General features: G+C 72.6%; 57 protein-coding genes and 1 tRNA gene (2 of these 58 running past the window's edge). 13 read left to right on the top strand and 45 right to left on the bottom strand.

Features of this window, described 5'->3' with window-relative positions; all coding sequences use genetic code 11:
• From ACK2IS_RS04590 to glmS, 9 genes are all read right to left on the bottom strand, one after another.
• Positions 1–36, bottom strand: partial view of a thioredoxin domain-containing protein gene (locus tag ACK2IS_RS04590; protein WP_409484971.1) — the 5' portion only. Its footprint begins 1,488 nt before the window's first position; the window shows 36 of its 1,524 coding nt (coding positions 1–36); the start codon lies at positions 34–36; the stop codon falls past the left edge of the window.
• Between the two features lie 102 nt (positions 37–138).
• Positions 139–1,524, bottom strand: coding sequence for a purine-cytosine permease family protein (locus tag ACK2IS_RS04585; protein WP_409484970.1), 1,386 nt, complete (start codon positions 1,522–1,524; stop codon positions 139–141).
• A 67-nt stretch (positions 1,525–1,591) separates the two neighbouring features.
• Positions 1,592–2,035, bottom strand: coding sequence for a hypothetical protein (locus ACK2IS_RS04580; RefSeq protein ID WP_409484969.1), 444 nt, complete (start codon positions 2,033–2,035; stop codon positions 1,592–1,594).
• 236 nt (positions 2,036–2,271) lie between these two features.
• Complete coding sequence (gene tsaE, locus ACK2IS_RS04575; RefSeq protein WP_409484968.1) at positions 2,272–2,751, bottom strand: tRNA (adenosine(37)-N6)-threonylcarbamoyltransferase complex ATPase subunit type 1 TsaE; 480 nt, start codon at positions 2,749–2,751, stop codon at positions 2,272–2,274.
• Positions 2,748–4,031: an alpha/beta fold hydrolase gene (locus ACK2IS_RS04570; RefSeq protein WP_409484967.1), complete on the bottom strand. Its 1,284-nt coding sequence runs from the start codon at positions 4,029–4,031 to the stop codon at positions 2,748–2,750. Before ACK2IS_RS04570 ends, tsaE begins: the two co-directional genes overlap by 4 nt.
• Positions 4,016–5,182: an alanine racemase gene (alr, locus tag ACK2IS_RS04565; RefSeq protein WP_409484966.1), complete on the bottom strand. Its 1,167-nt coding sequence runs from the start codon at positions 5,180–5,182 to the stop codon at positions 4,016–4,018. Before alr ends, ACK2IS_RS04570 begins: the two co-directional genes overlap by 16 nt.
• Complete coding sequence (locus ACK2IS_RS04560) at positions 5,179–6,702, bottom strand: bifunctional ADP-dependent NAD(P)H-hydrate dehydratase/NAD(P)H-hydrate epimerase (protein ID WP_409484965.1); 1,524 nt, start codon at positions 6,700–6,702, stop codon at positions 5,179–5,181. Before ACK2IS_RS04560 ends, alr begins: the two co-directional genes overlap by 4 nt.
• Positions 6,703–6,735: 33 nt before the next feature.
• Complete coding sequence (locus ACK2IS_RS04555; protein ID WP_409484964.1) at positions 6,736–7,089, bottom strand: holo-ACP synthase; 354 nt, start codon at positions 7,087–7,089, stop codon at positions 6,736–6,738.
• Positions 7,086–8,939 (bottom strand): glutamine--fructose-6-phosphate transaminase (isomerizing), encoded by a 1,854-nt coding sequence (gene glmS / locus ACK2IS_RS04550; protein WP_409484963.1) that lies wholly within the window; start codon positions 8,937–8,939, stop codon positions 7,086–7,088. The genes ACK2IS_RS04555 and glmS overlap by 4 nt, the downstream gene beginning before the upstream one ends.
• 101 nt (positions 8,940–9,040) lie before the next feature.
• Here glmS and coaA point away from each other — a divergent pair, with 101 nt between their 5' ends.
• The gene (gene coaA, locus ACK2IS_RS04545) at positions 9,041–10,015 is read left to right on the top strand and encodes a type I pantothenate kinase (RefSeq protein ID WP_409485632.1); all 975 of its coding nucleotides are present in this window, start codon (positions 9,041–9,043) and stop codon (positions 10,013–10,015) included.
• Between the two features lie 75 nt (positions 10,016–10,090).
• Here the strand turns inward: coaA and ACK2IS_RS04540 are convergent, their stop codons facing one another.
• The 7 genes from ACK2IS_RS04540 to mca form a co-directional block, all read right to left on the bottom strand.
• Positions 10,091–10,405, bottom strand: coding sequence for a FeoC-like transcriptional regulator (locus ACK2IS_RS04540; protein WP_409484962.1), 315 nt, complete (start codon positions 10,403–10,405; stop codon positions 10,091–10,093).
• Positions 10,402–12,534, bottom strand: coding sequence for a ferrous iron transport protein B (gene feoB / locus ACK2IS_RS04535; RefSeq protein WP_409484961.1), 2,133 nt, complete (start codon positions 12,532–12,534; stop codon positions 10,402–10,404). The genes ACK2IS_RS04540 and feoB overlap by 4 nt, the downstream gene beginning before the upstream one ends.
• A complete protein-coding gene (locus ACK2IS_RS04530) occupies positions 12,531–12,779 on the bottom strand; it encodes a ferrous iron transport protein A (protein WP_409484960.1) in 249 nt (82 codons plus the stop codon). Before ACK2IS_RS04530 ends, feoB begins: the two co-directional genes overlap by 4 nt.
• An 85-nt stretch (positions 12,780–12,864) precedes the next feature.
• Positions 12,865–14,100, bottom strand: coding sequence for a PhoH family protein (locus ACK2IS_RS04525; RefSeq protein ID WP_409485631.1), 1,236 nt, complete (start codon positions 14,098–14,100; stop codon positions 12,865–12,867).
• 285 nt (positions 14,101–14,385) lie between these two features.
• Complete coding sequence (locus tag ACK2IS_RS04520) at positions 14,386–15,150, bottom strand: isoprenyl transferase (RefSeq protein WP_409484959.1); 765 nt, start codon at positions 15,148–15,150, stop codon at positions 14,386–14,388.
• Between the two features lie 2 nt (positions 15,151–15,152).
• Entirely contained in the window at positions 15,153–15,422 is a 270-nt protein-coding gene (locus ACK2IS_RS04515) for a hypothetical protein (protein ID WP_409484958.1), read from the bottom strand.
• The gene (gene mca, locus ACK2IS_RS04510; protein ID WP_409485630.1) at positions 15,419–16,390 is read right to left on the bottom strand and encodes a mycothiol conjugate amidase Mca; all 972 of its coding nucleotides are present in this window, start codon (positions 16,388–16,390) and stop codon (positions 15,419–15,421) included. The genes ACK2IS_RS04515 and mca overlap by 4 nt, the downstream gene beginning before the upstream one ends.
• 118 nt (positions 16,391–16,508) lie before the next feature.
• On the opposite strand from mca, the gene ACK2IS_RS04505 reads away from it, so the two are divergent.
• Together ACK2IS_RS04505 and greA are read left to right on the top strand one after the other, a co-directional pair.
• Positions 16,509–16,943 (top strand): DUF4307 domain-containing protein, encoded by a 435-nt coding sequence (locus tag ACK2IS_RS04505; RefSeq protein ID WP_409484957.1) that lies wholly within the window; start codon positions 16,509–16,511, stop codon positions 16,941–16,943.
• Positions 16,944–17,123: 180 nt separating this feature from the next.
• A complete protein-coding gene (gene greA / locus ACK2IS_RS04500) occupies positions 17,124–17,615 on the top strand; it encodes a transcription elongation factor GreA (protein WP_409484956.1) in 492 nt (163 codons plus the stop codon).
• An 85-nt stretch (positions 17,616–17,700) separates the two neighbouring features.
• Here the strand turns inward: greA and ACK2IS_RS04495 are convergent, their stop codons facing one another.
• Positions 17,701–19,056 (bottom strand): glutamate mutase L, encoded by a 1,356-nt coding sequence (locus tag ACK2IS_RS04495; RefSeq protein WP_409484955.1) that lies wholly within the window; start codon positions 19,054–19,056, stop codon positions 17,701–17,703.
• Between the two features lie 105 nt (positions 19,057–19,161).
• Between ACK2IS_RS04495 and msrA the strand changes: the two genes are divergently transcribed.
• Positions 19,162–19,914: a peptide-methionine (S)-S-oxide reductase MsrA gene (gene msrA / locus ACK2IS_RS04490; RefSeq protein ID WP_409484954.1), complete on the top strand. Its 753-nt coding sequence runs from the start codon at positions 19,162–19,164 to the stop codon at positions 19,912–19,914.
• Positions 19,911–20,408: an N-acetyltransferase family protein gene (locus ACK2IS_RS04485; protein ID WP_409484953.1), complete on the top strand. Its 498-nt coding sequence runs from the start codon at positions 19,911–19,913 to the stop codon at positions 20,406–20,408. The genes msrA and ACK2IS_RS04485 overlap by 4 nt, the downstream gene beginning before the upstream one ends.
• A 339-nt stretch (positions 20,409–20,747) precedes the next feature.
• Here ACK2IS_RS04485 and ACK2IS_RS04480 read toward each other — a convergent pair whose 3' ends face one another.
• Positions 20,748–20,975 (bottom strand): hypothetical protein, encoded by a 228-nt coding sequence (locus tag ACK2IS_RS04480; protein WP_409484952.1) that lies wholly within the window; start codon positions 20,973–20,975, stop codon positions 20,748–20,750.
• Between the two features lie 308 nt (positions 20,976–21,283).
• Between ACK2IS_RS04480 and ACK2IS_RS04475 the strand changes: the two genes are divergently transcribed.
• A complete protein-coding gene (locus tag ACK2IS_RS04475; RefSeq protein WP_409484951.1) occupies positions 21,284–21,613 on the top strand; it encodes a hypothetical protein in 330 nt (109 codons plus the stop codon).
• Here ACK2IS_RS04475 and ACK2IS_RS04470 read toward each other — a convergent pair.
• The 4 genes from ACK2IS_RS04470 to ACK2IS_RS04455 all read right to left on the bottom strand — a co-directional run bounded on the left by ACK2IS_RS04470 (position 21,515) and on the right by ACK2IS_RS04455 (position 26,600).
• A complete protein-coding gene (locus tag ACK2IS_RS04470; protein ID WP_409484950.1) occupies positions 21,515–22,582 on the bottom strand; it encodes an IS481 family transposase in 1,068 nt (355 codons plus the stop codon). The genes ACK2IS_RS04475 and ACK2IS_RS04470 overlap by 99 nt on opposite strands.
• A 146-nt stretch (positions 22,583–22,728) precedes the next feature.
• The gene (locus ACK2IS_RS04465; protein WP_409484949.1) at positions 22,729–25,002 is read right to left on the bottom strand and encodes an ATP-binding cassette domain-containing protein; all 2,274 of its coding nucleotides are present in this window, start codon (positions 25,000–25,002) and stop codon (positions 22,729–22,731) included.
• 51 nt (positions 25,003–25,053) lie between these two features.
• The gene (locus tag ACK2IS_RS04460; RefSeq protein WP_409484948.1) at positions 25,054–25,830 is read right to left on the bottom strand and encodes an ABC transporter permease; all 777 of its coding nucleotides are present in this window, start codon (positions 25,828–25,830) and stop codon (positions 25,054–25,056) included.
• Positions 25,827–26,600: an ABC transporter ATP-binding protein gene (locus ACK2IS_RS04455; RefSeq protein WP_409484947.1), complete on the bottom strand. Its 774-nt coding sequence runs from the start codon at positions 26,598–26,600 to the stop codon at positions 25,827–25,829. Before ACK2IS_RS04455 ends, ACK2IS_RS04460 begins: the two co-directional genes overlap by 4 nt.
• Before the next feature lie 84 nt (positions 26,601–26,684).
• Between ACK2IS_RS04455 and ACK2IS_RS04450 the strand changes: the two genes are divergently transcribed.
• Positions 26,685–27,446 (top strand): TetR/AcrR family transcriptional regulator, encoded by a 762-nt coding sequence (locus ACK2IS_RS04450; RefSeq protein WP_409484946.1) that lies wholly within the window; start codon positions 26,685–26,687, stop codon positions 27,444–27,446.
• A 162-nt stretch (positions 27,447–27,608) separates the two neighbouring features.
• Here ACK2IS_RS04450 and ACK2IS_RS04445 read toward each other — a convergent pair whose 3' ends face one another.
• On the bottom strand, positions 27,609–27,860 hold the full coding sequence (locus ACK2IS_RS04445; RefSeq protein WP_409484945.1) for a hypothetical protein: 252 nt from the start codon (positions 27,858–27,860) through the stop codon (positions 27,609–27,611).
• A 157-nt stretch (positions 27,861–28,017) separates the two neighbouring features.
• On the opposite strand from ACK2IS_RS04445, the gene ACK2IS_RS04440 reads away from it, so the two are divergent.
• Positions 28,018–28,521, top strand: coding sequence for a GNAT family N-acetyltransferase (locus ACK2IS_RS04440; protein ID WP_409484944.1), 504 nt, complete (start codon positions 28,018–28,020; stop codon positions 28,519–28,521).
• A gap of 305 nt (positions 28,522–28,826) precedes the next feature.
• On the opposite strand, the gene ACK2IS_RS04435 is transcribed toward ACK2IS_RS04440, so the two are convergent.
• The gene (locus ACK2IS_RS04435) at positions 28,827–29,339 is read right to left on the bottom strand and encodes a hypothetical protein (protein ID WP_409484943.1); all 513 of its coding nucleotides are present in this window, start codon (positions 29,337–29,339) and stop codon (positions 28,827–28,829) included.
• Positions 29,340–29,584: 245 nt separating this feature from the next.
• Here ACK2IS_RS04435 and ACK2IS_RS04430 point away from each other — a divergent pair, with 245 nt between their 5' ends.
• Entirely contained in the window at positions 29,585–30,748 is a 1,164-nt protein-coding gene (locus ACK2IS_RS04430; RefSeq protein WP_409484942.1) for an SGNH/GDSL hydrolase family protein, read from the top strand.
• Between the two features lie 154 nt (positions 30,749–30,902).
• Here the strand turns inward: ACK2IS_RS04430 and ACK2IS_RS04425 are convergent, their stop codons facing one another.
• The 4 genes from ACK2IS_RS04425 to pgi all read right to left on the bottom strand — a co-directional run bounded on the left by ACK2IS_RS04425 (position 30,903) and on the right by pgi (position 33,985).
• On the bottom strand, positions 30,903–31,202 hold the full coding sequence (locus ACK2IS_RS04425; RefSeq protein WP_409484941.1) for a hypothetical protein: 300 nt from the start codon (positions 31,200–31,202) through the stop codon (positions 30,903–30,905).
• Positions 31,203–31,221: 19 nt separating this feature from the next.
• Entirely contained in the window at positions 31,222–32,013 is a 792-nt protein-coding gene (locus tag ACK2IS_RS04420; RefSeq protein WP_409484940.1) for a Bax inhibitor-1/YccA family protein, read from the bottom strand.
• A 130-nt stretch (positions 32,014–32,143) separates the two neighbouring features.
• A tRNA-Leu gene (locus tag ACK2IS_RS04415) sits at positions 32,144–32,220 on the bottom strand.
• 85 nt (positions 32,221–32,305) lie between these two features.
• Positions 32,306–33,985: a glucose-6-phosphate isomerase gene (pgi, locus tag ACK2IS_RS04410; protein WP_409484939.1), complete on the bottom strand. Its 1,680-nt coding sequence runs from the start codon at positions 33,983–33,985 to the stop codon at positions 32,306–32,308.
• Between the two features lie 365 nt (positions 33,986–34,350).
• On the opposite strand from pgi, the gene ACK2IS_RS04405 reads away from it, so the two are divergent.
• Positions 34,351–35,763: a tyrosine phenol-lyase gene (locus tag ACK2IS_RS04405; protein WP_409484938.1), complete on the top strand. Its 1,413-nt coding sequence runs from the start codon at positions 34,351–34,353 to the stop codon at positions 35,761–35,763.
• A 36-nt stretch (positions 35,764–35,799) separates the two neighbouring features.
• On the opposite strand, the gene ACK2IS_RS04400 is transcribed toward ACK2IS_RS04405, so the two are convergent.
• On the bottom strand, positions 35,800–36,618 hold the full coding sequence (locus ACK2IS_RS04400) for a uracil-DNA glycosylase (RefSeq protein WP_409484937.1): 819 nt from the start codon (positions 36,616–36,618) through the stop codon (positions 35,800–35,802).
• A gap of 50 nt (positions 36,619–36,668) precedes the next feature.
• On the opposite strand from ACK2IS_RS04400, the gene ACK2IS_RS04395 reads away from it, so the two are divergent.
• Positions 36,669–37,145, top strand: coding sequence for a GNAT family N-acetyltransferase (locus ACK2IS_RS04395; protein ID WP_409484936.1), 477 nt, complete (start codon positions 36,669–36,671; stop codon positions 37,143–37,145).
• Between the two features lie 65 nt (positions 37,146–37,210).
• Here the strand turns inward: ACK2IS_RS04395 and ACK2IS_RS04390 are convergent, their stop codons facing one another.
• From ACK2IS_RS04390 to ACK2IS_RS04375, 4 genes are all read right to left on the bottom strand, one after another.
• The gene (locus tag ACK2IS_RS04390) at positions 37,211–38,341 is read right to left on the bottom strand and encodes a hypothetical protein (RefSeq protein WP_409484935.1); all 1,131 of its coding nucleotides are present in this window, start codon (positions 38,339–38,341) and stop codon (positions 37,211–37,213) included.
• Positions 38,338–38,670 carry a PadR family transcriptional regulator gene (locus ACK2IS_RS04385; protein WP_409484934.1) on the bottom strand — a complete coding sequence of 111 codons (333 nt, stop codon included), beginning with the start codon at positions 38,668–38,670 and terminating at the stop codon, positions 38,338–38,340. The genes ACK2IS_RS04390 and ACK2IS_RS04385 overlap by 4 nt, the downstream gene beginning before the upstream one ends.
• Before the next feature lie 137 nt (positions 38,671–38,807).
• Positions 38,808–39,641 carry a hypothetical protein gene (locus ACK2IS_RS04380; protein ID WP_409484933.1) on the bottom strand — a complete coding sequence of 278 codons (834 nt, stop codon included), beginning with the start codon at positions 39,639–39,641 and terminating at the stop codon, positions 38,808–38,810.
• Between the two features lies 1 nt (position 39,642).
• On the bottom strand, positions 39,643–40,263 hold the full coding sequence (locus tag ACK2IS_RS04375) for a papain-like cysteine protease family protein (protein ID WP_409484932.1): 621 nt from the start codon (positions 40,261–40,263) through the stop codon (positions 39,643–39,645).
• Positions 40,264–40,435: 172 nt separating this feature from the next.
• On the opposite strand from ACK2IS_RS04375, the gene ACK2IS_RS04370 reads away from it, so the two are divergent.
• Positions 40,436–41,323: a hypothetical protein gene (locus tag ACK2IS_RS04370; protein WP_409484931.1), complete on the top strand. Its 888-nt coding sequence runs from the start codon at positions 40,436–40,438 to the stop codon at positions 41,321–41,323.
• 68 nt (positions 41,324–41,391) lie between these two features.
• Here the strand turns inward: ACK2IS_RS04370 and ACK2IS_RS04365 are convergent, their stop codons facing one another.
• A complete protein-coding gene (locus ACK2IS_RS04365; protein ID WP_409484930.1) occupies positions 41,392–42,195 on the bottom strand; it encodes a hypothetical protein in 804 nt (267 codons plus the stop codon).
• 1 nt (position 42,196) lies between these two features.
• The gene (locus ACK2IS_RS04360; RefSeq protein ID WP_409484929.1) at positions 42,197–42,814 is read right to left on the bottom strand and encodes a papain-like cysteine protease family protein; all 618 of its coding nucleotides are present in this window, start codon (positions 42,812–42,814) and stop codon (positions 42,197–42,199) included.
• Between the two features lie 336 nt (positions 42,815–43,150).
• Between ACK2IS_RS04360 and ACK2IS_RS04355 the strand changes: the two genes are divergently transcribed.
• The gene (locus ACK2IS_RS04355; protein WP_409484928.1) at positions 43,151–44,044 is read left to right on the top strand and encodes a hypothetical protein; all 894 of its coding nucleotides are present in this window, start codon (positions 43,151–43,153) and stop codon (positions 44,042–44,044) included.
• Between the two features lie 70 nt (positions 44,045–44,114).
• Here the strand turns inward: ACK2IS_RS04355 and ACK2IS_RS04350 are convergent, their stop codons facing one another.
• The 10 genes from ACK2IS_RS04350 to ACK2IS_RS04305 all read right to left on the bottom strand — a co-directional run.
• Entirely contained in the window at positions 44,115–45,104 is a 990-nt protein-coding gene (locus tag ACK2IS_RS04350; RefSeq protein ID WP_409484927.1) for an exopolyphosphatase, read from the bottom strand.
• On the bottom strand, positions 45,101–45,667 hold the full coding sequence (locus ACK2IS_RS04345; protein WP_409484926.1) for a DUF501 domain-containing protein: 567 nt from the start codon (positions 45,665–45,667) through the stop codon (positions 45,101–45,103). The genes ACK2IS_RS04350 and ACK2IS_RS04345 overlap by 4 nt, the downstream gene beginning before the upstream one ends.
• Positions 45,668–45,779: 112 nt before the next feature.
• Entirely contained in the window at positions 45,780–46,592 is an 813-nt protein-coding gene (locus ACK2IS_RS04340; protein WP_409484925.1) for an FtsB family cell division protein, read from the bottom strand.
• A 10-nt stretch (positions 46,593–46,602) separates the two neighbouring features.
• Positions 46,603–47,892 (bottom strand): phosphopyruvate hydratase, encoded by a 1,290-nt coding sequence (gene eno / locus ACK2IS_RS04335; protein ID WP_409484924.1) that lies wholly within the window; start codon positions 47,890–47,892, stop codon positions 46,603–46,605.
• 39 nt (positions 47,893–47,931) lie between these two features.
• Positions 47,932–48,660 (bottom strand): YabN family protein, encoded by a 729-nt coding sequence (locus ACK2IS_RS04330; protein WP_409484923.1) that lies wholly within the window; start codon positions 48,658–48,660, stop codon positions 47,932–47,934.
• Between the two features lie 8 nt (positions 48,661–48,668).
• A complete protein-coding gene (locus tag ACK2IS_RS04325; protein WP_409484922.1) occupies positions 48,669–49,196 on the bottom strand; it encodes a hypothetical protein in 528 nt (175 codons plus the stop codon).
• A 66-nt stretch (positions 49,197–49,262) separates the two neighbouring features.
• On the bottom strand, positions 49,263–51,725 hold the full coding sequence (locus ACK2IS_RS04320; protein ID WP_409484921.1) for a glycosyl hydrolase 2 galactose-binding domain-containing protein: 2,463 nt from the start codon (positions 51,723–51,725) through the stop codon (positions 49,263–49,265).
• A 6-nt stretch (positions 51,726–51,731) separates the two neighbouring features.
• Positions 51,732–52,709 carry a DUF1839 family protein gene (locus ACK2IS_RS04315; protein WP_409484920.1) on the bottom strand — a complete coding sequence of 326 codons (978 nt, stop codon included), beginning with the start codon at positions 52,707–52,709 and terminating at the stop codon, positions 51,732–51,734.
• Positions 52,710–52,711: 2 nt separating this feature from the next.
• A complete protein-coding gene (locus tag ACK2IS_RS04310) occupies positions 52,712–53,638 on the bottom strand; it encodes a hypothetical protein (RefSeq protein WP_409484919.1) in 927 nt (308 codons plus the stop codon).
• Between the two features lie 71 nt (positions 53,639–53,709).
• Positions 53,710–54,592, bottom strand: partial view of an acyl-CoA dehydrogenase family protein gene (locus ACK2IS_RS04305; protein ID WP_409484918.1) — the 3' portion only. Its footprint extends 275 nt past the window's final position; only the last 883 of its 1,158 coding nucleotides appear in the window; its start codon lies off the right edge, out of view; it ends in the stop codon at positions 53,710–53,712.

The raw sequence follows: 54,592 nt of genomic DNA, 5'->3' as shown, positions 1-54,592 counted from the left end.
GAGGAGCGAGCGACTGGTGGTGCGGGAGAGGTTCATCAGTGGGAGTTCCTTCTCTTCTTGGGGGTGGACCGAGCGGTGTGCCGGATCCGTCGTACGGCAGAGCAGGTCAGATGGGGACTGCTCGCCTGGTGGTCCTGGTCAGCGGGTCTCGTGGATCCCCACGCCGCGGGCGAGCCCGAGACGACCGAGAGCCACGTGAACCACGAAGGCGACCAGGACGGAGGTGAGTGCCGGCACGAGCCAGCCGTCGAGAAGCTGCGGGTTTGCCGAGGCCCAGCGCCCGGCCAGCCAGCCGACCAGCCAGGCGACCAGACCGGCCGGCACCCAACGGGGCGCCGTGGCGGGCAGGGCCCCCGACGCGCGGGAGGCGTCGAGCTCGCCGCGCCAGGAGCGACACACGAAGTAGTCCGCGATGAGGATCGCCGCGATGGGCGGGCACAGGACACCCAGCTCGAGCAGGAAGGGGGTGATGTGCTCGGCCATGCCGACGGCGCTGAGGATGGACCCCAGCACACCGAGACCCGCCGCGACGAAGGCGCGGTTGACGTGCCGACCGGTCAGCACGTGCACCGCGTTGACGATGCCGAGCGAGGAGGGGTAGAGGTTCCAGTCGTTGACCTTGATGATCGACAGGGCCAGCACCAGGACGCCCAGCACACCGGACGTGGACTGGATGATCCCGACGATGACGCCGGCGTTCGCCGGGACGGAGATCTTGAGCGCGTGGGCCAGCATGACCCCGACCACGCCGACGAAGTACTCCCCGAACGTCACGCCGACGACGGTCTGCTTGACGACGTCCATCGCGGTGCGGTTGTAGCGCGACATGTCCGGGGTGAAGATCGCGCCGACGATGAAGCCGCCCGCCACCATGGTGGTCGCGGCGCCCATCGAGATGGGCGTGCCCGAGGGACCGGAGGCGAGCAGGTCACCCAGGGAGTGCTTGGACAGCTCGGAGAAGATCGCCCACAGGCACAGGCCCAGGAAGGCCGGCACCGCCACCCACGCCACCCAGTTCATGGCGTTGAAGCCGAAGACCACGATCGCCGTGACGAGGAGACCACCGAGGATGCACAGCGCCCACAGCGGGACCGCGGGGGCGATGCGGTGCAGACCCTCGGCGAAGACGGCGTTCTGGATGGCGAACCAGCCGACGAGGCTGAGCGCCATCACCACACCCACCATGGCCGAGCCGCCCGTGCCGAAGCCGGACCAGCGGGCGAGCGGCGAGGTGGACAGCCCCTCACGCTGGCCGGCGATCCCGACGAAGATGGTGAGCGCCTCCAGGACCACCGAGCCGATGGTGATGGCCAGCATCGCGTCCCAGAAGGACAGGCCGATGCCGATGGAGGCGGCGAGCATGAACTGGGCCAGGGCGGAGAGCATCCCGAAGCGCTGCATGGCCACGGAGAACCAGCCGTAGCGCGCCTCGAGCGGCACCCGCTGCAGGGAGTAGTCGTCGGCGGCGACGGCGACCGAGTCGTCGTGCCCGGTCGAGGGGGATGGGGACAAGGTGGCGGTCATGATCGGGTCCTGAGGGGGGGAAGCGGCGGGGAGGGGAGGCGCGGAGGTCGCGGTGAGGGCGCGGGCCTCAGGGGCAGAGCAGCTTGCGGGCGACGGGGACGACGGACTGGGCGCCGGCCCGGGCGTCCGCGCCGAGGGTCTGCATGTCCTGGGCCAGGGCGACGGGGATCTGGGAGTCCGACACGCCGGCGAGATGGGCCGCGCACGCGGCCTTGAGCCAGCCGCGGACCTGGCCGTCGGCGGCCTTGCCCAGGGCGGGAGCCTGGCGGGCCTGCGTCACGGCCTGGTCCAGGATGCCGGCCGCGACGGCCTGGTGGGGGGTGGTGGTCGCGGAGAGGGCGGCGGTCGTGGCGACCGCCGCGGCCTCCGTCGGGGCGCTCGCCCCGGGGGTCGAGGTGCCGGTCGCGCTCTGCCCGCCCGAGCAGGCGCTGAGGGCGACCATGCACAGCAGCGCCGGGGCGGCGAGCAGTCGCCTCGCCGTGGTGCGGGCGGACGTGGAGCGGTGATGCATGGGCGACCTCGCTGGAGCTGGATGACGCTGGAGCCGGTGCACGGATAGTGACCTGTCCGACCGTAGTTCCTAGCCCGATAGGGCTACCAGACCTGTTGCGTGAACATCTCGGGCGAAAGCCATGATTCCACCCGTATGCGACCTCACGCAAACTATACGTAGTTGTCTGTGACTATGCGCGGCTACTACGGAGTCACCGTGGCACCCTCCGTCACCCGAAGAGGCTGATCATGTCCCTAGCCCTCCAAGGTGGCACCCAGCCTCGCCCACAATCGCTCTACGTGTCCGGACCAGCGCGTACCGTGCGACGTTAGGCGAGCCGTCCGCTCGGTCTCCCCCGTGAGCTCGAGCTCCAACCGGTCCGGGCTCAGCAGCTCGGCGATCCCGTGCCCCCACTCGACCACGGTCACGGCTTCCGCCACGGAGGCGTCCAGGTCCAGGTCGTCGAGGTCGAGCGCCCCGGCGAGTCGGTAGGCGTCGACGTGGACCAGAGCGGGCCCCCCCACCAGGGAGGGGTGGACCCGGGCGATGACGAAGGTTGGGCTCGTGACGGGCCCCCGCACGCCCAGGCCCTCGGCCAGCCCCTGCGTCAGGGTGGTCTTGCCTGCGCCGAGGTCACCCGTCAGCAGCACCAGGTCCCCGGCGCGCAGCTCCTCCCCCAGCAGGCGCCCGAGCCGCCGGGTGTCCTCGGCGGTGGGCAGCGAGAGCGTGGTCATGACGGCTCCTCCTCGGTCACCCGGGTGCTCCCGGACGCCCGGCGTCCACGGACCACCCGCTGGGCCTGCCGGGCCAGCTCGGCCCGGGTCTGCTCGGTGGCGTGCTCCACCTGCTCACGGGCACGGCGCCGCTGCTCGCGCCGCTCGGCCTGGTGGCGCCGAGACCGGCTCGTGCGCCGGTGGGCCAGGTCCGTGACCTGCACCCGGGTGCGCTCCCCGAGCGACTCGTGCCGGACGGCCCGCTCGATCATGGCCAGGATCTGGTCGCTCACCAGCTCCGGGTGCTCCAGCATCAGCAGGTGGCCCGCGTCGCTGACCACGACGTGCTCGGCGCCCGGCAGGCTGCGCACGATCCGCTCGCTGTGGGACGGCGGGAGCATGAGGTCGCGGTCACCGTTGACCACCAGGGCCTCGATCCCGGCGAACGACGCCAGGGCCTGCCGCTCGTCGTGCTCGGACAGCGTCCGCAGGAAACCCTGCATGACCTCCACCGGTGTCGACATGATCATGTCCGAGGCATAGTGCAGCAGGCTCGGCGGCACCGGCGAGGCGAACGAGTAGCGATAGGTGACGAAGGCCTCCAGCTGCCGGGCCACCCGACGGGCCTGCTCGACGACCGTCTGCCGACCTGCCAGGGGGGCCAGGGCATAGGGCCCGACCCGTTGCGCAGCCCGGCCCAGCAGGTCGCCGAGGGCGACCCGGTCCTCCCCCTCCCCGCCGCTGCTCGTCGCCACGAAGGCCACGGCGACGCAGCGCTCGCGGACCAGCTCGGGGAACTGACGCCCGAAGCCCATCTGCGTCATACCACCCATGGAGTGGCCGACCAGCACGAAGGTGCGGCCGGGACAAGTGTCGGCGACCACGGCCTGCAGATCGCGACCGAGCACGTCGATGCGGTAGGAGTCGCGGCTGCCCGCGCCCGAACGGCCGTGCCCCCGTTGGTCCCAGCAGACGACCTCGTAGCCCGCGTCCTTGAGGCGACGACGGACGAAGATCCAGGCCTTGGTCGACAAGGTGTAGCCGTGGGACATCACCACGACCGGGCGGGCCGGGTCCGGGTCCGCGGGGCGGTCCACCTCGACGTGCAGGACCGTGCCGTCCTCGGAGACGACCACCCGCTCCTCGTCGCACAGGTGGGCATAGGTCGCCTCGACGTCGTCGACCTCGTCGGCCAGCGACCGGGACCGGGAGGTGAGGCCGGTCACCCCGGCCGCGGCGGTGCCGAGCCCGACACCGAGGCCGGTGACCAGACGGCTGAGATGGCTCAGGTCAGGGCCCATGACGGCTCCCCTCCGAGGTACCGGCGAGGGATCCGGGGGCCCACCCTGGTGATCAGCTCGTAGCTGATGGTGCCGGTCGCGTCCGCCCAGTCCTGGGCCGTGGGCGAGCCGTCCCGACCGTCTCCCAGGATCACCACCTCGTCGCCCTCGCGGGCGGGCGCGTCGGGGCCGAGGTCGACGACCAGCTGGTCCATGCACACGCGGCCGGCAACAGTATGCCGAGAACCGGCGACCTGCAGCGGTCCGACGCCGCTGCCCGCCCGGGGGATCCCGTCGGCATACCCCAGCGGGACCACCCCGACGCGGGTGTCCCGCTCGGTGACGTAGGTGTGCCCGTAGGACAGGCCCTGCCCGGCCGGCACGGTCTTGACCTGGGACAGCGGCGCCGTCCAGGTCATCGCGGGGACCAGCCCGTAGCGCGCGGGCCCGCCGAGGTGCGGGACCGGGGACAGGCCGTAGACCGCCAGGCCGGGCCGCACCAGGTCGTAGGCCAGGGAGGGATCGGTCACGGTGGCGGCGGAGTTGGCGAGGTGGCGGACCTCGAGCCGGCAGCCGGCACGCTCGGCCTCGGCGACCGCGGCGGCGAAGCGCTCCGCCTGTGCCCGGACCTCAGGGTGCTCCGGGGAGTCGGCGTGGGCGAAGTGCTGCATGACGCCCACGACCTGCACCAGGCCCGCTGCCTCGAGCTGGCGGGCGCGGGCCAGCAGCGCGGTGTAGTCCGGGCCGTGCAGGACGCCGTTGCGCCCGAGCCCGGTGTCGACCTTGAGGTGCAGCCGGGCCACGCGGTCCGCGGACCGGGCCGCCTCGGCGACCGCCTCGAGACCCCAGGGGGCGGAGACCGCCAGGTCGACGTCCTCGCGCACCGCCCGGGCCAGGTCGGCACCAGGGGCGTAGAGCCAGGCCAGCACCCGGGCGGTGATGCCTGCCCCGCGCAGCTCGAGGGCTTCGGCGAGCTGGGCGACGCCGAGCCAGGTGGCCCCGCCGCGCAGGGCCGCGAGGGCCGACGGGACCAGCCCGTGGCCGTAGCCGTCGGCCTTGACCACGGCCATGACCCCCGCGGCCCCCGCGAGCTCGCCGAGCCGACGGACGTTGGCGCTGATGGCCGCCAGGTCGATGCGCAGCTCCCCGGCGTGGTCCCGGGGCGTGCTCATCGCCGCTCCTCCGCTCGGGCGAGCAGCCGCGCGACGGTCCGCGGCAGCTGGTGGGCGATGCCGAGGGCCCGCACCGGGCCGCCGGGATTGACGTCGTGGGCCGCGACCCCGTGGACCAGGGCGGCCAGCGAGCCGGCGTCGAGCGGGTCCAGCCCGGCGGCGAGCAGGGCGCCCGCGAGCCCGGCGAGGACGTCCCCGGAGCCGGCCGTGCCCGCCCAGGCGGGGGCGTCGGCCTGGGCGCGGACCGGCAGTCCCGAGCCCGGCGGCGGCACGACGCACGACGTCCCGCCCTTCAGCAGGACGGTGCAGCGCAGCAGCCGGGCGGCCCGCCGCGCCCAGCGCACCGGCTCCGCGGCGACCTGCTCGCGGGTGAGCTCGGTGGCGTCCGGGTCGACGCGGCTGACCAGGCGGGCGAGCTCGCCCGCGTGGGGGGTGATCAGGGTGCGGGCGCCCGCGTGCTCACGGGGCCCGTCGAGCAGGTCGAGGCCGCCGGCGTCGACGACGCAGGGCAGGTCGCCGTCCAGGGCGCGGCGGGCGGCGGCGACCTGGTCCAGGCCGAGCCGGTCACCGGGCCCGGGGGCGGGGTCGAGACCCGGGCCGACCACCCACGCCTGGACGTGACCGTCGCCGTGGACCGCCTCGGGGACGAGCCGGCGCACGAGGTCGGTGGGGCCGGGGGGTCCGACGTACCGGACCATGCCGACACCGGCCTCGACCGCCGCGGTGACGCACAGGGCCGCTGCCCCGGTGTAGGTCTCGCCGCCGGCGACCACGCCGAGCACCCCGCGGGAGTACTTGTCGTCGTGGGGTCCGGGCACCGGCCAGAGCAGGGCCAGGTCGTCGTGCTCGAGGCGCTGGGCGGCGGGGGCCGCCTCGTCCAGGTCGAGCCCGACGTCGACGACGGTCAGCAGACCGCAGCGGTCGGCGGTGCCGAGCACGTGGACCGGCTTGGGGCCGCCGAAGGTCACGGTCTCGTCGGCCCAGACCCCCTCGCCCGCGGTGACCTCGCCGCGGGGGTCGGCCCCGGAGGGCACGTCGACGGCGACGACGTGGGCGTCCTCGGCGATCGTGTCCACGAGGGCGGCGACCAGGTCGGGCAGGCCCGCGCGACCGCCGATGCCGTAGACCCCGTCGAGGACGACGTCGGCCAGGCCGAGGATCTCCACGGCCGCGTCCCGACCGGGCTCGGTGGTGGCGTCGTGGACCTCCACGCCCGCCTCCCGGGCCGCGGCCAGCCCGGCCTGGTGGGTCTGCGACCCGGTGAGCACCGCCACCAGGTCGAGCGGCTCGCCGACCAGGGCGGCCAGGTGGGCCAGGGCGTGCAGCGCGTCGCCGCCGTTGTTGCCGCCGCCGACCAGGGCGACGACGAGGGGCTGGGTGTCCGGGTCGCTGGGCAGGCGCGCCGCGACCACGGCGGCCAGGCCCTGCGCGGCCCGCTGCATCAGCTCGTCGTCGGGCAGGCCCTCGGCGGCACGCTCCTCCGCGGCACGGACGTCGTCGACGGACCAGGCGTGGATCATGGTGCCTCCTGCAGGAGCGGGCGCGGCCGGGGCTCAGCCCTCGGCGACGACGAAGGCCGACGCCACCCCCGCGTCGTGCGAGAGCGACAGGTGCAGCCTAGCCACCCCGAGGGCGGTCATCCGGCTCTGCACGGTTCCGGTTACCGACCAGTACGGCTGTCCGTGCTCACCGCGGCACACCTCGGCGTCGTGCCAGGCCAGGTCCCCGGGAGCGCCCAGCGCCTTGGCGAGCGCCTCCTTGGCGGCGAACCGCGCCGCCAGCGACTCCGGGCGCAGCCCTCGCTCCCCCGCGGTGAACAGCCGACCCTCGAGCCCGGGCGTGCGCTCGAGGGTCCGGCGGAACCGGTCGACGTCGACGACGTCGACCCCGACACCGACGATGGTCACTCGACGGTGACCGACTTGGCGAGGTTGCGGGGCTGGTCCACGTCCAGGCCCTTGGCGGTCGCCAGCTCGCAGGCGAAGACCTGCAGCGGGATGATCGACAGCAGCGGCATCATCATGGTGGTCGTGCGGGGCACCTCGATGACCTCGTCGGCGAAGGGGCGGACCGCCTCGTCGCCTTCCTCGGTGATCACCAGCGTGCGGGCGCCGCGGGCCCGGATCTCCTGGATGTTGGAGACGACCTTGGCGTGCAGGTCGTACGGGCTGTCCTGTGCCGGCATGACGATGAAGACCGGCTGGCCGGGCTCGATCAGCGCGATCGGGCCGTGCTTGAGCTCGCCCGCGGCGAAGCCCTCGGCGTGGATGTAGGCGATCTCCTTGAGCTTGAGCGCACCCTCGAGCGCGATCGGGTAGCCCACGTGCCGGCCGAGGAAGAGCACCGAGCGGGTGTCGGCCATGAAGCGGGCGATCTCGCGGACCCGCCCCATCGAGGCGAGCACCGTCTCGACGTGGCGCGGGATCTCGGCGAGCTCGCGCATGACGGTCTGGGCGTCCTCTGCGTACGCCCCGCCGCGCAGCTGGGCGAGGTAGAGACCGAGCAGGTAGCACGCGGCGATCTGCGCGGTGAAGGCCTTGGTGGACGCCACGGCGATCTCCGGGCCGGCGTGGGTGTAGAGCGCCGCGTGGGACTCGCGCGGGATGGTGGCGCCGTAGGTGTTGCAGATGGAGATGGTGAGCGCCCCGAGGTCCTTGGCGTGCTTGACCGCCATGAGCGTGTCCATGGTCTCGCCCGACTGCGACATGGAGACGACCAGCGTGCGCTCGTCGACCACCGGGTCTCGGTAGCGGAACTCGTGGGCCAGCTCGACCTCGGTCTGGATCCGGGTCCAGTGCTCGATGGCGTACTTCGCGGACAGGCCGGAGTAGAACGCCGTCCCGCAGGCCACGATGATGATCTTGTCGATGGCGCCGAGCCGCTGGGGGTCGACGTTCATCTCGTCCAGGACGAGCCGGCCGTCCTCGTCGGTGCGCCCCAGCAGGGTGTCCCCGATCGCCTTGGGCTGCTCCAGGATCTCCTTCTCCATGAAGGACGAATGGCCGCCCTTCTCCGCCGCGGCGGCGTCCCAGGTGACCTCGAAGGTCTTGCCCTGCGCGGGCGTGCCGTCGAAGCCCAGCACCGTGACCTCGTCGGGGGTGATGACGACCAGCTGGTCCTGGTCGACCTCCATGGCCTGCTTGGTGTAGCCGATGAACGCGGCGACGTCGGAGCCGAGGAAGTTCTCGCCCTCGCCGAGGCCGATGACCAGGGGCGAGTTGCGGCGGGCGGCGACCACCGTGCCGGGCTCGTCGGCGTGCACCGCGAGGAGGGTGAAGGCGCCGTCGAGCTGGTTGACCACGGTCAGCATGGCCTGCTTCAGGTCGCCGTCGTAGGCCCGGGCGAGCAGCTGGGCCGCGACCTCGGTGTCGGTCTCGGAGCTGAACTCGACGCCGTCCGCGAGCAGCTGGGTCCTCAGGGCGTGGAAGTTCTCGATGATGCCGTTGTGGACGAGGGCGACCTTGCGGTCGGCGCCGCCGCGGTGGGGATGGGCGTTCTGGTCGGTCGGGCCGCCGTGGGTGGCCCAGCGGGTGTGGCCGATGGCCGTCGCACCCTGGTCCAGCGGGTTGTCCTGCAGCTCGGCGACCAGGTTGGCCAGCTTGCCGGCCTTCTTGGCCGACTGGACCCCGCCCGGGGTCACGACCGCGATGCCGGCCGAGTCGTAGCCGCGATACTCCAACCGGGCCAGGCCCTCGAGGACGACCTGCTCCGCCTTGCCGTCCACCCGGGGACCGACGTATCCAACGATTCCGCACATGGCGCACACGATAACGGCCCGCCGGTGCCGCCCCGCCCAGGGTGGCCCGGGCTCGCCGAGCGGTCGGCCGGATGCGACCGCTCGCAGGCCCGGCCGTGGCGATGCGTCACAATGTGCCGGTGTCGTCCCACGAAGGCCACGTGCCCACGCCTTACGTCGAGCTGGACCGTGCCGCCTGGGCACGCCTGCGTGACCGCCACCCGCTGTCCTTGACGGACAAGGACGTCCAGCGGATCACGGGGGCGGGCGTCAGTCTGGACCTGCGCGAGGTCGAGGAGGTCTACCTCCCGCTGTCGCGGCTGCTGTCCTTCTACGTCGACGCGACCAGCGGCCTCCACAAGGTGACCAGCGACTTCCTCATGGAGCGCACCCCGCCCGCGACGCCCTTCGTCATCGGGGTCGCCGGGTCGGTGGCGGTGGGCAAGTCGACGACCGCCCGGCTGCTGCGCGACCTGCTCCGGCGCTGGCCGTCCACCCCCAAGGTCGAGCTCGTCACCACCGACGGCTTCCTGCACCCCAACGCAGTGCTGCAGGAGCGAGGCCTGATGCACCGCAAGGGCTTCCCCGAGTCCTACGACCGCCGCGCGCTGCTGCGCTTCGTCGCCGAGGTCAAGGCCGGGGCCGCCCGGGTGGAGGCGCCGGTCTACTCCCACCTGGTCTACGACATCGTCCCGGACCAGGTCATCGTGGTCGAGCGACCGGACGTGCTGATCGTCGAGGGGCTCAACGTGCTGCAGGCCCCGCAGCCGCGCCGCGACGGCCGGGTGGGGCTGGCCGTGTCCGACTTCTTCGACTTCTCGGTCTACGTCGACGCCCGGGTGGACCACATCAAGCGGTGGTACGTCGAGCGCTTCCTGGCGCTGCGGGAGACGGCCTTCGCCGACCCGCAGTCCTACTTCCGTCGGTATGCCGGGCTGTCCGACGAGGAGGCGCGCGCGACCGCCCTGCGCATCTGGGACGAGATCAACGGCCCCAACCTCGCCGACAACGTCCTCACCACCCGCGGGCGCGCGAGCCTGGTGCTGACCAAGGGCGAGGACCACTCGGTGCGGCGGGTGCTGCTCCGCAAGCTCTGAGCGGTTCGCGTCGTCCGGCCCTGGGCGGCCTCGTGCCGGCCGGAGGGCGCGGGTGGCCCGAGTGGCTCGGACGCGTCAGCACCGGCGACGCACCGACAGCTGCACGAGGACCGGACCCGACCGACGCCGCGAGGGGGCGTCCGACCCGCACCCGGAGACGCCGTCGACGGTGCCGGACGCGCAGCTGCCGCACCCGCCGTCGGGGCACCCGCTCGCCAGCTCCCGCGCGTCCAGCCGCCCCATCCGGACCAGGTGGTCCACGGCGGCGTCCACGGAGGACCGGGGCAGGCCGGTGCTGCGGGCGACCTGGTCCAGGGACCCGGCCCCGGACTCCAACGCGACCAGCACCTGCCGCAGCGGGCCGGGGTTCGCGGACGCCGGCGTGCTCACAGGACCAGCCTGACGACCTGGAAGACGAGCACCGACAGCCCCCAGGCCGCGGCGAGCTGCATGACCACGCCGAAGACCGTCCACCGCAGACCGATCTCGCGACGCTGGGCGGCGAGCGTGGCCACGCAGGGGGTGTAGGCCAGCAGGAACACCATGAAGGCCAGCGCGGCTGCCTGCCCGTGCCCGCCGGAGGATCGCTCGACGTCCGCGCGCACCACGTCCCCGAGCCGGCCGGGGGTGTGCTCGCTCTCCGGCTCGGACACGGCATACGTCTGGGCCCACGAGGAGATCACGGCCTCCTTGGCCACGAAGCCGACGACCAGGGCCGAGGAGATCCGCCAGTCGCCGTAGCCGGCGGGGGTGAAGGCCGGAGCGACGGCCTTGGCGCCGGCGGCATACACCGAGTCCGCCGTCTCGACGTGGCCGAAGCCGCCCTTGCCGGGCATCGGCGTGGACTGCAGCAGCCAGACGGCGACCACGGTGGCCACGATGATGCCCGAGGCCGTGCGCAGGAAGCCCTTGAGCCGCACCCAGGTCTGGTCCGCCATCAGGCGGGGGTGGGGCAGCTGGTAGGGCGGCAGGTCGAGGATCAGCGGGTCCTGCCCCACGTGCCGCCACAGGGTGGCCCGCAGCGCCAGGCCGAAGGCGACGACGAGCAGGATCGAGACGAGGTACATCGCGAAGACGACGGTGCCCGCCTGCCGGGGGAAGAAGGTGGTCGCCAGCAGCACGTAGACCGTCAGCCGGGCGGAGCACGAGGTGAGCGGCACGAGCAGGGCGGTCATCAGCCGGTGCCGGGCGTTCGGCAGGGTGCGGGTCGCGGCGATGGCCGGGACGTTGCAGCCGAAGCCGACCACCAGGGGCAGGAAGGCTCGTCCGGGCAGCCCGATGGAGCGCATCAGCCGGTCCGTGACCACGGCCGCGCGCGCCATGTAGCCGGTGTCCTCCAGGAGCGACAGCAGCAGGAACATCAAGGCCATCAGCGGCACGAAGGTCAGCAGCATCCCCACGCCCGCGACCAGACCGTCGACGACCAGGCCCTCGACCGGACCGCCGGCCAGCCCCAGGAGCCCGAGCCCGGAGCGCGCGGCCTGGGTGACGGGACCCTTGAAGAAGGCGTCGAGCCCGCTCTGCAGCGGCTTGGCGACGGTGGTGGTCGTCTGGAAGACGCCCCACATCGCGACCAGGAAGACCAGCGGTCCCCACAGCGGGGAGGTCGCGACGCCGTCGAGCCGGTCGGTCCACCCGGTGCGGGCGCGCTCGTCGGCGCGGACCGCCCTCGCGAGCGCGGTCTCCACCCAGGCGAAGCGCTCGTCGGCGCGAGCCAGCTCGGCGTCGACCGGGTCGACGGGCCCGGCCGGGTCGGCGCCGTCGGGGTGCTCCGGCGGTATGCCGGAGGGCGACCCGGGGCCCGCCGCCCGCGGGGGCGGCACCGGGCGCGCCAGCGTGGTGGCGACGGCTGCGGCGAGGTCGTCGGTGCCGGTCCGGCGCCGGGGGTCGACGGCGACGACGGGCAGGTCGAGCGCCTGGCCGAGCGCGGTGGGGTCGACGGCGATCCCGCGGCGGGCGGCGACGTCGGACATCGTCAGGGCCACCACGACGCGCAGGGCGTGCTCGCGGACCTGGGCGACGAGGTAGAGGCTGCGGGCCAGGTGGGCGGCGTCCGCGGCGACGACGACCAGGTCGGGTCGCTCGGCCTGCGGCTTGTCGACCAGCAGGGCGCGGGTGAGCTCCTCGTCGGGCGAGGCCGGGTCCAGGGAGTAGGCGCCGGGCAGGTCGACCAGGTCGACCTCCGGTAGCTCCGGCACGGGGGTGCGCCAGGCGCCACGGCCGACCTCGACGGAGGTGCCGGGCCAGTTGCCGACCTGGCGGCGGGCACCGGTGAGGGTGTTGAACAGCGTGGACTTGCCGACGTTGGGCGAGCCGGCGAGTGCGACGACGGGCGACCCCGCCGCGGCAGCCGGTCCACCGGCGTCGCTGTGGCAGGAGGGGACGGTGCTGCCGGTGATGGCCTGGCTGGACGAGGCGCCAGGGGCCGCCGCGCCGACCGGGGACACGGTGCCGGCGCCGACCGGGGACACGGTGCCGGCGACGGCCTCGGACGCGGCCGTCCCGGAGGGGGCGGTCATGCGCGCTCCCCCGCGGCGGCGACGACCTGGATGCCCTGGGCGGTCCGGCGGTCCAGGGCGATGCGAGCCCCGGCGACCGCCACGACCCGGCCCCCGCCGGCCGTGCGGTGCACGACCTCCACGGTGGCGCCGGTCCGCAGCCCCAGCTCGGCGAGCCGCCGGCGCGGGGCGAGCGGCAGGTCGACCGGTCCCAGCCGCACCGGGCGGCGCTCCGGGACCGACTGCAGCGTCGTGGCGGGACTCATGTCACGAGTCTAGCCCCTGGTTAGGTAACCCTCACCGAAGGATGCCTCGCACGGTCCGCCCGACCGCAGCCGGCCCCGGCGCGCCTCAGAGCTCCAGGCCCTCGAGCAGGTCCGTGACCAGCGCCGCGATCGGGCTGCGCTCGGACCGGGTCAGCGTGACGTGGGCGAAGAGCGGGTGCCCCTTGAGCGTCTCGATGACCGCGGCGACGCCGTCGTGGCGGCCGACCCGCAGGTTGTCCCGCTGGGCGACGTCGTGGGTGAGGACCACCCGTGAGTTCTGCCCGATGCGCGAGAGCACGGTGAGCAGGACGTTGCGCTCCAGCGACTGCGCCTCGTCGACGATCACGAAGGCGTCGTGCAGGGACCGGCCGCGGATGTGGGTGAGCGGCAGCACCTCGAGCAGCCCGCGGTCGATGATCTCCTCGACCACCTCGGCGGACACGACCGCGCCGAGGGTGTCGAAGACCGCCTGCGCCCAGGGCCCCATCTTGTCGTTCTCGGTGCCGGGCAGGTATCCGAGCTCCTGCCCGCCGACGGCATACAACGGGCGGAACACGATCACCTTGCGGTGCTGGCGCCGCTCCATCACCGCCTCCAGGCCGGCGCACAGCGCCAGGGCGGACTTGCCGGTGCCGGCGCTGCCGCCGAGCGAGACGATCCCGACGTCGGGGTCCAGGAGCAGGTCCAGCGCGATCCGCTGCTCGGCGGAGCGGCCGTGCAGCCCGAAGGCGTCACGGTCGCCGCGCACGTGCCGCACCGCGCCGTCCGCGCCGACCCGGCCCAGTCCGCTGCCGCGCGGGGAGGACAGCAGCAGCCCGGTGTGCACCGGGAGCTCCTCGGCCTCGGGCACCTCGATCCGGCCGCTCTCGTAGAGCCCGTCGAGCTGCTCGGCGGTGAGGGCGAGCTCGGCGATGCCGGTCCAGCCGGAGTCGACCTTCCACTCGTGGCGGTACTCCTCGGCGTCCAGACCCACCGCGGCCGCCTTGACCCGCATCGGCAGGTCCTTGCTCACCACGGTGACCGCACGGCCCTCGTCGGCGAGGCTCTTGGCGACCGACAGGATGCGGGTGTCGTTGTCGCCCAGGCGGAAGCCGTCCGGCAGGACCAGCGGGTCGGAGTGGTTGAGCTCCACCCGCAGGGTGCCGCCGGAGTCACCGACGGGGACCTCGTCGTCCAGCCGGCCCTCCTTGACGCGCAGGTCGTCCAGGAGCCGCAGCGCCTGGCGGGCGAAGTAGCCGAGCTCGGGGTGGTGACGCTTGGCCTCGAGCTCGGTCACCACCACGACCGGGAGCACCACCTCGTGCTCCGCGAACCGCGTCATCGCCTTGGGATCGGACAGCAGCACGGACGTGTCGACGACATAGGTCCGGCGCTGCCGAGAGCTGCTGTGATCCACGATGCCTCCTCCTCCCGGCGCCCGTGCGCCGGGTTGCCCTCACGCTAGGGCGGGGCAGGCAGGTGCGCCCGGTCAGGACGACGGGGTGTCCTGGCATTCAGCAGATGTTCACCGACCAGGCCCTGGAGGACACCCGCCCCTCCCCGTGCCCGGGCGCGTCCGACAGCCGCGGGCCGAGCCACGGACGCCCCCGCGCGCGGCCCGGTGGCGTCACGACCCGAAGCGACGCTCGCGGTCGGCGTAGGACCGCAACGCGCGCAGGAAGTCGACGCGGCGGAAGTCCGGCCAGTAGGCCTCGCAGAAGTAGAACTCGCTGTGGATCGACTGCCACAGCAGGAAGCCCCCGATCCGCTGCTCCCCGCTCGTGCGGATCACCAGGTCGGGGTCGGGCTGCCCCTTGGTGTAGAGGTGGTCGGCGATCTGGTCCACGTCCAGGGACTCGACGATCTCGTCCAGGGAGCGTCCCCGGGCCGCCTCGGCGCGCAGCAGGTCCTTGACCGCGTCCGCGATCTCGCGCCGCCCGCCGTACCCGACGGCGATGTTGCACACGAGCCCCTCGAGGTCGGCCGTGGCCGCCTCGGCCGCCCGCAGCCGCGCCGCCGTCTCCGGGGGCAGCAGGTCCAGCGCCCCCACCAGCCGGATCCGCCAGCGCTGCTGCTCGGCCAGCGACGCCACCGCCGACTCGATGATCCCCAGCAGCGGGGCCAGCTCGGCCTCCGGGCGGGTGAGGTTGTCGGTGGACAGCAGCCACAGCGTGACGAACTCGATGCCCACCTCGTCGCACCAGGTGAGCAGGTGCTCGATGCGGTCGGCGCCGGCCTGGTGCCCCTCGGCCGTGCCCGCGCCCTTGGCCCGGGCCCACCGACGGTTGCCGTCGAGCATCACCCCGACGTGCCGCGGCAGGCGCTCGGCCGGCAGCTGCCCGAGCAGCCGGCGCTCGTAGGCCGAGTAGAGGGGATTGGCGCTGGTGCGCACGGCTAGGCCCTCCGGCCGCAGGTGCCGGGCGTGCCGGCCGGGCCGCCCCCGGGCCCGTCGTCGGGCCCGTCGTGGGACCGGTCGCCCGCCGACCGCGCGGCCTCCCGCTCCTGCTGCTCCTGCGCCTCGGCGTAGCGCACGGTCCGCAGGTGCCTGGTCATGCTGCGACCGAGGAACCACACCGCCAGGGCCAGCGCGAAGATTACCACGAACGCCGCGAAGCCCGGCCCGATCTGGTTGTAGATGTCGTTGGTGCTGCCACCGGGGTTCATGGTCGCTCCTGCTCGTCGTCGTCGGCGTCGTCCGGGCGGGCGCCGGCGGCGTGGGCATCGTCGACGGGTCGCCCGTCGTAGGCCAGCACGAGGTCGGGGCGGCGGGCCATCGCGTCGGCCTCCGCGAGCGTACCGAGCCCCGCGAACAGGTCGTCCTCGCCCTCCTCGATCGGGACGTACGACACACCGCACTCGTAGTCGTCGTACGGCCAGACCCGGGCCTGGACCTCCAGGGGAACGGCGAAGAAGAAGCCGTCCGGGTCGATCTGGGTGGCGTGGGCGAGCAGGGCGGCGTCGCGCACCGGGAACCACTCGTCGCACCGCACCCTGGTCGTCACGGTGCGGACCGGCCGGTCCTCGTAGCGGGCGAGCCAGTCGGCGTAGGGGCTCGGCAGCCCGTCGGCCAGCATCGCCTCGTGCAGCGCGAGGACCCGCGCCTGGGAGAAGGTCTGGTTGTAGTAGACCTTGAGCGGCTGCCAGGGCTCCCCCGCGTGCGGGTAACGGTCGGGGTCGCCCGCCGCCTCCCACGCGGCCATCGTGACGGTGTGCGTCATCACGTGGTCCGGGTGGGGATAGCCGCCGTTCTCGTCGTACGTCGTCAGCACGTGCGGCCGGAACTCGCGGATCACCCGCACCAGGGCCTCGGTCGGGCACTCCAGCGGCTCCAGGGCGAAGCAGCCGTGCGGCAGCGGCGGCAGCGGATCGCCCTCGGGCAGACCGGAGTCCACGAAGCCCAGCCACACCTGCCGGACGTCCAGGATCTCCCGGGCCCGGGCCATCTCCTGGCGCCGCACCTCGGCCAGGTCGCGCAGCACGTGGGCGTCGTTCTTGAGCCTGGGGTTGAGCACGTCCCCGCGCTCGCCGCCCGTGCAGGTCACCACCATGACCTCGTGACCCTCGGCGCGGTAGCGAGCCATGGCTGCCGCACCCTTGCTCGACTCGTCGTCGGGGTGCGCGTGCACGCACATGAGGCGCAGCGGGCCGCGGGCGGTGTCGGTCACGAGGGGTCCTTCCGGGCGGACTACGGTGGTGGCGGGCACCATTGTGCCCCTCGCAGACGACCCGGCAGACGGCAAGGAGTCCGACGTGTCCGACCTCGGCACCACGGGAGACCGCCCGCCGGACACCGGCCAGAGCGCGTACGACGAGGAGCTGAGCCAGCCCACGGTGCCACGTCTCGGACCCCGCCGGTGGTGGCTGGTCGCCGCGCTGCTGCTCGTGCCGCTCACCGCGCTGCTCGTGTGGATCGGGGTCCAGAACGCCACCGGCGTCATCACCCCGAGGGTGCTGGGCTACCAGGTCGTCGACGACCGCACGGTCTCCGTGACCTTCGACGTCGACCGCCCTGACGGGTGGACCGTCTCCTGCGAGGTCCAGGCCCTCGACGCGTCCTTCGGCCGGGTCGGGACGCTGCAGGTCACCCTCCCCCCCGACGGACGCGCCGTCACCCGCAGGCAGGTGACCGTCCGCACCACCTCCCGCGCCGTCACCGGCACGATCAAGAGGTGCACCCGCGCGTGACCCGCCCCGGAGCCGGGGGTGAACGCTGCGTCACTTCGGCACTGGGTCCGACCTTCGGACGGGTCCAGTTGGTACCATCGAGGCTTCATGTGCCGGGTCGCCGCAGAGCGCGCCCCGGCTCCTTCGTTGAACGAGAGCTTTCGGGGCCGCCGCCGCGACCCCGAAGACCAGGAGACCACCGTGACCGAGACCACCGCTCCGCAGAGCTTCCTGACCCAGGAGGCCTACGACCGCCTCAAGGGCGAGCTCGAGCAGCTGTCCGGCCCCGGCCGCACCGAGATCGCCAAGCGCATCGAGGCCGCCCGCGACGAGGGCGACCTCAAGGAGAACGGCGGCTACCACGCGGCCAAGGAGGAGCAGGGCAAGATGGAGGCCCGCATCCGCCAGCTGACCCAGCTCCTGCAGACCGCCAAGGTGGGTGAGGCACCCAAGGACGACGGGATCGTCGAGCCGGGCATGGTCGTGACCGTCGATCTCTTCGGCGACGACCTGACCTTCCTGCTCGGGTCGCGCGAGATGGCCGGCGACGAGGACCTCGAGGTCTACTCCGAGAAGTCCCCGCTCGGCGCCGCGATCAACGGCAAGAAGCGCGGCGACGCGGCGTCCTACGAGGCGCCCAACGGCAAGACCATCGAGGTCACCATCAAGGAGGCCAAGCCCTACCCAGCCTGACCTGACCTGACCTCACCGATGACGGGCCCGGCTGCAGCGAGCAGCCGGGCCCGGTGTCGTCCGCCGGCACGGAACGGCGCGTCGATCAGGGGCGCCACAGGAGGCGGTCGGCCACCCGGCCCGCTGCCTCGCGATCCACCTCGGCGAGCAGCCCGACGGCGCACAGCAGGTAGTCCCGGTCCACGGCCACCCGCGCCCGGTCCGGCACCCGCCAGCCGCCCGCCCAGTCCGAGGTCACGGCGCCCAGCACGTCGGCGGCCACGCTGCGACCGCCCGCCCGCACTCCCCCGCTCAGCAGGTCGCCGTGCCGCAGCACCCCGCCGGACCCGAGCACCAGGCTGACGTCGCCGGTCGGGCGGTCGGGGCGGGCGTGGCGGCGGACGGCGATCACCGCGGCGAGCCGGGCCAGCGTCGCGTCGTGCTCGTGCTCGCCCGGGTCCTGGGGCAGGTGCCCGGTGTCCGCGCCCACCCGCTCGGCATACGCCTCGAGCTCGGGGGTGACCGGCAGCCCCTCGGCGCCGGCCGCCTCGACCACGGTGGGGGCGTTCCACCGCATGCCGAGGTCGCCCTCGACGGTCCGCATCGCCCACATCGTCGCCACCACGTGCCGACGCAGCGTGGCGTCCTCGCCCTGCGGCTCGATCACGGAGTAGACGTCGGTGGTCGCTCCCCCCACGTCCACCACCAGCACGTCCCCGCCGTGCCGGGCGGCCAGGACCTCGACCCCGGCGAGCACGGCGTCGGGGGTGGCCGCCCGCACCAGGTGCGCGAAGGTCCGGCCCCGGGACAGGCCCTTGCCCCCGATGACGTGCTCCAGGAAGACCTCACGGATCGCGCGCCGGGCACCCGCGGGCTCGATCACGCCGATGCGGGGCAGGACGTTGTCGGTCACGACGTACCGCCTCCCGGTCGAGGCGAGCACCTCGGCGACCTGGTCGCGCACCTCGACGTTGCCCGCGACCACGACCGGGTTCTTGACGCGCATCCGGGCCAGGCGGGTGGCGTTGTGCAGCAGCACGTCCGCGTTGCCGCCGTCGGTCCCGCCGACCAGGAGCACCACGTCGGGGCGGGCGGCCCGCAGCTCGCGCACGTCCAGGCCGGACAGCTCGCCCGCGGCGACGTGCACCACCTTGGCGCCGGCGCTCAGGCCCACCCGGTGCCCGGCCTCCGCCGTCACCCGCCGCTCGTATCCCACGACCGCCAGCCGCAGCCCGCCGCCCGCGCTGGAGCTGACGAGGACCTCGTCCACGACGCGCGGGTCGCCGTCCGTGGTGATCGGTAGGGCGGCGATCAGCTGCCGCAGCGTGCGATAGCCGTCGAGCACGTCGGTCTGCACGGTGGTGGGGGTCTCGGCTCGCGCGACGAGGGCGCCCGTCGCGGTGTCGACGAGCACCCCCTTGGTGAACGTCGAGCCCACGTCCACGCAGAGGATCTGTGCCATGGCGGACAGGCTATCCAGCCGTGCGGACAGGCCGAGCCCGGGCCGGGCGTCTCGGTGGTATGCCGAGATCCACGACGCCCCGGCACCCGTGGGACACTCGACGCCATGATCTTCGGACGCCCCGAGCCCGTGATGGTGACCGCCGACCAGGCCCTGCCGGGTCGTCCGGACCCGATGCCGGGGCTCGCCGCCCGGCATACCGTCCTGGACGCGCCGCTGACCGGCCCCTGGACGACCTCGTCGGGGCACCCGGCCGAGGTCATCCACCTGGCGGGCGGATGCTTCTGGGGGCTGGAGCGGATCCTGTGGCAGGTGCCCGGCGTGGTCGGCACGGCGGTGGGCTACATGGGCGGGTTCACCCCCCACCCGACCTACGAGGAGACGTGCACGGGGCGGACCGGGCACACCGAGACGGTGCTGGTGGCCTACGACCCCGCCGTGGTCGGGGCGGACCGGCTCGTCGCAACGCTGCTGGAGAACCACGACCCGACGACCGCCGACCGCCAGGGCAACGACGTCGGCACGCAGTACCGCTCGGCGATCTACTGGACCACCGACCTGCAGGGCGCCCAGGCGCGGGCGGCGTGCGAGGCCTTCGACCGGCTGCTCACCTCCCGCGGGCACGGGCACGTCACCACCGAGCTGCGGCCGGCCGCCGAGGCGGGTCCCTTCTACTTCGCCGAGGACTACCACCAGCAGTACCTCCACAAGAACCCCGGTGGTTACTGCAACCACGGGCCCAACGGCTACTCCTGCCCGGTCGGTCTGGTGTCGGCCGCCGACCTGCCGGCCCAGACCGACGTAGCACCGCCGGCGCGGACGGACGTGGCGCAGACCGACGTGCGACCGCCGCGATGAGCCTGCTCGACACCCTGGAATGGCGGGACGCCACGGCCGACGACGAGGAGCTGCTGGAGGTCGCCACCTGGGTGTGCGCGAGCTGGTCGCGGGTGCGCCACACCCGCGAGGAGATCCGCGAGATCCCCGAGCTGGCGCACCTGTTCGTCGGCTTCGGGCGACGGCGCGGTGACGTCGGGGTGGTCGCCCAGGACGACCACGAGACGGTCGCCGTGGCCTGGACGCGGAGGTTCTCGAGCACCGAGCCCGGCTCCGGGTATGCGGCGGACGACATCCCCGAGCTGAGCGTCTGCGTCTTCGAGCCGCACCGCCGGCAGGGGGTGGGCCGTGAGCTGCTGCGCCGCCTGCTCGACCGGCTGAGGGCCGAGAGCGCCCAGGGCGTGAGCCTGTCCGTGGAGGACGGCAACGGCGCGGCAGAGCTGTTCGCGCAGCTGGGCTTCCGTGCCGTGGGACGCTGCGGCGAGGCCGACACCATGCTCCTCGACCTGCGGTGACGGTCGGACCCGCCGCAGGGGGCGGGTCAGGACGGCCATCGCGGGGCGGATCGGCGCCGGCACAGGGCGGCGTCCGCGTGGCCGGCCGCGACCACGATCAGGTTCACCAGGGCGCGGGGGTCGGCCCGGACCTGGCCCGGCTCCCGGGCATCAAGGGCGGGGCATCCGGTGGGCGCCTGCCGCGACCTTGTCCAGGCCAGGAGCGAACGTCGGCCCCGTGAGCTGCTCGCGCTTCTGGCCCGACCGTCGCACTGCGACGCTGCGCGGTGGGGACAGCAGCGTCATGTCGACAGGGGTGCCCCTCAGACCGTTACAGCGGCCGCGGCCTCGGTCTGACGTTCAGGACCGGCGTGTGGTGGACCGGTCGATCAAGGGCATGACCATGGCCGTCAGGCACCCCATGAAGAGCGCGAAGACCACGGATTCGCCCAGCGTGTACTCGTGCCAGCCGGTCAGGTGGACGATGAGCCGGTACAGGAGCGACCCGAGGAAGAAGGCTGCGAACGTTTCAGCCGCGGTGGCCCAGGGGTTGCGGCCGGTGTCCGGGGCGTCTCCCGTGGAGTTCATCTGTGCACCGTAGTGCTGGTGGCTAGCTTCGGCGACGCTGAAGGCACCCCGGATACGCCCACTCATGCTGCGCTGAGGACCTTACCCTCCGGCTAGCTGTACTGACCGGACACGTTGATCGAGTGGTAAGCGGCTCGCCTGGCTAGGGTCGGTACGCGGAGGAGCTGCAGTACGAGATTCACGACTTCAAGGCAGAGATGGCCTATCTCGACGAGCTGGCCAAGAGGGCGGAAAGTCTGCCGATCCGCGAGGCAGTCGCCGAACGCTAAGCCGACGCTGGCAAGGCCTACCGCGCAGAAGCAGCGCGCATGGGGCTGGACTATGCCGCGCTGAGCAGGGCCAAGGTCAAGCTCACCGACGAGATCCCCAAGATCCAGCGCCTCGTGGACCGCCACGACAAGGACACCGCTCGTATCGTTGTTGCCGAGTGGCGCAGACTTTTCGGCTACCAGCACGGCAAGATCTGCTCGGTGGCCCTAGGGACCGATCAGACTTTCCTCGCGAAGGTCCCCGGCGGTCAGACCGTTCACCTCGTGGCGTCAGACAGTTCCATCAGTCTGGCGACCGGCCTGTCCGCACTGGTCTTCATGGAGGCCTTCGGCCTTTACATCGATCGTTGCGAGAACCCCGCTGGATGAGCGAGGCGCCAACCTTGAGGCCGGTGGCAGATTGCAGCAGGCGGTGTGAGGACGTGTGAAGTTGTAGTGCCTGAGCCACGGTCCGAGCGCGTCGCGGCGTTCTTGCTCGCTGCGGTAGCAGCGGGCGTAGGCCCACCCATCGGCCATGGTGCGATGGAACCTCTCGACCTTGCCGTTGGTCTGCGGTCGGTACGGGCGGGTTCGCTTCGGGGTGATGGACAGCGCCTCGCAGGTGTCGCGCCACAGGTGCGACCGGTACGCGCCGCCGTTGTCCGACAGGACACGTTCGATGGTGACGCCCCGGTCGGCGAACCACTCCACGGCGCGGTGGAGGACGGCGACGGCGGTGATGGCGGTCTCGTCATCGTGGACCTCGGTGTACGCCACGCGGGAGTAGTCGTCGATGACGGTGTGGACGAATGCGTACCCGAGCTTCGGGCCGCCGTACTGGTTGCGTGGCTTTCCTGGGGTAGCGGCTCGGTTCTTCTCGCCCTGACGGCGGCCGACGTAGCGCCAGCCGCCGCCGTCGGGGATGTTCCCGAGCTTCTTCACGTCCACGTGCACCAGGGAGCCAGGGTGGGGATGCTCGTACCGGCGGATCGGCTCACCGGTGGCACGGTCCACGTACGACAGCCGGTTGAGCCGCGCGGTCGTGAGGATGCGATGCACCGTGGATGGAGCGATGCCGAGCCGTGCGGCGAGTTGAACCGGCCCTTCCCGCAACCGCATTCGCAGGCTCACGCACCGCTTCGTCACCGTCCTCGACGTCCTGGCTGGCGAGGTCTTCGGGCGCGACGACCGATCCAGCATGGACTCGCCGGCGGCGTACCGGTCGACCCACCGCTTCACCGTGGGCCAGGAAACCTGGGAGCAGGCGGCGACCTCGCTGATCGAATAACCGTCATCGACGACGAGACGGGCGACCTTCACGCGGTGGCGTGGGGTAAGAGCTGCGTTGGCGTGTGTCATTTCGGCTCCGGGTGTCTGTGAAGGTCGCCCTGTTAGTTGCTCCCGCTCAGGCGAAGGACGTGGGAACTCGGCGGGCTAGCTGGTGCTCAGTGAGGCGGTCAGCGAAGCTGGCCGTGGCGGATCGGCCTCGGATGCGGGTCCGTCGGTCAGGCCCTCCGGGACAGCCGGGTTTGCAGATGCCGACGGAGGTACTTACCCGTATGGGTGGCTGTGCGGACGAGGTCGGTGACGCTGCCGGCGAACTGCACGAGTCCGCCGTTGTGTCCGCCATCGGGTCCGAGGTCGATGACGTAGTCGGCGGCTGCGATCACGTCGAGGTCATGCTCGATGACGATGACGGTGCGGCCGTCATCCACGAGGTGGTGCAACAGGTCGACGAGCCGGCCGGTGTCGATCGGGTGCAGTCCTGTGGTGGGTTCATCCAGGACGATGATGTTCGCGCCGGCCGTGAGCTCGCGAGCCAGCTTGAGACGCTGTCGTTCACCGCCGGACAAGGTAGTGAGGTTTTGTCCGAGGGTGACGTAGCCGAGCCCGACTTGGGAGGCGGTGGTGAGCAGGCGGTCGAGGCGGGTGTCGGTGAAGTGGTCGCGGGCCTCGTCGATGGTCAGCTCGAAGACGTCCGCGATGGTCAGTCCGTTCACTGCGTGTCGTAGGGCGCCTGGGCGGAAGCGCCGGCCCTCGCATGTCTCGCAGGGGGTAGTGACGGAATCGGCGAAGCCGAGGTCGATGAAGGTCAGGCCGGTGCCCTCGCAGGCGCGGCAGCCGCCGTCGGCGTTGGGTGAGAAGAGCCCGGCGGGCTGGCCTGTCGTCTTGGCGTAGATGCGACGGATTTCGTCAAGCATGCCGGTCCAGGACGCTGGCGTGGAGCGGCGCGAACCGCGGATCGCGCCTTGGTCGACGAGGACCGCGTCGGGAGCCACCTGGGGTAGGTGCCCGTGGATCAGGGAGGATTTCCCCGAGCCCGCGACGCCCGTCACGACGGTGAGGATGCCGAGGGGGATGTCGATGCTGACGTCACGCAGATTGTAAGAACGGGCATGCTCGATGCGCAGCAGACCGGTGGCCGCGCGGGGTTCGCGCTCGGTGACGTGGTGGGCGCGCAGTGCCCTCCCCGTTGGGGTGTCCGCGGCGCGGAGTTGTTCGAAACTGCCCTGGAAGACGAGCCGGCCGCCGTGAGGTCCGGGGGCCGGGCCGATCTCGACGACCTGGTCCGCGATGGCCATGATGGCAGGGTCGTGCTCCACGACGAGGACGGTGTTGCCTTTGTCGCGCAGAGCGATCAGCAGTTGCGCGAGCCGTTCGACGTCGCGCGCGTGCAGGCCGGTCGTCGGCTCGTCGAAGACGTACAGCATGTCGTTGAGGGTGCTCCCGAGGTGCGCGACCATGCGCACCCGTTGCGCCTCGCCCCCGGACAAGGTGGCGGTGGCCCGATCGAGGCTGAGATAGCCCAGCCCCAGCTCTGTGAGGCGGTCGAGCTGGGTGGTGATCTCGTCGACGACGGTGCACAGCGGGCCGAGGTCCCATGCGCGCATTGTGTCGCTCAGGTCGCTGACCTGCATCGCGTAAGCGGCGGGGAGCGTGAGCCCGTCGATGTATGCGGCGCGGGCAGCCGCGCTCAACCGTGTGCCACCGCAGTCGGTACACGACTGCTCGGTAACCAGCCTGTCGTAGGCCTTCTTGGCCTCGCCCTTGAGCTGGGCAGGGTCCTTGGCGAGCTGGATTCGCCTGAAGCGCAGCAAGACCCCCTCGTACTCGCCCGGGAGCGCATGGAGGCCGGTGGGCTCGACCTCACCGGGCTGCGCATCGAGAAGTAGGTGGCGTTCCTTGGTTGAGTACTGCTCGATCGGCACGTCGATGTCGAACAGCCCGCTGTGCGCGTAGCGGCGCCAGGCGAGTGACCCGGCCTTGTAGTCGGGGTGGCGGAAGGGGCCTTCGCGCAGCGAGCGCGCTTCGTCGAGGAAGGCCTCGACGTCGAGAGCCTTCTCCCGGCCCAGCCCGTGGCAGGTGGGGCACATGCCGGCTGGGTCGTTGAACGAGAAGGTGTAGGAGGACCCGACGTGCGGGGTGGCCCCGCGTGACCAGAGCATCCGCATCCAGTCACCGATGTCGGTGAAGGTCGCCACCGTGGAACGGGGCCCGCCGACGAGACGTCGTTGCTCGATGACGACGGCGGCCGACAGGTTCTCGAGCAGGTCGACGTCGGGGCGTCCGTAGGAGGGTAGGTAGTTCTGCGCGAACGCGCTGTAGGTGGAGTTGATCTGGCGTTGTGCTTCGGCGGCGATGGTGTCGAAGACCAGGGACGACTTCCCTGACCCAGAGACGCCGACGACGACGATCAGGCTGTGCTTGGTCAGGTCGAGGTCGATGTTCTGGAGGTTGTTCTGGCGTGCGCCGCGCACGCGAATCTCGTTGAGGGTCATGGGCACCTTCCTCGGCACAGGGACGTGAGGCGTGGAGTCGATCAAGGCGGGTCAGTCGTCGAGGTTGCGGTAGGCGCGCACGGCCAGGGGTGCGAAGACCGCTGCGGCGACGCCTGACATGGCCAACGAGAGGATCACGGCGTGATCCCCCGCCCAGGTGGCGGAGCTGAAGGCGGGTGATCCGGTCAGCTCCCGGGCGGCGTTGGCGGCTGCTGACAAGGGGTTCCATTCAGCGACGGCAGCCAGCCAGCCAGGCATGGTCGCCGGATCGACGAATACTGACGAGAGCATGCTGATCGGCCACACGAGGATCTGGACCGCGACGACCACCTCCGGCGAGGTGGCGCGCAGACCGGCGAACACCCCGACCCATAGGAGCGCGAAGCGGAAGGCGAGAAGTAGCAGCGCGGCCTCGACGAGACCGGTCCAGCTGCTGGGCCGCCACCCCATGAGAAGGCCGGCGACGCACGTTGTAGCCAGCGTCAGCGTCGAAGCCGCCATGTCGGCCAGACAGCGTCCCGCCGGGACGGCAGTGCCCGAGATGGGTAGGGATCGGAGCCTGTCGGTGATTGCGTTCTTCGCGTCCGTGGTGATCGCGAGCATCGTTCCTTCTAGACCGAAGAGCATCGCCACGGCCAGGACCCCTGGAACCGCGTACCGGAAGTAGGTGTGCAGGTCGCCGGCGATGGCGCCACCGAGCAGGCCGCCCATCATGAGCAAGACCATGGTCGGGAAAAGCAGGTTGACCAGGAAGGGGACCGGCTGGGCTCGCCAGTGGCGGAACGTCCGACCGGCGAGGACGAAGGACTGGGTCGTTGCGCGGCTCATCGGTTTTCCTCCGCAGCGGTCGGGGCGTACAAGGTCAGGTAGAGCTCTTCGAGCGAGGGTGGGCGAGTCTCGGTCCGCGGAGGTCCTGCGGCGAGGCGCAGCTCGTCGATGGATCCGGCCAGTACGACCGATCCGTCGCGCAGGAAGACCACGTCGTCGGCCAGGGCGTCTGCTTCCTCCAGGTACTGGGTCGTCAGGACGACTGCGGTCCCCTCGGCGACGAGGGCGCGCACTGCGGTCCAGAGTGAACGGCGCGCCACCGGGTCCAGTCCGGTGGTGGGCTCGTCGACGAACAACACCTGCGGACGGTTGATGAGCGCCACCGCAAGATCGATGCGTCGGCGCATCCCACCCGAGTACTGACCCACCGGACGCCCAGCGGCCTCGATGAGGTCGAACTGCGATAGCAGCTCCGTAGCCCGCTGTCGAGCCGCAGCGGGAGCCAGCCCCAGCAGGCGCCCGAATAGGACGAGGTTTGTGTGGCCCGACAGCACCTCGTCCAGGGCCGCGTACTGCCCCACCACACCGATCCGGCGGCGGACCTCAGAACCGCTGGTGCTGATGTCCGCCCCCGCGACCCGAGCGCTACCGCTCGAAGGGCGGGTGAGCGTAGTCAGCATCCGCAGGGTCGTCGTCTTCCCGGCGCCATTCGCACCCAGCAGCGCCAGCACGCGCCCCTCCTGCAGGCGAAGGTCCACGCCGTCGACCGCAGCCACATCCTGTCCGGCAAACCGCTTGGTCAAGCCGTCCGCTTCAAGAACCACCGTCATCTCGAACTCCTCTCACGATGCTCTGTACCGTACAGTGTACGGTACAGATCGCGGATATATTCCGGGTAGCGAAAGGAGGTCGCGATGAAGCCGTCCAAGGACACGCCGGCAGCCGGCGGCCCGGACCCGTTACGCCTGCTCCAGCTCCTGTGGAGCCCCGCCACGAAGATGGGGCGTTCCGGTATGACGCTGGACGCGGTTGTCGAGCGTGCGGTCATGCTTGCCGACGCTGACGGGATCGGAGCGCTGACGATGCGTCGCCTCGCCGACGAGGTGGGGGTCGGGGCGATGACCCTCTATGGGTATGTCCCGGGCAAGCCCGAGTTGGTCGAGCTGATGATCGATCGTGTGGCAGCGACGACATATGCGGGACGCGAAAAGCCAGTCGAGCTGCCCGACTGGCGCGCGGCCGTAAGGCACATCGCGACCTGCAACTATGACCACGCCGTCGCGCACGGCTGGCTCGGCGACGTGTCCCCGGCCCGGCCCATCCTGGGGCCCGGGCAGCTGGCGAAGTACGAGGACGAACTTGCCCCGCTGGACGGCATAGGTCTGGATGACCTGGCCATGGACCAAGCGCTGACACACCTGCTCGCCACCACGCAGTACGCAGCCCGCTGGCACGTTGCGATGGACCGTGCCCGCGCCGAGAGCAGGCTCTCCGACGCGCAATGGTGGCAGACGGTCGGCCCCCGCCTCAGCGAAAGGCTCGGCGACAACGACCTTCCCATCTCCAGCCGCGTCGGCCAAACCCTCGCCAACGCCGGCGACCCCCCAGGATTCTGTTCACGCGCAGTCGAGACCATCATCAGCGACCTCGAAGAACGAGTCACCTACAACCCCTGATCTCTCTGCGGGGGCAGTCCCGACGCCCGGACAGGTGGACGGACGAATGCACCGACGATGAACGGGCCGCCGTTCTCCGCGCTGCAGGCCACCGTGTAGCCCTCTTCGAGCTGGGGGCGACCGGGACAAGCCTGGCTCGATCAACGTGTCCGGTCAGTACAGCTAGCCGGCTCGGCGGGTTCGCGAACGGGCGCGCGCCTTGTCGAACCCGCCGACCAGCTCGGCCGTCAGGATCCACAGCAGAGCCGCCGACGGCGCGAGGACGACGAACACGACCCATCCCTTGAACGGGAAGGACAGATAGCTCCCCCCTCCAGCATCGGGGCGGTGACGCAGGCAGTACGCGACCCAGCCGAGTGTCATGGCGTCCACGAGCAACCACCAGTGCCAATGATCGACCAGCGTGATCCCCATCGGCCCCGTCCTTGTGCCTCAGCTCGGTCTCTCCAGCGTGACACAGCCGCCCGCTGCCAGCGGCGCTCCTGAACTCACGCCCATGCCGCGAGTCGGACGCCGCGGTTCGACGAGATTCGTGTTTGCTGCGGCCCCGGCGGACCGCCACGCTCGTGGCATGTCGAACACCGCGGCACCCGGCGGCTGGAGCCAGCCGCTGACCTTCACCCCGATGACCGTCGAGGTGGCCCAGGTGATCGCTGACCACTGGAAGTACCCTGCGCCCTATGACTTCCACGACGCCACGGCGGACCTGGAGGACTACGAAGAGTTCGTCACTCCTGCCCGATGGCCCGACCGGTTCTGGCAGGTCCGTCACGGCGAGGACCTGGTGGGCTTCTTCACGGCAGACTCAGGCGATCACGGTCGCTGCGAGATCAGCCTCGGGCTTCGCCCTGACCTGACCGGAGGCGGCCGCGGCCTGAGCTTCGTGCAGGCGGCCTTGGCCCACTTGGACACCGAAGGGCTCGCGCAGCGACCGGTCATGCTCAGCGTTGCGGTGTTCAACCAGCGAGCCATCACGGTCTACGAGTCAGCCGGCTTCTGCGCCGTCCGGTCGTACTCGCAACCCACCAACGGCGGCACCTACGCCTTCGTCGAGATGGAACTGGGCAAACACTGATCAACGCCCGCTCAGGCCGCCGTGGGCGCGGAGCGTCCGACCACGCAGCGCGGTGGTCGTGGTCGTCTGCGCGGTCGAGGTCGGGGTGCGCGAAACGTCGTCCTCGCTGGGATTCTGCGCCGAGCACGCCGCTGCGGGCGCTGCCGTGAGTTCATCTCGCAGCTGGCCCCGGAGAACCTGTCGGCCGAGGTGCTGGTGACCGACACCGACGTCGTTCGGCCCGAAGACCTGATGCCCTACCGGTGGCCGGTGGGCTGACCCGGCTGCCGGGCGATCACCGGGCCGTATGCCGGGAGGGCCCAGGATCAGAGGCGACCGACGCGCGCCGTACGCCGCTTCTCGAAGGGCTGGAACTGCCCGGGCCCCATCGGGCGCAGGGTCAGCACCACCACGCCCTGGCGGAACACCGGCCGGACGAAGTCCAGGCCCTCGATCCGGGCCTCGCCCTCGATCGGCCAGGGGTGGCCGGGGACCACGAGCTCGTCGATGATGGTGCGCTCCAGCAGCTCCATGGCGGTCATCGCGCCGCCCAGCTCGGACTGCCCAGGGAACACGAACAGCCTTCCGCCGTAGTGCGCCTCGTGGTCTGCCACGGCGTCCTGGGCCATCAGGGCCCAGCGGTGCTGGGTGCCGGGCAGGCGCGGCGCCGTGCCCGTCACGGCGGCGGTGACCAGGGCGATACCGTCCACCACGTGGGTGCAGGCGGTGACGACGTCGAGGTCGGCCAGCCTGGGGGCGGCCTGGCGCTCCGCGTCGGAGATGGTGCTCCACCATCCGGGCATCGCGACGACGGTGGTGGTGGCAGCGCTCGCCGTCATGTCGCCTCCTGCAACAGATGGGGTGGGGATGCACGACATTTGACGCGCTGCGGACGACCCGACGGCCACCACGACATGAACGAGAGCCGAACTCGGGGGATCTATGTGGGCCCATCGGGACGAACCGGGCGGGGCTGGGATTGCGTTGCGCCAGTTGGGACCTCGCGTGCAGTCTCGATCGTTACCCTCGACAGGAGGTGCTCGCAGGACAGGGCTGCGGGATCGCATCGGGACGACAGAGCGGGGTGAGGACGCTGGGCCTCGTGGCACAGGTGGGCAAGGGCGGGGCCGTCGGCCTCGCGGGGGCGGCCGGGCTGGGTGCCGCCGGCGTCGGGCTGCTCGCGGTGGAGGCGCGGATGGTGCGCCAGGTCGTCGGCACCCCGTTCGAGACGGCCCCGGAGGACTCCGGGGTGTACGGCGCGGGCCTGGGCGAGCCGCTCGAGCTGGCCGTGCTGGGCGACTCCCTCGCGGCGGGCCTGGGGGTCGACCACCGTCGGGAGACCATCGGGGCCACCGTGGCCCAGGGCATCGCCGCCATCGCCGGGCGCGCGACCCGGCTCACCAACGTCGCCGTGGTCGGCGCCGAGTCCGAGGATCTCGACGGCCAGGTGGACACCCTCCTGGAGCGGGTGCCCTCGCCGCTCGTCGCCATGGTCGTGATCGGCGGCAACGACGTCACCCACCGCAAGGACGTGCGCGAGTGCGTGGCCCACCTGGCCGGGGCCATCGGACGGCTCCGGGAGGCCGGGGCTACCGTGGTCGTGGGCACCTGCCCCGACCTCGGCACGGTCGAGCCGCTCCCCCAGCCGCTGCGGTGGCTGGTCAGCCGGTGGTCACGCGAGCTCGCCGCCGCCCAGACCGTCGCCGCGGTCGAGGCGGGCGCCCGCACGGTCTCCCTCGGGGATCTGCTCGGACCGGACTTCCTCGCCGAGCCGGGCCTGATGTTCTCCAAGGACCGCTTCCACCCGTCGGCCGCGGGCTACGGCCGGGCGGCGTCGGCGATCCTGCCGTCGGTGGCCTCGGCCCTGGGGCTGTGGCCGGAAGCCGATCGCCCGCTGGAGCCGCGGCGGGGCGAGGGTGTGGGCCCGCTGCACGTGGCCGCCGTGCACGCCGTGGACCACCCGGGCACCGAGGTGAGCCCGGACCCGCAGGACCAACCGTCCGCCGGCAGTCGCGCCGGGGCCTTGGCGGCGCGCACCCGCCGCACCCGCCAGGTCGTCCTGCGCCGGCTGCGACGGGCCGACCCGCCACCGGCCCCGGCAGGGGCACCGTCGCAGGCCCTGCTTCCCCCGGCCGCGGCGGACGCCACCCCGGCGGGCAGGGACCAGGCCGCCACCCCCGACCTGGACTCCGGCGCGACGCGGCTCGACACCCCGTCAGCGGTGACCGCCGGCTCCGCGGGCGACTAGCCACCCGGCCTCCCGACCGGTGGCCCGCGCGAGGGTGTCCCTGACCCCCGGAGAGTGCCGGACCGGGACCGAGGAGCTGCTCGCCTGGTCGCACCGACGACGAGGGCCTGGTCCGAGACGGACCAGGCCCTCGTCGCGTGGCTGGGGTGGTGGCTCAGCCGATCTGGCGGCGCAGCTGCCCGAGGCGCTGCGCGAGGTCCGGCAGGCCGACCGCGGCGGCGTCCCAGGTGCACACCTGCAGCTGGTGCAGCGCGGTGGCCGGCCCCAGGTCCGGCAGCTCCTGGCGGGGTCGGCCCGCCAGGTCCGCGGTCTGGTCGGCCAGCGCCTGCGCCAGGGCGCGGACCGCCCCGGACGAGCCGAGCGCGCGGTCCACGGGCAGCTGCTGCCACCTGCGGGCCACGCGCTCGAGCTCGGTGCGGGCCGGGCCGGGCCGGGGGTCGGCACCGGTGGTCACGGGTCCTCGCACCGGACGGTCAGTCGCGGAAGCGACCGATGAGGCGGAGCAGCTCGATGTAGAGCCAGACCACGGTCACGACCAGGCCGTGGGCGAGCAGCCAGGAGTACTTCTCCGGCATGCCGGACCGCACCGCGTTGTCGATCGAGTCGAAGTCCAGCGCCAGGGTGAACGCCGCCAGGCCGGTCGCGAACAGCGAGATCCCGATGCCGATGGCGCCGCTGCCGCCGAAGCCCCAGCCGCCGCCGACGCCCATGAGCGCCGCCACCAGGTTGATCAGCGCGAAGATCGCGTAGCCGAGCAGGGCCATCCCCATCATCCGGCGGAACTTGTCGGTGACCTTGACGAAGCCGAGCTTCCAGCCGGCGAACATCGCGCCGAAGACGCACAGGGTGGCGGTGATGGCGGTGGGCACCGCGCCGTCGTACATCCGCTCGAAGGCCTGGCTGACGGCGCCGACGAAGACGCCCTCGAGGATCGCGTAACCCACGATCAGCGGGACGCTGATCGCCTTCTTGAAGGCGATGACCAGGCCGAGGACCAGGGTGCCGATCATGCCGGCGAGCCACAGCGTGCCGCCCACGCCGGGCACGGTGGCCGAGGCGAACCAGCTGGCGGCGCCCACGGTCACGACGATGCCGAGGAGCAGCAGCGCCTTCATCAGCACGTCGTCGAGGGTCAGTCGGCGCTCGTGGGGCGGGGTGACCGAGGGGGCGGCATACATGTCCTGCAGCTGACCGGCACTCAGGTCCCGCTGGGGGTAGCCGCCGCGCGACTCCCGGTCGACGCGGTCGAAGATCGGGTTGCTCATCTGCTGTCTCCACTGGGTCGGGCCGCCGCACCGTGCGCGGCGGTCACACCAGGATGAGCGTGTCAGGGACGGCGGATGTTCCCGGCGTCCGTCCGGGTCACGCCATCGTGACCTTCTCGTGCCCTGACGGTGGTGCCCTCGACGGGAGTCGAACCCGCACCTGGAGCCATTTTAAGTGGCCTGCCTCTGCCGTTGGGCCACGAGGGCAGGTCCAGCGTATGCCGGAAGGCGGGTCGGGCTGCACGCTCGACCCGCCCTGCGCGTCCCCGGCCCTCGGGACCGGGGTGCCCGCTCAGCGCCGACGCTGCGAGCGGTAGTACTCGATCAGCTCGCGGGTCGAGGGGTCCTGCTGCGCCAGGGCGTCCGCGTCGCCCTCGATGGCCGGTCCGACCTCCTTGGCGAGCTTCTTGCCGAGCTCGACGCCCCACTGGTCGAAGGAGTCGATGCCCCAGACGACGCCCTGGACGAAGGTGATGTGCTCGTAGAGCGCGATCAGCTGCCCCAGGGTGGAGGGGGTCAGGCGCGGCGCCATGATCGAGGTGCTCGGGCGGTTGCCCTCGAACACGCGGGCGCTGACGAGCGCCTCCTCGGTGCCTTCGGCGCGGACCTCGTCGGCGGTCTTGCCGAAGGCCAGCGCCGCGGTCTGGGCGAAGAAGTTGGCGAGGAAGAGCTCATGGACGTCCTGGCCGCCGTCCTGCAGCGCGTGGCAGGGGTTGGCGAAGGCGATGAAGTCGGCCGGCACCAGGCGGGTGCCCTGGTGGATCAGCTGGTAGAACGCGTGCTGGCCGTTGGTGCCGGGCTCGCCCCAGAAGACCTCGCCGGTCTCGGTGGTGACGGGCGCGCCGTCATACCGCACCGACTTGCCGTTGGACTCCATCGTCAGCTGCTGCAGGTAGGCCGGGAAGCGGTGGAGGTACTGCGCGTAGGGCAGCACGGCGTGGGTCTCGGCGCCGAGGAAGTTGACGTTCCAGACGTTGACCAGGCCCATGAGGGCGGGGACGTTGCGCTCCAGGGGGGCGGTCCGGAAGTGCTCGTCCATGGCGCGCATGCCGCCGAGGAACTCCTCGAAGCGCTCCGGACCGATGGCCACGACCAACGAGGTGCCGATGGCCGAGTCGACGGAGTAGCGACCGCCCACCCAGTCCCAGAAGCCGAAGGCGTTGGCCGGGTCGATGCCGAACTCCGCGACCTTGTCCAGGGCCGTGGACACCGCGACGAAGTGCTTGGCGATGGCGTTGAGCGCCTGGTCGGAGTCGCCCTCGCGGATCGCGCCGTGCTGGACCAGTCCGTCCAGCAGCCACTTCTTCGCCAGGCGGGCGTTGGTCAGCGTCTCCAGCGTGGTGAAGGTCTTGGACGCGACGATGAACAGCGTCTGCTCGGGGTCGAGGTAGGCAGTCTTCTCGTGGACGTCGGTCGGGTCGATGTTGGAGATGAAGCGCAGCTCCAGCCCCTCCTGGCCGTACGGCTTGAGCGCCTCGTAGGCCATGACCGGGCCGAGGTCGGACCCGCCGATGCCGATGTTGACGACCGTCTTGATCGGCTTGCCCGTGACGCCGGTCCATCGCCCCGAGCGGATCGTGGTGGCGAACTCGTAGACCTGGCGCAGGACCTCACGGACCTCGGGGACGACGTTCCTGCCGTCGACCTCGACGTGGGCGTCGGTGGCGGCGCGCAGGGCGGTGTGCAGCACGGCCCGGCGCTCGGTGACGTTGATCCGCTCCCCGCGGAACATCGACTCGCGGCGCTGCTCCAGGCCGACCTGGTCGGCGAGCTCGAGCAGGTGACGCAGCACCCGGTCGTCGAGCAGGTTCTTGGACAGGTCCACGTGCAGGTCGGCGGCGTCGAAGGTGAGACGACGGGCCCGGTCGGCGTCCGCGGCGAACCACCCTCGCAGGTCCGGCTCGAAGGTCTCCTGGACCCGGTCGAGGGCCTGCCAGGCCGAGGTGGTGGTCGGGTCGACAGGATGTGCCATCGGGCTCTCCTCGCGGTGAATCGGACGTCGGTGCAGCTGCGCGAGGACGCCGTTGTCATCGCCGAGCATGGCGGGTGCCACGACGACGATCTAACCACTCGCCGGTGTGTCGGGTGGGCCGGGCCGGACAGATGACCGTTCAAACAGCGGAGATGCGAGACGGAGCGCAACGGTTGATCGGTCCAAGGAGTACGACCGCCTGCCCTGGCGTCACATTGTCCAGCAAAGTCCCCATGAAGCCGGACAGATTGAGCATATTGCCCCCAGATCTACCGACGGGTTGCGCAACCCCGGAGCCAGGAGCAGGGTGGGGGCGCCCGCACACCCACGGGCCGACGCACACTTCCGGAATCAGGTGACGAAAGATGGTCCAGGCCGAGCCGTACCGCATCAAGATGGTCGAGCCGCTGCACATGACGACGCGCGAGGAGCGCGAGCGGGCGATCAAGGAGGCGGGGTACAACACCTTCCTGCTGAAGAGCAAGGACTGCTACATCGACCTGCTCACCGACTCCGGCACCTCCGCCATGAGCGACGCCCAGTGGAGCGCCATGATGATGGGCGACGAGGCCTATGCCGGCGCCCGCTCCTTCGACAACCTGTGGAACGCCGTCGAGGAGTACTACGGCTTCCCGTACACCTGCCCCACCCACCAGGGCCGTGGCGCCGAGCACCTGATCTCCCAGATCCTGATCACCCCGGGCCAGCACGTCCTGGGCAACATGTACTTCACCACCACCCGCGCCCACCAGGAGATGGCCGGCGCGACCTTCCACGACGTGATCATCGACGAGGCCCACAACCCGAGCGCCCAGCACCCCTTCAAGGGCAACGTCGACCTCGACAAGCTCACGGCCCTGATCGACGAGGTCGGCGCCGACCAGATCGCCTACATCAACGTCGCCCTCACCGTCAACATGGCCGGCGGCCAGCCCGTCTCGATGGCCAACATCAGGGCCGTGCGCGAGATCTGCGACAAGCACAAGATCATCATGTGGTCCGACGCCACCCGCCTCGCGGAGAACGCCTACTTCATCCAGCAGCGCGAGGAGGGCTACGCCGACACGTCCTGCGCCGAGATCGCCAAGGAGATGCTGTCGTACTTCGACGGCCTCACCATGTCGGGCAAGAAGGACTGCCTGGTCAACATCGGCGGCTTCCTCGCCATGCGCGACGAGAACATCCTGATCAAGGCCCGCGAGCTGGTCGTCGTCTTCGAGGGCATGCCCACGTATGGCGGTCTGGCCGGGCGCGACCTGGAGGCCATGGCCCAGGGCCTCAAGGAGGCGCTCGACGACGACTACCTCGCCCACCGCATCGGCCAGGTCAACTACCTCGGCCAGCGCCTCATCGACGCCGGCATCCCGGTGGTCGAGCCCATCGGCGGCCACGCCGTGTTCCTCGACGCCCGCGCCTTCCTGCCCCACGTCCCCCAGGAGGAGCTGCCCGCCCAGTCGCTGGCGGCCGAGCTGTTCATCGAGTCCGGCGTCCGCAGCATGGAGCGCGGCATCGTCTCCTCCGGCCGCAACAAGGCCGGCGAGCACAACATGCCCAAGCTGGAGCTGGTGCGCCTGACGATCCCGCGCCGGGTCTACACCAACGCCCACATGGACGTGGTGGCCGACGCCGTCATCAGGGTCTGGGAGCGCCGCGAGGCCATCAAGGGCCTGAGGTTCGTCTACGAGCCGCCCACGCTGCGCTTCTTCACCTCGCGCTTCGAGCCGCTCGAGGTGTCCTCGACCAGCACCGGCAAGGACGACCACGAGCTGACCGCCTGACCGGCGCGCTCCCGACCGAGGTGGTGGGGCGGCTGGTCACAGCCGCCCCACCACCTCGTCCAGCATCTGCTCGGTGAGCCGGCCGGTGAAGGTGTTCTGCTGGCTCACGTGATAGCTGCCGACCAGCCGCACCGGCCGGTCCGCACCGTTGACCAGCACCGCCTCGGCGCCGTGACCGAAGCGCGGCAGCGGGCGCGGCACCGCCCACCCCACCCGCCGGGCCGCGGCCAGGGTCTGGGTCCACGCGATCCCCCCGAGCGCGAGCAGGCTCTGCACGTCCGGCTCCACCAGGCGCAGCTCCTGGTCCAGCCAGGGCGCGCAGGTCGCCTTCTCCTGCGTCGAGGGGGCGTTGTCCGGCGGCGCGCAGTGCACCGGAGCGGTGATGCGTATGCCGGTCAGGGCGAGCCCGTCGCCCGCGTGCACGCTGGTGGGCTGGTTCGCGAAGCCCGCCCGGTGCAGCGCGGCATACAGCCAGTCCCCGCTGCGATCCCCGGTGAAGATGCGCCCGGTGCGGTTGCCGCCGTGGGCGGCCGGCGCCAGCCCGACGACGAGGACCCGCGGGTGCTGGTCGCCCCACCCGGTGACCGGTCGGCCCCAGTAGGGCTGGTCGGCGAACGCCGCCCGCCGGGTCGCCGCCACCTGCTCGCGCCAGGCCACGAGCCTCGGGCACGCCCGGCACACGGCCACCCGGGCGTCGAGCTGCTCCAGGGTGCGGGCGGACGCCGCGAGCCGGGCGACGTCGTCGGCTTGATGGGCCCGCGGCGTGCGCGGAGCGGCCGGGTCGCCAGGCCACCCCGTGCCGGGCGGGACCGGCGAGGCGAAGGGCTGGCCGGTGAGCGGGTGCGGCGAAGTCATGCCCGGCAGCATCCCATCCGCGCCACCGGCCCTGCGAGGAGGATGGGGGCATGAGCGCGAGCGAGCGGGTGGTGCGTCCGGCCCGGCCCCAGGACGTGGTGGCCCTGGTGGACCTGCGGCGGGTGATGTTCGAGGCGATGGGGGCGGCGGGCGCCGACCGGGCCCCCTGGCAGAAGGCCGCGGGCGGCTGGTTCCGAGCCGCCCTGGACGACGAGGACGTGCTGGCCGTGGTCGCGGACCTGGACGGCGAGGTCGTCGCCTCGGCGCTCGGCCAGCTGCGTCGAGGGTGCCCGGGGCCGGCCACGCCCACCGGCGTCGACATGCTCCTCTCCTCGGTCGCCACGGCCCCGGGTCGCCGCTGCCAGGGCCACGCACGGGCCTGCGTGGACGCGGTGCTGGCCTGGGCCCGCGAGCGGGGCGCCGACCGGGTCGAGCTGTTCACCACCGCCGAGGCGGCCGGGATCTACGAGGTGCTGGGCTTCCGCAGCACCGACTTCCCGGCGCTGCGCGTCTCGCTCGTCCGATGACCGGCCGCGTCACGCCGCGCGCCCCGCCGCCCGGGGTACGGGCGGCAGGGCAGGCGGAGGGCAGGTCAGCGCGGGGTCGGCATGGCGAGCGAGGACGCGGCCGTGGCGGTGGCGGCGGCAGCGGCAGCGGAGGGGACCACGGCGGAGGCCGGGGCTCCGGACGCCGAGGTCGAAGCCGTCGCGGTGGCGGTGGACGACGGCGTGGCCGCGACCGACGGGGTGGGGGCGGGCGTGGCCGCGGCCAGCGGCGCCACCTGCGTCGGCGGGACCCAGGACGGGGTCGATCCGTCCGGGCCGTTCGCCGGACGCCAAGGGTCCTGCCCCGCCTGGACCACCGGGAAGACGTTGGCATAGCTGCGGCCGTAGACGTCCACGACCCGCGGCTGATCCACCCCGGAGACCGGGGGCTGTCCGGTGAGCTCCTTCCCCGTATCCGTCACCAGCCGGGCCCGCGGCACCCGGCGGCCCTGCTCGTCGTACACGAAGATGTTGGCGACGTGCTCGCCGTCGTGGACCAACCCCTCGACCTGCTGGTCGACATAGGCCACCCGCTCCTCGGAGACGGGCCCCGAGACCAGGAAGCGGCCCACCAGCTCGGCCCCGAGGACGAGCGCTGCCATCACCGCCACGAGGTTGCCGGCGAGCAGCGCCCGCCGGGCCCAGGACCGCGTCCCTGGACCCCGCCTCCCCAACCGGACGCTACCGACGATCGCGGGCCCGAGCAGGAGCACCGCGAGCAGACCGTCCCAGCTCGACCACGCGCTCAGGACCCAGACCGCGAGGTAGCCCCGCAGCAGCCACCACGCCGGCCGCAACGTGCAGACGTAGTCGGCGCACGTCCTCAGCCAGGGGTGCTCGGCGACGGCGCGCTCCCAGCGGCGCCGGGTCCGCTCCCGCCCTGACGTGATCCGAGCCGTGACCCCCCGCATCCCCCTGGTGCGGGGAGCCACGACAGCTCGTGAGGGCAGGTCGGCGGCCGCACGCAGCTCGTCGGCGCAGCGCTCGGGCGCGCCCAGCCGCTCGAGGAGCGACCCTGCCTCGGCACGGATCTCGGCGAGGTCGGCCTCCATGCCAAGGGTCAGCTCGTCGACCACCTCGGCGTCCAGGTCGTCCAGGGCGCGCCGCACCCGGGCGACGTACTCGGCCACGTCGAGGTCCTGCTCGGGGGCACGCCCCTGGGTCACCGTCGCACTCATGCCACTGCCTCCGCGTCCTCGAGCAGGTCCTCCATGGTCCCGGCGAAGGTGCGCCAGGTCTTGCCCTGACGCTCGAGGGTCGCGCGACCCTCCCGGGTGATGCCGTAGTACTTGCGGTGCGGTCCCTCGTCGCTGGGCACGACGTAGGACGTCAGGGCCCCGGCCGCGAAGAGGCGGCGCAGCGTGCCGTAGACGCTGGCCTCCCCCACGTCGACGAGGCCGGCCGCTCGCAGCCGTCGGACCACGTCGTAGCCGTAGCCGTCCTCGCGCGCCACGACCGCCAGCACGGCGAGGTCGAGCACGCCCTTGACGAGCTGTGTGGTCTCCATGGCCACCTCCTGTCTCCGGCTGGAGAGTACCGCGGATTGCGCACTAGTGTCCAGAACAAAATAGCCGGGATCGGGCATGCGGAAGGGCCCGCCCCACCGAGGTGGACCGGGCCCTTGCCGTCAGGACGTAGGCCGGATCAGACCGTCCGGCGACGCCGCGCGACGACGGCACCGGCGCCCACCAGCGCCATCGCACCGACGCCCGCACCGGCGGCGAGGGCCGAGGAGCCCTGGTCCGCGGTTGGCGCGGGGGTGGCGGGAGCGGCAGCCGGAGCCGCTGCGGCGGGCCGGCCGAAGCCGCCGGCCATGCCCGCCCGGTCGTACGCACTGCCCGCCTGCTTGTCGGCATACTTGCCATGAACGATCCGCTGATAGGCCGCGACCGTCGTCCCGGCCGGACCCACGGCCTTGCGAGCCTCGTCGTTCAACGGCACCACCCGGTCACCCCTGACCGCATACCAGGCATTGATCTGCGGCTCCCGGAACAGAGTCCCACCAGCCGCCTGCCGCGCCAGCTGCGCCTCCAGATCACCAGCAGCCGCGTTGATCGCCTTCCAGCCGGAGCCGTCCTGCGCCTTCACCGACCACACCGACACCGTCTGGTCACCGACCTGCACGGTGTTCGACACATACCCCAACCGGGCCACCGGACCCGCACCCCGAGCCACGAAGTCCCTGCTCAGCACATTCACCTCGGTGGTGGTGCCGGGGACGACGCGGGCCGCGACCGGAGAGGTGGCCTGGGCGGACTGGAGGCCGGGGTTGGCCTGCTCGGCCTGCTTGGCGGCCACGCGCCGGGCGAGTCCGAGACCCTTGGCGCTGCTCACAGCAGACGTGGCTGCCGCACGGTCCCCGGAGGGAAGCGGGGTGGGGGTGGTGCCGTCTGCGGCCTGGGCCGACGCGGCCCCCGCGCCGAGCAGGACGCCCGCGGCAGCGACGGACAGGGCAAGACGGGTGGTGCGAGCGGTCATGTCAGGCTCCGATCCGATAGAGCGAGTGCGTCCAGGAGAAGTCGGCGTTGTCGACGTAGTAGTCGTAGGCCCCCACGTTGATCCGCTGGTCGCTGGGCCAGGGGTTGTACCACTCGATGTCCCCGGAGTTGGGGTCGTAGCCGTTGATCACCATCATGTGACCGCCGCCGGAGGACCACTGGATCCGGGTCAGGATCGGCCGGTCGGCCTTGATCTCCGTCTGGATCCCGCTGAAGCCTAGGGTGCCGGAGATGTAGGAGCCCGAGGTGATCCCCAGCGCACGAAAGGCCGTCTGGTCGTCGGCCAGGGTCGCCTGGTCGTTGGGGCAGCTGCTGCCACGGCTGCGGCGGAAGGCCAGGTTGCAGAAGTCGTTCTGCGACACCGAGCGGCCCTTGTAGGCCGCGATGGTGGTGCCGGTCGCGGCCCAGCACCAGTTCGTCTGCTGCTGCGCCTGAGCCTGGATGGGCAGGTCGGACGACCCGTCGTCGTAGACGATCGGGGCGGCGACGGGGCGCAGCGGAGCCGCCTGGGCGACCGTGGTCGCGGCAGGGGCGACGGTCAGCGTCGCGGCGACGGCGACGGCGGACGCCAGCGCCTTCAGGGGGGACGTTCGTGGGGACACCGGTCCTCCTCGGGGGTGGGGTGAGGTGGGGTCACGCTAGTTCTGACGGTGCGTGACGAGGAAGACCTGATTTCGCAACTATGCCGCAGCGTGAATAACCTTCACGCCAATCACCACTCGTTTCACGGGTCGCCACCGCCGGCGCCGTGAATCTTCACGCCAGGAGGCAGCGTTGCCTGATGGTGCCACCAGGGCCGAGTTCGCCGCGGGCCTGCACGCCGCCCTCGTCCGTCGCGGGCTGCCGCTCGCCCGGGTCCAGGCCCGGCTCGCCGCCGCCGACCACCCGGTCGCCCTGAGCACGCTCAGCCAGTGGCAGCACGGGCACCGGGTCCCCCGCTCCCCGCGCTCGCTCGCCGTGGTGGCCGAGCTCGAGCGCATCCTGGAGACGCCCCCGGGGGCCCTGACCGTGCTCGCCGGGCTGGTCAGCGCCGGGACCGCCGACCGGGTGCGGCAGGTCGTGACCTACGCCGGGGCCTTCACCCACCTGGTCCAGGAGCTGGGAGCCACCAGCTACGGGGCGCTGGAGACCCTCGGGACCCACGACCGGGTCACCCTCGACGCGGTGGGCGCGCTGCGTCGCCGGCGGACGGTGACGGTGCTGCGGGCGACGGCCCCCACCGACCGGCACGTCATCGCCCACGGGATGGACCCTGGAGGCGACGTCGACAAGGTGACCGTCCGGGCCCGCAGCGGGTGCCGCCTGGGCCGGGTGCTGCGTGACGCCGAGGCGGGCGTCGTGGCGGCCGAGCTGCACTTCGACCGGTGGCTGGGGGTCGGCGACACGGTCGTGCCCGAGGTGCAGATCGACCACACCGACGTCGTGCCCTCCACGGAGTTCTACCGCTGGTCGACCACGCCGGTGCCGCTGCTCGTCGTGGAGGCGCACTTCGACCGGGCCCTCGTGCCCACGACGGTGCAGGCCTACTCCCGCCCGCGCTCCGACGCACCCGACACGACCAGCCAGGAGCTGCCCATCGTCGGCGGCGACCGGGTGCACCTGGTGCGTCAGCCGGCCGACCCGGGCGTGGAGGGGATCCGCTGGACCTGGCCGGGCAGGTGAGGTCCGGCGAGGGGCGCCGCAGGGCCCCTGACGCCGTGACGACAGGGGCCCTGCGAGAGGTATGCCGGTCAGGCGGTGCGGCGACGCGCCACGACGGCGCCCGCCCCTGCCAGCACGAGCGCACCCACGCCACCGGCGACCAGGCCCAGGGACACGCGCTGGTCCGCGGCCGGCGCCGCAGCGACGGGAGCGGCAGCCGGAGCCGCTGCGGCGGGCCGGCCGAAGCCGCCGGCCATGCCCGCCCGGTCGTACGCACTGCCCGCCTGCTTGTCGGCATACTTGCCATGAACGATCCGCTGATAGGCCGCGACCGTCGTCCCGGCCGGACCCACGGCCTTGCGAGCCTCGTCGTTCAACGGCACCACCCGGTCACCCCTGACCGCATACCAGGCATTGATCTGCGGCTCCCGGAACAGAGTCCCACCAGCCGCCTGCCGCGCCAGCTGCGCCTCCAGATCACCAGCAGCCGCGTTGATCGCCTTCCAGCCGGAGCCGTCCTGCGCCTTCACCGACCACACCGACACCGTCTGGTCACCGACCTGCACGGTGTTCGACACATACCCCAACCGGGCCACCGGACCCGCACCCCGAGCCACGAAGTCCCTGCTCAGCACATTCACCTCGGTCGCGGCGCCGGCCACCAGGGAGGGGGTGGCGGTGGCGGTGGGGGCGATCCCCTGGGTGCGGTCGGACCGGGCCGCCACCTGGCGGGCCAGGTCGAGCGCGGCCGGACTGGCGGCGGCGGCCTCCGCGGCGGAACGCTCCGGGGCGGGCAGCGGTGCCGGGGAGACCTCGGCAGCGTGCGCGGCCGCACCCTGACCGAGGGCCACGGCGCCGGCGAGGGCCACGATGCGGACGATGCGTGCGGTCATGTCAGGCTCCGATCCCGTAGAGAGAGTGCGTCCAGGCGAAGTCGGCGTTCTCGACGTAGTAGTCGTAGCTCGCGACGTTGATCCGACGGTCGCTCGGCCACGGGTTGTACCACTCGACGCGACCTCCCCGGGGGTCCACGCCGACGATCGCCATCATGTGGCCACCACCCGACGACCACTCGATCCGGGTGAGGACCGGCCGGTCGGCGTTGATCTCGCGCGTCACCACGTCGAAGCCGAGGGCGTCGTAGACATACCGACCCGGGTTCAGCCCCAGCGCCCGGTACGCCTGCTGGTCGTTGGCCAGGCTCGCCTGGTCGTTGGGGCAGCTCCCCCGGGAGCGGCGGAAGGCCAGGTTGCAGAAGTCGTTCTGCGACACCGAGCGGCCCTTGTAGGCCGCGATGCTCGAGCCGGTCGCGGCCCAGCACCAGTTGGTCTGCTGCTGGGCACGGTTGTCGAGGTGAAGCTCGGCGGAACCGTCACGGTAGCGGTCGACGCCCGCGACGGCGCGCGCGGGCGCGCCCGCCTGGGCGGGGGCCGCGACCGCGGGGGTCAGGCCGAGCGCGACCGCGGCAGCGCCGGCATACGCCAACGCCTTGAGCGGGGAGACGGGGGACACGATTTCCTCCTGGGAGATGCGTGGGCTGCACAGGTGATCGAACCGTAGAACCGCTCACTCCCCGGACAACAGGACCGGAGGACCAGGCCCCCTGCCGTGAACCGCGTTCACGGCTGCGACCAGCAGATTTTCTCGATGACACCCCGGAAGCCGTGAATGTTCACACCTTTACCGGAGCGTAGGAAACCACCCAGCGTGACCGACCGTCTCGATGCGTCTGCCCCCCGTCGACGGTCCGGTGGCGCGCCCGCCCTGCTGGTGCTAGTCCCGGCAGGACCTCGTGCCGGGCGCGCATATCCTCGTCCCACCGCACCGCCCACCAGCCCGGGAGGACCCATGAGGGACGGCTCCGCCTCGACGGAGTTCGCCGCCGCCCTGCACGAGGCCGTCCACCGTCGTGGCCTGCCCCTCTCCCGGGTGCAGGTCAGGCTCGCGTCGATGGGACATCCCGTGGCCGTGAGCACCATCAGCCAGTGGCAGCGCGGTCACCGGGTCCCCCGCTCGGAGCGCTCGCTGGCGGTCGTGGATGCCCTGGAGCAGGTCCTCGACGCCCCGCGCGGCTCCCTGCGAGCCCTCGCCCTCGCGGTGCCGCCCGCCGCCCCGGGCGCCGGGCGACCGCAGCCCCTGGCGGGCTATGACGCGACCTTCCGGCGACTGGTCGCCGAGCTCGGGCTGGGCTCGTCCTACCCCTCGGTGGAGACCGTGAGCGCGCACGAGCACCTCACCCTCCTCGCCGACCGGACCCTGCGCCGGCGGACGACCCTGGCGGTCAGGGCGACCTGCACCACCGACCGGCACGCCGTCGCGCACGAGATCGACCCGGGCGGCGACGTCCACCAGGTGACCGTCCGGGCGGGCGGCGGATGTCGCCTGGGTCGGGTCCTGCGCGACCCGGCGGCGGGGGTGGTGGTCGCCGAGCTGCACTTCGACCGGTGGCTGGGCGCAGGCGACACCGCGGTGCTGCAGACCCAGGTGGAGGACACCAACCAGGTCCCCCGCACCGAGTTCTTCCGCTGGTCGACGCACCCCGTCCCGGTGCTCGTGCTGGAGGCGACCTTCGACCGCGCGATGGTGCCGACGACGGTGCAGGCCTTCTCGCGGCCCCGCGTCCAGGCCCCGGACCGCACCTGCGACGAGCTGCCGATCACCGGCGGCGACCGGGTCCACCTCGTGCGTCAGCCGGCCGAGCCCGGCAACCACGGTCTGCGCTGGACCTGGCCCGACCCCTAGCGCGGGCCGGGGTCGGTGCGGGCCGAGTGGATGCCCCCGGCGGTCGGCCCCGGGCGGCGTCCGCCTCCGCTCAGCGCCCGGCGAGGTCGAGGGCGAGGCCGTCGAGGATGTCCCGCTCGGAGGTGATGACGAGGTCGTCGGCGCCGGCGGCGGCCACCCGCTCGACCACGCGTCGCCAGATCAACGCGCCGGCGCCGATCACGTCGACCCGGCCGGGGTGCAGGAAGCCCAGCGCCGCGAGCTCCTCCCCCGGCATCGCCAGGAGGTCGGCGCAGGCCTGCAGCACCACGGCGGCAGGGGTGGCAGCCAGGTGGATGCGGTCCGGGTCGTATGCCGGCAGGCGCAGCGCCTGGGCCGTCAGCGTGGTCACGGTGCCGGCCACCCCCACGAGCGTGCGGACCCCGTCGAGCGGCACCGCGGCGCAGGCGAGGTCGAGCCCGGCGTCGACGTCGGCGATGGCGGCGGCCACCTGCGCCGGGGTGGGTGGCTGGTCCAGGTGGTGCCGCTCGCGCAGCCGCACGCACCCCACGTCGACCGACCGGGCGGCCGTCACCCGCGCCACCCCGTCGACCACGTCGCCGCGGACCAGCTCGGTGGAGCCGCCACCGATGTCCACGACCAGGAAGGGCCCGGGGACGCCGCGGGCCACCAGGTCACCGGTGGCGCCGCGGAAGGACAGCGACGCCTCCTCGGCGCCGCTGATCACCTCGGGCTCGACGGCGTAGCCCGCCCGCGCGAAGGCCGCCCGCACCCCGGCCACGAAGTCGTCCGCGTTGCGGGCGTCCCGCGAGGCCGAGGTCGCGACGAACCGCACCGCGTCGGCGCCCAGCTCGCGGCACCGCTCGGCATACTGCCGGCTGCGTCCCAGCGCCCGCGCCATGGCCGCGTCGCCGAGCGTCCCCGTGGCGTCGACGCCCTCGCCCAGCCGGACGACCTCCATGCGGCGGTCGACGTCGACCGACGTGCCCCGCGCGGGGTCGACGTCGGCGACGAGCAGCCGGATGGAGTTGGTGCCGCAGTCGACGACCCCGACCCGGCGGGCGCCGTCTGCGCGAGTCACGCGCGCTCCCAGCCGTGCTCGCCCTTCACCACGCAGCAGCCGGGCGCCCACCACCGCCCGACGGCGGCCAGGGCCTCGTCGCCGAGGGGGTTGACGCCGGGGCCCGCCGCCAGGGCGTGACCGGCGAGGACGTGGAGGCACTTGACGCGGGTGGGCATCCCCCCGGCGGAGATGCCCTCGATCTCGGGGACCGAGCCGAGCGCGGCACGGTCGGCGAGGTAGTCCTCGTGCGCCCGCCGGTAGGCCGCCGCCAGCTCCTCGTCGTCCTGGAGACGCTGGGTCATCTCCCGCATCGTGCCGTTGGCCTCGAGCGTGGACAGGGCGCCGGTCAGCCGGGGGCAGGTGGCGTAGTAGGTCGTCGGGAAGGGGGTCCCGTCGGGCAGCCGCGGCAGGGTCCGCAGCACGTCCGGTCGCCCGCAGGGGCAGCGGTGGGCGACCTCGACGACCCCACGGGCGACCCGGCCCAGCTGGGCCTGCACGGCGGCGGCGTCCTCGGCGGACAGCCCGGCGCCCGGCGACGCGGGCTCGCCGGAGGCGGCGGTGGAGGTGGGGTCGCTGGTCATGACGGGCCTTTCGGGGCAGGGCGGTTCGGTGGGGCGGGTGTCTGGGTGGAACCGGGGTGACGGCAGGTCGGGCTCGTCGCGGGGCCCACGTCGGCGTGGGCCGAGAGGGTGCTCAGGGGGCCGTCAACGGCGACGGGACGGTCGGGGCTGCGGGAGTCGCTCCGCCCGTGCCCGTCGCGGCGGCACCGCCCGTCCCGGCCGTCCCGGACGGCGTGGCGGCGTGGCGTCCCCGGGTGCTCGTCGCGCTCGGGGAGGGGCTCGGGAGGGTGTCGATGATGCGGGGCGCCTGGTCACCGCCAGGGGCACCGGACGGGCTCGTCGCGGTCGGGTCGGCCCCGAGGGTGTCGGCGACCTGCAGCGAGCCCCACACCTGGCCGTACCACGGTCGCTCCTTGGCGTCCGGATCCACGCCCACGACCTTGGCGTCCACCTCGGAGCGCTGCCCGGTCCGGGGATCCAGGACGACGTAGGACGTCTCACCCGGCTTGACGAAGTAGAGCCGGGTGCGGATCTGCTGCTCGACGTATGCCGGGTCGTCCCACCGGGCACGGTCCTGCGCCAGCTGGTCGACCTGACGCTGCTGCTCCACGATCGAGCGCTCCAGCGCGGCGATCTCGTCACGCTGGGCGAGGTAGCGACGGATGGTGGGCACGAGCATGATCGACAGGAGGACGACGATCGCCGCCAGGCCGACCAGCCGCCGCGTGGTCGCCGGACGCACCCGGGGCCTCGGGTCGGCCGGCCGGGTCGCCGGTCGCGCGCGCTCGCGGGGACGGGCCGAGCCGGCCCGGCCACCGGTCGAGGCGGTCGCCGTCCCCGTTCGGGAGCCGGACGGGCGCGTCGAGCCACCCGCCTGCGGGGCAGCACCGGTGGAGGGGCGCCTCGCCTTGCGAGGCGCCCCTCCACGGGAGGTGCTGTCGGGCATGCGGCCCAGACTAGGCGCCGGCGCCCTTGAAGCGCGGGAAGGCGCCCGCGCCGGCGTAGACGGCGGCGTCGTCGAGCTCCTCCTCGATGCGCAGGAGCTGGTTGTACTTCGCGACCCGCTCGGAGCGGGCCGGGGCGCCGGTCTTGATCTGGCCGCAGTTGGTGGCGACGGCCAGGTCGGCGATGGTGACGTCCTCGGTCTCGCCGGAGCGGTGGGACATCATGCAGCGGTAGCCGTTGCGGTGGGCCAGGTCGACCGCGTCGAGCGTCTCGGTCAGCGAGCCGATCTGGTTGACCTTGACCAGCAGCGCGTTGGCGGTGTCGTTGCTGATGCCGCGCTGGAGCCGCTCGGGGTTGGTGACGAACAGGTCGTCGCCCACGAGCTGGACCTTGTCGCCGAGCTGGTCGGTGATGGACTTCCAGCCGTCCCAGTCGTCCTCGTTCAGCGGGTCCTCGATGGAGACGAGCGGGTAGCGCTCGACCAGGTCCTGGTAGTAGGCGATCATCTCGTCCGCGGACTTCTGACCACCCTCGAAGGCGTAGGAGCCGTCGTCGTAGAACTCCGAGGCCGCGACGTCCAGCGCCAGGGCGATGTCCTTGCCGGGCTCGTAGCCGGCGGCGCGGATGGCCTCGAGGATCAGGTCGAGCGCGGCGGCGTTGGACTCGAGGTTGGGGGCGAAGCCGCCCTCGTCGCCGAGGCCGGTGGCCAGGCCGCGGTCGTGCAGGACCTTCTTGAGCGAGTGGTAGACCTCGGCGCCCCAGCGCAGGGCCTCCTTGAAGGAGGGCGCGCCGATGGGGGCGATCATGAACTCCTGGATGTCGACGTTGGAGTCCGCGTGGGAGCCACCGTTGAGGATGTTCATCATCGGGACGGGCAGGACGTGCGCGTTGGGGCCGCCGACGTAGCGGAACAGCTGCAGGCCCGCGGACTCGGCGGCGGCCTTGGCCACGGCCAGGGAGACGCCGAGGATGGCGTTGGCGCCCAGCGAGCCCTTGTTGTCGGTGCCGTCCAGGGCGATCATCTCGACGTCCACGCGGCGCTGCTCGCTCGCCTCGTAGCCCAGGATCCGCGGGGCGATCTCGTCGAGCACGGCGTTGACGGCGTCCTCGACGCCCTTGCCGAGGTAGCGACCCTGGTCGCCGTCGCGACGCTCGACGGCCTCGAACGCGCCGGTGGACGCGCCGGAGGGGACGGCCGCGCGGGCGATGGTGCCGTCCTCGAGCGCGATCTCGACCTCGACGGTCGGGTTGCCGCGCGAGTCGAGGATCTCACGTGCGCCTACTGCTTCGATGTTGGCCACAAGAACTCTCCTGGTCGATGTCGTCAGTGCGGTTCGAGCCTAGCCCCTGGGCCTGGGAGCGGCCCCATCCGGGCCGACGGCAAGCGTGCCCGGCGCCACCTGGTGGACGCCCGCGTCCGCGGACCTGGCGATCCGGTCGACGACCCCCCGCAGCGCGAGCTCGGCGTCCACGCCCTGCGCCCGGGCCTCGAGCACCAGGGCCCACAGCCGGACCCCCACGTCAGCCTCCGGACCTGCAGGCGTCGCCGCCTCGAGCAGGTCGGCGCGTCCCCGACGCTCCAGCCGGGTGGCGAGCTTGGTCGCCCGCGCCAGGGCGGGCAGCGACGCCGGCACCCCGTCCAGCACGCCGGAGCGCTCGGGCTTCTCCTGGGCCTTGATCGCCTCCCAGCTCGCCTCGACGTCGGCCGGGCCGCTGACCACGGCGTCCCCGAAGACGTGCGGGTGGCGGCGTCGCAGCTTGGCGACGATCCCCTCGGCGACGTCGTCGACGTCGAACGGCGCGGTGGGGTGCTCCTGACCCACGCGGGCGTGGAAGGCCACCTGGAGCAGCACGTCGCCGAGCTCCTCGACCAGGTGGTCCCGGTCGCCGGAGGCGATGGCGTCGGCCAGCTCGTGGGCCTCCTCCACGGCGTACGGCGCCAGCGACTCGTGGGTCTGCCGGGCGTCCCAGGGGCAGCCCCCGGGCGAACGGAGCCGGTCCATGACGGCCACGAGGTCGAGCAGCCGCTCGCCGGTGCGGGGCCGCTCGACCTCGGGGTCGCTGCTCATGGGAGGGCTCAGGGGTTCCGGGTCGCCGCGGCGGCGTCCAGCGTCATCCAGTTGCGGCCCTCGGGCCGGACGCTCAGCCGCTCGCGGTCGAAGGTGCCGTAGCGCGGGTTGACCCGGATGTCGGCGGCCTTGAGCTGCTGGACGACCTTGGCCTCGACCGCGGGGTCGAGCTTGCCGAGCGCCAGCGCGGAGCGGACGAACTCGACGGTGGTCGGGCTCGGGTCGTCGATCTTGTCCAGGACCTGGCGGGCGACGTCGTCGGAGACCGCCTGCCCGGCCTGCTGGACGGCCGGGAGCACGAACTGGCCGTAGGCCAGGGCCGTGACCACGTCGGTCGGCGACATCGGCTGCGTGGCCTTGCTGGAGCCGGTGTTGAACTCCCGCGTCGCCTGCTGGACGTCGGACTCCAGGATGGTCCGGCCGTCGACCACGGCCGCCGCCCGGGACTCCTCCCGCTCCAGGCAGCCGGAGAGGAGGCCGGATGCGGCCACCACCACGGCGAGCGTGGCGGGCAGCGTGCGCTTGGTAGGCACCATCAGGTCCTTTCGCCAGGGTCTGTCAGGTCCCGTCGGCAGCGACGCCGGGCAGGGACGCAGGACAGCCTAGTCGGTGTGGGGGCAGCCCTCGACCGGCACGGTCACCGGCGGGCCCGTCAGGGTCGAGACCGTGACGTATGCCGGCAGCCTCGCGGACTCTCCCGCCACGTCCAGCGGGCGCAGGTGCAGGTCGCGCGAGTCGCCCGCGGCCAGCGGCCACCACCCGGTGTCGGCGACCCACCCGGGGGCGGTGGCGTGCACGCCGACGACGGGGTGGTCCGCTGCGGTCACGGTGACCCGGACGACGCCATACCGGGTGATGGCCTGCGCGGTGACGTCCGGCTCGGGCCGGCGGGGCGCGAGGGGCACCAGGGCGCGGGTGGCGCGCACGTCTCCCCCGGCGGTGCGCCAGCGGGCGGACACGCAGGCATAGCCGGGCTCCTCGCCGAAGCGCCAGGCCCACCCGAGGTCGCGGAAGCCGCCGAGCAGCTCCTCGACCTCGACGGTGGCCCGACCGTGCGCCGGCACCGTCAGCGTGGTCCCGGCGTCCAGGACGGTGTTGCCCGCCCGGTCCTGGGCAGCCAGCAGGAGGCTGCCGGTGGCCTCCGCGGGTGCGTCGTTGACCGCCTCCAGCAGCAGGCCGTCCAGGCCCCGGTCGACGAGCAGCAGGGCGACCGGGGCGAGCACGTCGCGCAGGGCGAGCAGCGGGGCCTTGGCGGCGCCGGAGGCGTCCAGCAGCCCCCAGCCGGGCCCCGCGGCCAGGTCGCGGTGGGCGAGGACGATGCCGCCGGCGGTGGGGGTCAGGCCGGACCGCCAGGCAGCGAGGGTCTCGGTGATCGCCGCGGTCGCCGCCGCCCGCTGCAGGTCCTCCCAGGCCTCGGCGTCGGTGACGTCCTCGGCGATCCGCTCGGCGTCGGCCACCACGGGGACGTAGTGGTCGGTCACGTCGACGAAGTCCCACGTGGTGCCGCGGTCGTGCGGCGCGGCCTCCCGCCAGGGCGACCCGGCGCCGCGCCCGGCCGGGGCGTCGGTCATCGAGGAGGTCTCCGGCGGTATGGCGAACGCGAGGGCCTCGGAGGCGAAGGAGACCTGGGCGGTCCGGGCGTCCTCGAGCGGGCGCAGGTAGGCCCCCACCCCGAAGTAGTGGCTCACCCCGTGCGCGATGCTGACCGGTCGCGGCCCGCCGGAGGGGCTGGCGGTGATGTGCACGGCGCCGGGCACCAGCTCGGCGGCCAGGCGCGGCAGCACATCGTGGACGGCGGTCATCCGGCGGCGCTCGGCGGGCAGGCCCATCAGGGTCGGCTGCTGCTCGGTCTCGGTGCCACCGCACACCACGGCCAGGTGCGGCCACCCCTGCCAGTCGATGAGGCGGTCGCGCAGCTCGGCCTCGAGCTCGGCGAGCCAGCCCTCGTCCTCCGGCGGGTCGAAGGTCGCCAGCATCGCGTCCTGCCACACGAGCAGCCCCCGCTCGGCGGCGAGCTCGCGCAGCACCTCGTCGGCATAGGTGCCGGTGCCCGGCACTCGCACCAGGTTGAGACCGGCCGCGACGAGGGCGTCCAGGTCGCGGGCCACCGCCTGCGGGTCCGCGGTCCAGCCGCGCGGGTCGGTGTGCGCCCAGACCACCCCGCGGACGAAGACGTCGACGCCACCGACCACCAGGCCGAAGCGCCCCTCGTCCCGGCGAGCGGTGATGCGGGAGAAGCCGATCCGCCGCCGCAGCGGCTCGACCCCGGGGCTGTGGACGAGCAGCTCGTGCAGGATCGGCTCGCCGTGGGTGTGCGGCCACCAGGTCGCCGGCGCCGGGGGCGTGAGGTGGACCGCGGCGATCCAGTCCCCGTCGGCGGTCTGCTCGGCCACCGTGCGCTCGGCCTCGCCCGCCGCCTGCACCGTCACCTCGCGGGGTCCGTCGCAGCGGACCGCGACGTCGACCGTCCCCCGGCCCGAGTCCTCGAGCCGGGTCCGGCACGAGGCGATCTCGACCGCGGGGCGGGCCTCGACCCGGACGGTCCCGAGCACGCCCACGGGGGGCAGCGCGCCCGCCCAGGTGGGGATCCGGCCCAGGACCGGGGTGCGGCGCCAGCGGATGGTGGCGTCCGGGACCAGGGCGCTGCGCCAGCGGGCTCGTGGCGTGCGCGGCGTCGCCGTCTCGTCCCACGAGGCGAGGCGTATGCCGACGGCGTGCGGGCCTGCGGCCAGCGGGCCGAGGTCGACCACGTGGCGACGGAAGGCGTTGTCGCTGCGCAGGACCCGAGCCCCGTCGAGGTAGACGTCCGCGTGCGTGGCCAGGCGGTCCAGCACGAGCCGGGCGGTGTCCAGGGGGGCGGCGAGGTCGACCGCGCCACGCCACCACCACACGCGGTGGTCGGCGTCGGCAAGGACCTGCTCGCCGTACCGCTCGACGACGGCGGGCGAGGCGGCGAGGGACCCGGGCACCGTCGCCGGCACCCACCCGGTCGCGGGCAGGTCAGCCGGGTCGAGCACCTCCCCGGCACCGAATCCTTGCAGCTCCCAACGGATCTCGACCACCATGCTCCCTCAGGCCAGGGCGGCCGCGACGCGGTCGACGGCCGCGCCCCAGCAGCCGGTGGCGCGGGCCAGGGTCGGCTCGACGTCGCGGGAGCGGCCACCGGTGATCCGGGCCAGGGCGAACTGGAGGTTCTTCATCTCCTGGGACACCACGTCGAAGTCGGCCGCCGCGCAGGACAGCTCGGCCTCGGCCGCCCCCGGACCGGCGGCCAGCCAGCGGGTCGCGTCGGCCGCGGCCTGCGCCGTCAGGCCCAGCTGCCGGGTCGCCGTGAACGAGTAGCGGTGGAAGAAGCCCATCCCCCGCTCGGGCAGCGACGGCACGAGCTCCCGCACGGCAGCGGCGAGCTCGGCCACCGGGTTGCCGTCGGGCCGTCGCGCGAGGTGGTCCGCCGCGAGCCGCAGCGCCGCCTGCCGCACCACCGCCTCGTCGCGCAGCCCGCCCACGAGACGCACCCGCTCGAGATAGGGCTGCGGGGCGCAGCACTCGACCCCCTCGCGGGCGAGCGCGCCGTCGTAGTCGTCGCCCGCCAGCTCGTAGAGCCCCGAGTTGTGAAAGTAGGTCATCCGGCGGGCGCCCGGGTCGACGGCCACCGGCACGATCGTGGTCTTGACGTGGTCGAGCCGGTAGGACACCCCCTCGGTGTCCGGGAGGTACCACGCGTCGGACTCGACGGTCAGCAGCTCGCCGGCCGCCAGGTGGTCGACGACGTGCTGCTCCACCGTGCGCCACAGCGCGATCTCGCCCACCTCCAGGCCGTAGAGCTCGCGCAGGTCGTCGGTCTGGGGCTTGAGGAAGGCCCAGGCGCCCGGGACCGTGCCCGCGCTGAGAGCGCACACGCCCAGCGGCTCGGGCGGCAGCCCCAGCGCCGCCGTGATCTCGATCCAGATGTCCAGGTAGCAGTTCGTCTGGGTCCAGACCCGGTCGTCTCGGTGCAGGCGGTGCGGGACGAACGACTCCTGGGTCAGCCCCCCGAGGTCCAGGTGCATGATCAGGCCGCGGGGTCCAGGCCCAGCCGTCGCCGGACGGCAGCAGGCCAGGAGGAGACGTCCATGCCGTGGGTGGCGAACAGCGCCACGGTGACCCGCTCCAGGCCGAAGCCGATGCAGGAGGAGTGGGCGAGCTCGCCGTCGGCGGTGGTGATGTCGAAGTCCAGGCCGAAGTGGTCGTTGTGGTAGTTGGAGGAGCCCAGGGCGGTGCCGGGATACTCCTCGCCGTACACCTTGACCTCGAACTCCACCTTGAGCCCGGCGTCGCGCTGACCGGCGGCGAAGATCTTGGCGGCGCGGCCGAAGAAGGGGTCGTTGGCCGGCACCTCCTCGACGTGCAGACCGATCGAGGTCAACAGCTCCGGGCCTACCCGGCGACCGATCTCGCGGTGCGCCTGGGCCTGGTCGGGCGTGCCGATGCAGACCTTCTCGCGCATCCGGAAGGACACCAGCCGCATCGGGTCGTCGGACGGCTCGTGCCGGAAGCAGCGGTTGCCGGTCTCGTAGGTGTAGGCCCGGTCGATCGTGGTGCCCGCGTGCAACGGGTAGGTCTGGTGGCACGGCGCGGACAGCAGGTTCAGCCGGGCCGGCTCCAGGTGAGCGGTCCAGTCCTCGCGGGCCTTCTTGGCGGCGATCATCTCCTTGTGCGCCTTGGCGTCGCCGGTGAAGACGTCGACCGAGCCGATGAGCTGCGGGAAGGAGTCGAGGTAACCCGTGCGCTCGAAGACCGGCTGGGTGAGCAGCGGCGGGAAGGACATGACCTGCACGCCCTCGACGGGCTCCATCTCGTGCACGAGGCGCTCGACACCGGCGAGCACCGCCTCGAACTCCCCGGTGAAGGCCGACAGGCCCCGCAACGGCAGCTCGACCAGGTGGCCGGCGTCGATCAGGTCCTGACGAAGTGCGAGCTCGCGGTCGTGACGGGACATGCGATGGGTCCTTCCGGTATGGCGACGGGGGCGTCCGGGTCGGGGGCGGCGACGATCGCCATACCCCGCGATCAACCCTTGTAGATCAGCTCGAGCTGGGCGGTGTTGCCGAGGATGCGGTCGTTGTTGACCATCAGCTGGGCACCGTACGCGTCCCGCAGCTGGCGGTCGAGGCTGAGCGCACCGGACCGACGATAGCCCGCGATGCCCACGACGAGCAGCGCCTTGGCCACCACGTCCACCACCGTCTCGGCCGCGTAGACCTTGAGGGTGTTGAAGGCGATCGCCCGGCCGAGCAGCGTGGCCTCCTGCGAGGTGGGGTCCACCTCCAGGTAGGAGCGCGTCGCCGAGTGGACCCGGGCCCGGAAGGTCTCCAGGACCACCTCGAGCTCGGCCATGCGCAGCCCGGTGACCGGCTGCAGGGCGCCCGAGCGGCGGGCCGCCTGCCGGACGACCCCGCGGGCGACCGCCGTGGCGCCCTCGGCCAGACCCAGCCAGCAGGAGGACCACAACGAGTGGGCGACGGGAAGCATGGTGCGGGCGGACAGCTCGGCGTAGTCGTCCGGGAAGATGTGGTCGGCGCGGGAGCGCGCCGTCAGCACGAAGCCGGGGCTGCAGGTGCCGCGGAAGCCCATGGTGTCCCACTCGCCGAGCGGCTCCAGGCTCAGGTCCGAGCGCTCGCAGACCACGAGCACCTGGTCGCTCTCGGGCGCGTCGTCGGACCGGCGGGCGGTGACGAAGATCAGGTCGGCCTCGGCGCCGTAGGAGATGACCGGCGCCTTCTTGACCAGCTCGAAGGTGCCGTCCTCGGCCTGGTCGACGTGGCACAGGCTGCGACGCACGTCGCCGCCGATGCCCATCTCGGTCGTGGCGGACCCCACCAGGAGCTGGTCCTGCGCGATGCGACGCATCAGGTCCTGGAAGTACGCCGTCCGGCCGTGGTGCACGAGGCAG

It is taken from the genome of Arsenicicoccus dermatophilus, assembly GCF_046267915.1.
GTDB classification, from domain to species: Bacteria; Actinomycetota; Actinomycetes; order Actinomycetales; family Dermatophilaceae; genus Arsenicicoccus; species Arsenicicoccus dermatophilus_A.
Note: the sequence above shows the minus strand (reverse complement) of the source record. Positions and strands in the feature narration are given on the sequence as shown.

Bases quoted from the DNA above. Each gene is read 5' to 3' on its own strand.
- ACK2IS_RS04485 (WP_409484953.1), top strand. From the start codon at position 19,911: ATGAGCCTGCTCGACACCCTGGAATGGCGGGACGCCACGGCCGACGAC.
- ACK2IS_RS04465 (WP_409484949.1), bottom strand. From the start codon at position 25,002: ATGACCCTCAACGAGATTCGCGTGCGCGGCGCACGCCAGAACAACCTC.
- ACK2IS_RS04475 (WP_409484951.1), top strand. From the start codon at position 21,284: ATGGGGCTGGACTATGCCGCGCTGAGCAGGGCCAAGGTCAAGCTCACC.
- ACK2IS_RS04495 (WP_409484955.1), bottom strand. From the start codon at position 19,056: ATGGCACAGATCCTCTGCGTGGACGTGGGCTCGACGTTCACCAAGGGG.
- ACK2IS_RS04460 (WP_409484948.1), bottom strand. From the start codon at position 25,830: ATGAGCCGCGCAACGACCCAGTCCTTCGTCCTCGCCGGTCGGACGTTC.
- ACK2IS_RS04315 (WP_409484920.1), bottom strand. From the start codon at position 52,709: ATGCACCTGGACCTCGGGGGGCTGACCCAGGAGTCGTTCGTCCCGCAC.
- coaA (WP_409485632.1), top strand. From the start codon at position 9,041: ATGCGTCACAATGTGCCGGTGTCGTCCCACGAAGGCCACGTGCCCACG.
- ACK2IS_RS04405 (WP_409484938.1), top strand. From the start codon at position 34,351: ATGGTCCAGGCCGAGCCGTACCGCATCAAGATGGTCGAGCCGCTGCAC.
- ACK2IS_RS04470 (WP_409484950.1), bottom strand. From the start codon at position 22,582: ATGACACACGCCAACGCAGCTCTTACCCCACGCCACCGCGTGAAGGTC.
- ACK2IS_RS04455 (WP_409484947.1), bottom strand. From the start codon at position 26,600: ATGACGGTGGTTCTTGAAGCGGACGGCTTGACCAAGCGGTTTGCCGGA.
- tsaE (WP_409484968.1), bottom strand. From the start codon at position 2,751: ATGACCACGCTCTCGCTGCCCACCGCCGAGGACACCCGGCGGCTCGGG.
- mca (WP_409485630.1), bottom strand. From the start codon at position 16,390: ATGTGCGTGCACGCGCACCCCGACGACGAGTCGAGCAAGGGTGCGGCA.
- alr (WP_409484966.1), bottom strand. From the start codon at position 5,182: ATGAGCACGCCCCGGGACCACGCCGGGGAGCTGCGCATCGACCTGGCG.
- ACK2IS_RS04435 (WP_409484943.1), bottom strand. From the start codon at position 29,339: ATGACGGCGAGCGCTGCCACCACCACCGTCGTCGCGATGCCCGGATGG.
- glmS (WP_409484963.1), bottom strand. From the start codon at position 8,939: ATGTGCGGAATCGTTGGATACGTCGGTCCCCGGGTGGACGGCAAGGCG.
- feoB (WP_409484961.1), bottom strand. From the start codon at position 12,534: ATGACCGCCCCCTCCGGGACGGCCGCGTCCGAGGCCGTCGCCGGCACC.
- ACK2IS_RS04530 (WP_409484960.1), bottom strand. From the start codon at position 12,779: ATGAGTCCCGCCACGACGCTGCAGTCGGTCCCGGAGCGCCGCCCGGTG.
- ACK2IS_RS04325 (WP_409484922.1), bottom strand. From the start codon at position 49,196: ATGGTGCCTACCAAGCGCACGCTGCCCGCCACGCTCGCCGTGGTGGTG.
- ACK2IS_RS04365 (WP_409484930.1), bottom strand. From the start codon at position 42,195: ATGACCGCACGCATCGTCCGCATCGTGGCCCTCGCCGGCGCCGTGGCC.
- ACK2IS_RS04320 (WP_409484921.1), bottom strand. From the start codon at position 51,725: ATGGTGGTCGAGATCCGTTGGGAGCTGCAAGGATTCGGTGCCGGGGAG.
- ACK2IS_RS04570 (WP_409484967.1), bottom strand. From the start codon at position 4,031: ATGGGCCCTGACCTGAGCCATCTCAGCCGTCTGGTCACCGGCCTCGGT.
- ACK2IS_RS04525 (WP_409485631.1), bottom strand. From the start codon at position 14,100: ATGACGCGGTTCGCGGAGCACGAGGTGGTGCTCCCGGTCGTGGTGGTG.
- ACK2IS_RS04380 (WP_409484933.1), bottom strand. From the start codon at position 39,641: ATGACCGCTCGCACCACCCGTCTTGCCCTGTCCGTCGCTGCCGCGGGC.
- ACK2IS_RS04580 (WP_409484969.1), bottom strand. From the start codon at position 2,035: ATGCATCACCGCTCCACGTCCGCCCGCACCACGGCGAGGCGACTGCTC.
- ACK2IS_RS04345 (WP_409484926.1), bottom strand. From the start codon at position 45,667: ATGACCAGCGACCCCACCTCCACCGCCGCCTCCGGCGAGCCCGCGTCG.
- ACK2IS_RS04385 (WP_409484934.1), bottom strand. From the start codon at position 38,670: ATGGAGACCACACAGCTCGTCAAGGGCGTGCTCGACCTCGCCGTGCTG.
- ACK2IS_RS04340 (WP_409484925.1), bottom strand. From the start codon at position 46,592: ATGCCCGACAGCACCTCCCGTGGAGGGGCGCCTCGCAAGGCGAGGCGC.
- ACK2IS_RS04440 (WP_409484944.1), top strand. From the start codon at position 28,018: ATGTCGAACACCGCGGCACCCGGCGGCTGGAGCCAGCCGCTGACCTTC.
- ACK2IS_RS04515 (WP_409484958.1), bottom strand. From the start codon at position 15,422: ATGAACCCCGGTGGCAGCACCAACGACATCTACAACCAGATCGGGCCG.
- ACK2IS_RS04445 (WP_409484945.1), bottom strand. From the start codon at position 27,860: ATGGGGATCACGCTGGTCGATCATTGGCACTGGTGGTTGCTCGTGGAC.
- ACK2IS_RS04560 (WP_409484965.1), bottom strand. From the start codon at position 6,702: ATGATCCACGCCTGGTCCGTCGACGACGTCCGTGCCGCGGAGGAGCGT.
- ACK2IS_RS04420 (WP_409484940.1), bottom strand. From the start codon at position 32,013: ATGAGCAACCCGATCTTCGACCGCGTCGACCGGGAGTCGCGCGGCGGC.
- ACK2IS_RS04390 (WP_409484935.1), bottom strand. From the start codon at position 38,341: ATGAGTGCGACGGTGACCCAGGGGCGTGCCCCCGAGCAGGACCTCGAC.
- msrA (WP_409484954.1), top strand. From the start codon at position 19,162: ATGATCTTCGGACGCCCCGAGCCCGTGATGGTGACCGCCGACCAGGCC.
- ACK2IS_RS04450 (WP_409484946.1), top strand. From the start codon at position 26,685: ATGAAGCCGTCCAAGGACACGCCGGCAGCCGGCGGCCCGGACCCGTTA.
- ACK2IS_RS04310 (WP_409484919.1), bottom strand. From the start codon at position 53,638: ATGTCCCGTCACGACCGCGAGCTCGCACTTCGTCAGGACCTGATCGAC.
- pgi (WP_409484939.1), bottom strand. From the start codon at position 33,985: ATGGCACATCCTGTCGACCCGACCACCACCTCGGCCTGGCAGGCCCTC.
- ACK2IS_RS04480 (WP_409484952.1), bottom strand. From the start codon at position 20,975: ATGAACTCCACGGGAGACGCCCCGGACACCGGCCGCAACCCCTGGGCC.
- ACK2IS_RS04400 (WP_409484937.1), bottom strand. From the start codon at position 36,618: ATGACTTCGCCGCACCCGCTCACCGGCCAGCCCTTCGCCTCGCCGGTC.
- ACK2IS_RS04355 (WP_409484928.1), top strand. From the start codon at position 43,151: ATGAGGGACGGCTCCGCCTCGACGGAGTTCGCCGCCGCCCTGCACGAG.
- ACK2IS_RS04585 (WP_409484970.1), bottom strand. From the start codon at position 1,524: ATGACCGCCACCTTGTCCCCATCCCCCTCGACCGGGCACGACGACTCG.
- ACK2IS_RS04330 (WP_409484923.1), bottom strand. From the start codon at position 48,660: ATGAGCAGCGACCCCGAGGTCGAGCGGCCCCGCACCGGCGAGCGGCTG.
- ACK2IS_RS04395 (WP_409484936.1), top strand. From the start codon at position 36,669: ATGAGCGCGAGCGAGCGGGTGGTGCGTCCGGCCCGGCCCCAGGACGTG.